Origin of the sequence: Microbulbifer agarilyticus S89, assembly GCF_000220505.1 — a bacterium.
Classification (GTDB): Bacteria; Pseudomonadota; Gammaproteobacteria; order Pseudomonadales; family Cellvibrionaceae; genus Microbulbifer; species Microbulbifer agarilyticus_B.
Genome location: NZ_AFPJ01000023.1, coordinates 1 through 57,671 on the forward strand (window position 1 = coordinate 1; position 57,671 = coordinate 57,671).

Genomic DNA, 57,671 nt, shown 5'->3' on the forward strand with positions numbered 1-57,671 from the left:
AAACCGCAGCGGCTTTTTTTATGGGCAAACTATTCGGTTAAGGCGAGTGCTGTTTCAGCCCAGCGCTACGGCATAGTTCAGCCAGATAAAACGTGCACCGATCAGGAACAACAGGCCAGCAAAGCAGTTCTTCAGCAGTTGCGGGGAAAGCTTGTGTGCGAGCAGTGCGCCGAGGCGCGCAAACCAGGTGCTGGCCAGCACAATGCCGAGAAACGCCGGCCAGTAGATGTAGCCGCTGGTCCATGCCGGCAGCTGCGGGTTGCTCCAGCCCTGCACTGCAAAGCTGAGCGCACCGGCAACCGCGATGGGCAGGCCACAAGCTGCGGAAGTCGCCACCGCACGCTGGATGACCACCCGGCAGCGGGTCAGGAATGGCACCGTCAGTGAGCCCCCGCCAATACCAAAGATCGCCGACACCCAACCGATAAAGCTACCGGCCAGCGAAAGCCCCGCCCGGCCCGGGACACGGCTACCGTCACTAACAAGCTGCGCCTTGCGCAGGCCGTCGCGCCACATCTTGAGCGCGATACCTACGGCAAAAATACCGATCAACAGCTGCAGCCAGGCACCGCTCAGCCAATCCGCGGTCATGCCGCCAATCCAGGAACCAATCAAGATGCCCGGCGCCATGGCCGTCACGATACGCCAGTCCACCGCCCCCTTGAGATGGTGGGTACGCACAGAACTGATGGAGGTGATGATGATGGTCGCGAGTGAGGTCCCCACCGCCATATGGGTAAGAATGTCCGGCGCGATACCCTGCGCGGTAAACACCAGCACCAGAGCCGGCACGATGATCAGGCCCCCACCGACACCGAACAGGCCGGCGATAGTGCCGGCGCCCATCCCCACCAGTAAGTAAATCAACAAAACGTCCACTGCGCGCCCCCGGTCCCTTATTGTACGGTCATAAAAAAAATGCAAAAAAAACGGTGGCATATAGCCACCGTTTTTATCGGCCCGCAAGCGGGCCCGGAAACCAGCGGGAATTACTCCTCGCCAGTCGCCTCATCCGCCTGCTCGGCTTCTTCGGCTTTGGCTTCCTTGATGGACAGCTTGATGCGGCCGCGCTGGTCTACGTCCAGTACCTTAACCTTCACCATCTGACCTTCGCTCAGGTAGTCGGTAACCGCATTTACGCGCTCTTCCGCGATCTGGGAAATGTGTACCAGACCGTCTTTACCCGGCAGGAAGTTGACGAAAGCACCGAAGTCCACGATTCGTACAACCTTACCTTCGTAGATCGCACCGATCTCGGCTTCCGCGGTGATTTCCTCGATGCGGGTTACTGCCGCTTCCAGGCTCTCGCCGTCTTCACCGAACACCTTCACGCTGCCATCGTCTTCGATGTCGATGGAAGCACCGGTTTCTTCAGTGATGGAGCGAATGGTCGCGCCGCCTTTACCAATGACGTCGCGGATTTTGTCCGGATGGATCTTCAGGGTGGCGTAACGCGGAGCGTTTTCGTTAACCACTTCGCGGGAAGCACCGATAACCTTGTTCATTTCCGCGAGGATGTGCAGACGCGCGTGCAGAGCTTGCTCCAGAGCCGTCTCCATGATCTCTTCGGTAATGCCTTCGATCTTGATGTCCATCTGCAGCGCGGTCACACCAGAAGCGGTACCGGCTACCTTGAAGTCCATATCGCCGAGGTGGTCTTCGTCACCCAGGATGTCGGTAAGAACGGCAAAGCCTTCGTCTTCCTTCACCAGGCCCATGGCAATACCGGCAACCGGCGCCTTCAGCGGAACACCCGCATCCATCAGGGCCAGGCTGGAACCACACACGGATGCCATGGAGCTGGAACCGTTGGATTCAGTGATCTCGGATACCACACGCAGGGTGTACGGGAACTCTTCCGGGTTCGGCAGTACCGCGGCAATACCGCGACGAGCCAGACGACCGTGACCGATCTCACGACGGCCAGTAGCACCGACACGACCCGCTTCACCCACAGAATAGGGAGGGAAGTTGTAGTGCAGCATAAAGTAGTCTTTACGCTCACCTTCCAGGGCGTCGATGATCTGCGCATCGCGGGTCGCACCCAAGGTGGAAACCACCAGCGCCTGAGTTTCGCCACGGGTGAACAGCGCAGAGCCGTGGCTCTTCGGCAAAACACCAACTTCTACGGAAATCGGGCGTACAGTTTTGGTGTCGCGGCCGTCGATACGCGGCTCGCCACGCACTACAGCGCCACGTACGGTTTTCTTCTCCAGCTTGCCGAAGTAGCTCTTAACGGTGCCTTCGTCCAGCTCTTCAGTGGCCAGGGCCGCTGCAGCTTCGTTGCGCAGCTCAGCCAGACGGGTGGTACGCGCCTGCTTGTCGGTGATTTTGTAGGCTTCTGCTACTTTCTCACCAAACTGGGCTTCCAGCGCGGACTTCAGCTCTTCGTTTACGGCTTCTGGCTGCCAATCCCAAGTCGGTTTGCCCGCTTCAGCTTTCAGCTCTTCACAGACGGTTACTACTGCCTGCATTTCCTGGTGGGCGTACAGCACCGCACCCAGCATGATGTCTTCCGGCAGCTCCGCAGCTTCGGATTCAACCATCAGTACCGCGTCTTTGGTACCGGCAACGACCATGTCCAGCTCAGATTCTTTAAGAGCGGCATAGCCAGGGTTCAGGATGTAGCCGTCTTTCTCGGTGTAACCAACGCGGGCTGCACCAATCGGGCCCGCGAAAGGAATGCCGGAAACAGACAGGGCAGCAGAAGTGCCGATCATGCCGGCGATATCCGGATCTACGTCTTTCTCGGCGGACAGTACGGTGATCATCACCTGTACTTCGTTCATGAAGCCGTTCGGGAACAGCGGACGGATCGGACGGTCGATCAGGCGGGAGGTCAGGGTTTCTTTCTCAGACGGACGACCTTCACGCTTGAAGAAGCCACCGGGAATTTTACCGGCCGCGTAGGCTTTTTCTACATAGTGTACGGACAGCGGGAAAAAGCCCTGATCTGGCTTGGCTTCTTTGGCACCAACCACGGTACACAGCACAACGGTTTCACCGATGGTGACAAGCGCGGCGCCAGTGGCCTGGCGTGCAACACGGCCGGTCTCGATGGTGACCTGATCTTTTCCGTACTGGAATGTTTTGGTTACTGGATTCACTAGTTTCTTTCCTGTTTCCTTACGGCTGCTGGCCCATTCCAACAGCCCCTACAGTGTTCGCCCGCAAACGGGCGATGCTTGCCGGCGTATTTCTTCAGCCGGCAATCCCGGGGAACGACTTTACTAACTCCCCGAAATGCGGATATTCAGTGGTTCCTGCGCATCTACGCCAGTAGATCAGCGTTTGCACAAGAACTAAAAAGAACAATGCCCGCCAGAGGCGGGCATTGTCAGGGTCTTAGCGACGCAGGCCGAGCTTGGCGATCAGCTGAGCGTAACGGTTCAGATCCTTGCGCTTCAGGTAGTCCAGCAGCTTACGACGCTGGTTTACCATGCGGATCAGACCACGACGGGAGTGGTGGTCTTGCTTGTGAGAAGCAAAGTGACCCTGAAGCTTGTTGATGTTGGCAGTCAGCAGGGCTACCTGAACTTCCGGAGAACCGGAATCACCTTCAGACTGGCCATGCTCTTTCAGGATGGCTGCTTTTTCGTTTGCAGACAGTGCCATAACGAATTACCTCGTTCGTAACATGCTTTGAAAATTCGGCTGGCCCGTGCATGTTTACAGACCAGCTAGTCGCTTATTCCCGTATTCGCCGGAAAACCGGCTCCTGCGGGTTATTTTACCAACCGGCGGGGAGCGACCCGCCCGTCATCAGTAATCTCTCCAACGCCCAGAAATTCACCACTTTCCAGGAAGAGGCGCACCATATCACCTTCGTCGCCCAAGCGATAGACCTGCAGATCCATAACCGGCTGCCCCTGACGTAGATAGTAACCCGTGTCCTCGGCGAGGATCATCTTGGGCAGCCCGGAGGCGGGAGAATCCGCTGGCAGCAGGTGGTGATCGAGCACTTCGGCGCGGTCTTCCCCGCGCTCATCGGTCAGCTCGTCCAGGGTGATCGCATCGTCTTCGTGATAGGGGCCTGCGGCAATGCGGTGCAGCTTCTCGACGAAGGCTCCCACACCCAGCGCCTTGCCGAGGTCTTCGGCAAGACTGCGTACATAGGTGCCCTTGGAGCAGTGCACTTCGACCTCTGCCCTGGGCAGCTTGTCCGGAGAATCCGCGGCCGGGGTGAAGTTCAGCAGCTCGTAGGAGAAGATTTCCACCTGGCGCGCTTCCCGCTCTACCTCAATGCCCTGGCGCGCCAGCTTGTACAGCGGCTGGCCATTGTGCTTCAGCGCGGAATACATGGACGGCACCTGGCTGATGGTACCGCGGAAATCCGCCATGGCATCACGCACCTGCTGTTCAGTGATCGCCGAGGCATCACTGGTGGCCACGACATCGCCATCGGCATCACCGGTTTCGGTAGTCATGCCCAGGCAGAAGGTGCTGCGGTAACGCTTGTCGGCATCCAGCAGGTATTGGGAAAACTTGGTCGCCTCGCCGAAGCACACTGGCAGCACGCCGGTCGCCAGCGGGTCCAGCGCACCGGTATGGCCGGCGCGGTTAGCGAAGAACAGGCGTTTGGCTCGTTGCAGGGCATCGTTGGCAGAAATCCCGGTGGGCTTGTTCAGCAACAGCACACCATTCACCTGCCGGCCCCATTTTGGTCTACGGCCCATCAGTCGTTCTGTTCTTCCGAATGGTCATCGTCGTCGTCAGACTTTTTCTGGTCGGACTTTACCGCCTTGTCGATCAACGCTGACAGATGCTGGCCGCGAACGGAGGTTTCGTCGTAGCGAAATTGCAGACGGGGAATGGTACGGATCTGAATTTCCTTGGCGAGCTGGCTGCGCAGAAAGCCGGCGGCCTTGTTCAGCGCGTCCATGGAAATATCGATCTTGCTGCGGTCATCCTCACCCACCAAGGTGACAAACACCTTGGCAGTGGTGAGATCGCGGCTCACTTCCACGTCGTTGACATTGACCATGCCTACACGTGGGTCGCGCACTTCGTGCTGAATCAGCCGTGCCAGCTCGCGACGCATGGCGTCGGCAACCCGGTCGGCTCGATGGAATTCTTTGGCCATTGTTTACCTATCCAGAATGGCATTTCGCCGGCAGCCAGGCCCCGCGAAGAAATTCGCAGAGGCCCAACTGCCGGCGAAAGAGAACGTTACAGTTCGCGGGCAATTTTTACGATGTCGAAGACTTCGATCTGATCGCCTGGCTTGACGTCATTGTAGTCCTTAACGCCGATACCACACTCCATACCGTTGCGAACTTCCTGTACGTCGTCTTTGAAGCGGCGCAGGGACTCCAGCTCGCCTTCGTAGATCACAACGTTGTCACGCAGTACACGGATCGGCTTGTTGCGGTACACGGTGCCCTCGGTAACCATACAGCCGGCAATAGCGCCCAGCTTCGGCGAGCGGAATACGTCGCGCACCTCGGCGATACCAACGATCTCTTCGCGTTCTTCCGGGTCCAGCATGCCAGACAGGGCCTGCTTTACTTCGTCCAGCAGGTTGTAGATCACGCTGTAGTAACGCACTTCAACACTTTCGGTTTCGGCCAGCTTACGTGCGGCGACGTCGGCACGGGTGTTAAAGCCGATTACGATCGCGCCAGAGGTCAGCGCCAGGTTGATATCGTTTTCCGCGATACCACCCACACCACTGGAAACCACGTTCACAGAGACTTCTTCGTTACCGATATCGGCCAGTGCCGCCTGGATCGCCTCAAGAGAGCCGCGTACGTCGGCCTTGACCACAACCGGCAGAACTTTCTTCTCGCCGGCTTCCATGTTGGCAAACATGTTTTCCAGCTTGGCAGCCTGCTGACGCTGCATACGCTCGATACGCTCTTTGTCGGCACGCTGCTCGGCCACTTCACGGGCTTTACGCTCGTCCGCCACAACCATGAACTCGTCACCAGCATTCGGCGTGCTATCCAGACCCAGCAGCTCTACTGGAGTAGAGGGGCCCGCTTCTTTCACGGACTTGCCCAGCTCGTTGGTCATCGCACGCACGCGGCCATAGCTTTGCCCTGCCAGCACGATATTACCGCGCTGCAGTTCGCCGCTCTGTACCAGCAGGGTAGCAACCACACCGCGGCCCTTTTCCAGGCGCGCTTCGATCACAACACCGGTGGCCGGTACGCCGACCTTGGCTTTCAGTTCGAGCATCTCGGACTGCAGGGATACCGCTTCCAGCAGCTCATCAATGCCCTGGCCGGTATGCGCAGAGACCTCGATGAACTGGGTGTCGCCGCCCCAGTCTTCCGGGATAACGTCTTTTGCCGCCAGTTCGTTCTTCACACGATCCGGGTCTGCCGCTTCCTTATCACACTTGTTGATCGCAACGACCAACGGCACACCGGCCGCCTTGGCGTGAGCGATGGCCTCTTCGGTCTGCGGCATTACGCCGTCGTCGGCGGCCACAACCAGGATAACCACGTCGGTGGCCTGAGCACCGCGGGCGCGCATGGCGGTAAACGCTGCGTGTCCCGGGGTATCCAGGAAGGCGATCTCGCCCTGACTAGTCTTCACTCGGTAAGCACCGATGTGCTGGGTAATACCGCCAGCTTCACCGGACGCCACCTTGGTTTCACGAATGTAGTCGAGCAGCGAGGTTTTACCGTGGTCAACGTGGCCCATAACGGTCACGACCGGCGCGCGGCTTACTTCTTCGCCACCTTCCTGCTGAGACTCGGCAACCAGCGCTTCTTCCAGAGCATTCTCGGAAACCAGCACCACTTTGTGGCCCATCTCTTCGACGATCAGGGTCGCGGTATCGCGATCCAGGCTCTGGTTAATGGTGACCATCTCGCCCATTTTCATCAGGCGCTTGATCAGTTCACCGGCTTTAACATTCAACTGCTTGGCAAGTTCGCCGACGGTAATCGTCTCGCCCAGTTGCACTTCGTACACTTGCTTTCCTGTCGGCTTCTTGAAGCCGTGTGTGTTCTTCACTTTCAGCGTAGGACGAGACAGCGAGCGAGTGCTGCGCTGATCTTCTTCCGATTCAAAAGCTTCCAGCGCTGCATCGTACAGGGAGGTCTTACTGGATTTTTTCGGGCCGGACTTGCCGCGACGGCTGCGACGTTTACGCGGCTCATCGTCTTCGCTGCTGTTATCAACGGCGGCTTCCTGCTTGCGGCGCAAGGAGGGCTTGGCCGCTGCTGACGCGGTGTCTGCCGCAGCTTTTTGCTTGGCCTTTTCTGCGCGTTCTTTCTGCTCTTCCTCGACGCGCTTACGCTCGGCTTCCACGCGAGCTTTTTTCTCTTCCAGCTCTGCCGCTTCACGCTCCGCTTCTTTCTTGCGGCGTTCCATGGCGGCAATTCGCATGGCTTCGATATCGTCCACATAGCTGGAGCGAACGGGAGCAGGTGCAGGCTTGGGTTTCGGCGCAGGCTTGGCCTCGGATTTAGCTTCTGATGCAGGCTTCTCAACCTTTGCGGCTTCCACGGCCTTGGCCTCGGCTTCGGCTTTGGCGGCGTCTGCGGCTTCCTTTTCAGCCTGCGCTTTGGCTTCGGCTTCTGCTTCCGCTTTTGCGCGGGCTTCGGCTTCAGCGGCTTCTTTTTCAGCCTGGGCGCGCTCAGCGGCGGCTTTCTCTGCCGCCGCCAGCTCTTCTTCCGCTTTCTTCAGCGCGGAAGTATCCACTTCTTCTTGTGGCTGTTCGGCCTCGGACCCTGCACGTTTTACGTAGGTGCGTTTTTTGCGAACCTCCACATTCACGGTCTTACGGCCGGTGCCAGAGCCGGTTTTCAACGTGGTGGTGGTTTTACGCTTGAGGGTGATCTTGCGAGGCGCGGCGTCCTCTTCCCCTGTGCTGCTGCCGTGGCTGCTTTTCAGGAAATTGAGCAGGACCTGCTTCTCTTCCGCAGATACCTTCGCATCCGCTGAAGTGTGGGGCAAACCCGCTTCGTGCATCTGCTTGAGCAGACGCTCCTCGGTGGCACCAACCGATTTGGCGAGTTCGCTAACTGTTACTTCGGCCATTCTCTCTCCTAAAAAGTCGCATTGCGGCGGCGCGGTATCAATGCATTTTTCCGCTCCGCCCTTGGCCTGCCTGGCAGGCTATTCGGGGCACACGCGCCACCATCAGAGTGACGCGCAGGGCCGGGTTCGCACCCGGCGCTTGGGCATTAAGCCTCTTGATCACTGTCGTCGGCGAACCACGGCTCGCGCGCTTTCATGATCAGGGCTGCGGCACGTTCTTGATCCATGCCTTCAATTTCCAGCAGGTCATCCACGGCCTGCTCGGCCAGATCTTCCATGGAGGCAACACCACGGCTGGCGAGCTGGAACGCCAGCTGACGGTCCATGCCTTCCATGTTCAGCAGATCTTCCTGTGGCTCAGATGCTTCCAGCTCCTCTTCGGAAGCCAGAGCCTGGGTCAGCAGGGCGTCCTTGGCACGGGCACGCAATTCTTCCGCGATTTCCTCGTCGAAGCCTTCGATATCGAGCATTTCCTCGATCGGTACGTAGGCCACTTCCTCGAGGGAGGTGAAACCTTCTTCAACCAGAACGCCGGCAACATCTTCGTCGATGTCCAGACGTTCCATGAAAGTTTCCATGATGCTGCCAGACTCTGCTTCCTGCTTGGCCTGCCACTCGTCAACGCTCATCACGTTGATTTGCCACTCGGTCAGCTCGGAAGCCAGGCGCACGTTCTGGCCGCTGCGGCCAATCGCCATGGCCAGGTTTTCTTCGGCAACCGCGACGTCCATGGAGCCAGCGTCTTCGTCCACCACGATGGATTCGATTTCGGCAGGTGCCATGGCGTTGATCACGAACTGGGCGGGGTTCTCGTCCCACAGGACGATGTCCACGCGCTCGCCTGACAGCTCATTAGATACCGCCTGAACACGCGCACCGCGCATACCCACACAGGCGCCAACCGGGTCGATACGACCGTCGTTAGTGTTCACGGCGATTTTTGCACGCAGACCCGGGTCACGGGCGGCACCACGAATTTCGATGACTTGCTCGGAGATTTCCGGCACTTCAATGCGGAACAGCTCGATCAGCATTTGCGGGCAGGAACGGCTCAGCATCAGCTGCGGGCCACGGGCTTCCGGCTGGATTTCCAGCAAGATGGCGCGCACGCGATCGCCGAGACGAAAGATCTCGCGGCCAACCAGCTGGTCGCGGGGCAGACGCGCTTCGGCGTTATTGCCCAGGTCCACCGCGATAAAGTCGCGGGTCACCTTCTTCACGGTACCGCTGACCATTTCACCAACGCGATCACGATACTCATCGACGATCTTGGCGCGCTCGGCTTCACGGACTTTCTGTACAATGACCTGCTTGGCAGTTTGTGCTGCGATACGACCGAAGCCTACGTTTTCCACCTGCTCGCGGAACACGTCGCCCGCTTTCAGCTCGGGATCTTTTTCATGGGCTTCTTCCAAAGTGAACTGGGTACCCAGCTCTGCCAGGGTGTCATCGTCAACGACTTCCCAGCTGCGGAACGTTTCATAGTCACCACTGCGGCGATCGATGATCACCTCGATTGTGGAGTCTTCGTCGTAGCGCTTCTTGGTAGCCGTCGCAAGGGCCACTTCGATTGCCTGGAAAATAATATCCCGGTCAACGCCTTTCTCGTTGGAAACCGCTTCGGCTACCAGCAAGATTTCTTTGTTCATGCAGCTGCCTCTTCAAAAACGCTACGTGCTGACTATTCAATGCTTTGGTGAACCCCGTTACCTATGGTTCCACCCACTACTTCCGCATTGCCCTTTATGATCGGCCCGGAAAACCGGACACTGGCCCAAAACACAGGCCCAAACTCTGTTACTGCTTATTTACTGTCGTCAAACTGCGGAATGATATTTGCCTTCTCAATACTGTCGATTGGCAGCAAATACTCATTTTCACTGTCGATACGCAGGACGATTTCATCACCCTCGACACCAGCCAGCAGGCCACGCCACTTGCGTTGACCATCCAGCGGCATACGCAGGCGCAACTCCACCTGGGCACCAATATAACGCTGATACTGCTCCAGCTTATACAGTGGACGATCCATGCCCGGTGAGGACACTTCCAGGGTGTACTTGCTGCTGATGGGGTCTTCTACGTCCATCACCGCGCTGACCTGACGGCTGACTTTCTCGCAGTCGTCTACAGAGATACCGCGCTCCGCGTCGATATAAATGCGCAGCAGGGCGTTGCGACCGTGGGTCTGGTAATCAATACCCCACAGCTCACAATCCAGTGACTCAACCACCGGAGCCAGAAGGTCTTCCAAAAGTTCGCGCTTGCTTGCCATATCACCACTTTGGCCCCGGCCCGCGCCAACCATATCGTGGCTGCCCGGAGGGGGCGGATGCGCAACCGAATAAGCCGGTTGCAAAAAACAAAAAATGGGCAGCGGAGCTAACCCCACGGCCCGAATGAGAAACCGCGGCGCCGACTCCCGGCCCATTCGGATGACAATCCGGGAAATCCCGTTTGCCGCAGATACGAAAAAGCCCCTAATAGGGGCTTCAACTGCGTAGCCACATAACATTCATGTGCCTACAAGAATTTGGTAGCGGGGGCAGGATTTGAACCTACGACCTTCGGGTTATGAGCCCGACGAGCTACCAGGCTGCTCCACCCCGCAACAACAACTCTGGGGCTAGGCGACCACTTAAACCTCATGAAGTATAAATGGAAATTTGGTAGCGGGGGCAGGATTTGAACCTACGACCTTCGGGTTATGAGCCCGACGAGCTACCAGGCTGCTCCACCCCGCACCAACGACCCGGAAGTCGACCTGGTAAGTCTTCGACTTCCTGCGGTGGGTGTCCCCAACCGCTCAGAGGCTGCGCATTCTATTGACCGCCCCCCGGGGAGTCAAGTCACTTCTGGCATTTAATCACACTTGCCTTTCGCAGGATCGGCAGCGCGACGATCTGTAGCTTCATTATAAGCCCTACTTGTGCGCGATCGCGGCAAATATCGCGACTCAAAGCAACGGTGCCCATACCAATGAAAGTAACGGCGAAAGAATCCATAAACACAGAGGTAATAGAAGCAGTGCGAGAAGCAACATGTGGTGCGGCCGAGAGTGCCGTGCGACCGAGAGCGCGGTGCGATCAAGAAACGAGCCCCAACTCAAACGTTATTGATAAACATTATCATTACACTTATTATCGCCACCACTCTGACTGAGCCACCCATTTTTAGAATCTAAGCCTAACAAGGAGCTCCGTATGCGCGGGATTCGTACCGCTCTTGCCCTGTCCATCGCCACAATCAGCACCACCAGCGTCGCCGCACAGCAAGATGCTCTGATTGAAGAACAGGTTGTGGTAACCGCAAGCCGCACAGAGAAACCACTGAGCGCGATCCCCAATACTGTCACGCTGATCGACCAGCAAGAACTCAGCAGCCAAATCGCAGCCACCAGCGATCTATCGACAATTCTCGGCAACCTGATCCCAAGCTTTTCACCGAGCCGACAGAAGCTCTCCAGCACCGGCGAGAGCTTGCGCGGACGCAAGCCTCTTTACCTGATTGATGGTGTGCCACAGTCCAACCCATTGCGCAGTGGCGGACGCGATGGCCATACCATTGATCCACTGGTACTCGAACGCGTGGAAGTGATCCATGGCGCTAACGCCGTCCATGGTATGGGCGCTTCCGGTGGCATCATCAACCTGGTCACTCGCACCCCGAGCGATGAATTCGCCCAGAGCGTGCGTATCGAGTCGGCACTGCAGACCGAGAACATCGCAGAGTCAGCCAACTACGGCGGCAGCTATAGCCTGTCTGGTAAAATCAATGCGGTCGATGTCCTGGCAAGCCTGACGTACCGCGATAATGGGGTCAGCTATGACGCCAATGGGGAAGTTGTCGGCTTCGATAATACCCAGGGCGACACCATGGACAGTGACACCTTCAATGCTTTTGTCAAAGCCGGCTACAGCTGGGACGAGCAGCGACTGCAGTTGACGATGAACCGCTATAAAGTGGAAGGCAACAACAACTGGACCAGCGTGAGGGGCGATCTCAGTGAGGGAGTTCCAACAACCGCCGTTCAGGCTCCTGTGCCGGGTGACGCGCCCTCAAACGAGGTAACGACGGTCAACCTGCAATACAGCAACGACGCCTTGCTTGGACACAAGCTGCGTGCACAGGTGTTTTCCCAAGACTTTGCCGGGACTTATGGCGGAGGCATTTTTGGTACTTTCCAAGACCCGGCCTTCGGAGAAGAGTTTTTTGACCAGTCACAGAACAACTCCGAAAAACACGGCTTGAAACTCACCCTGATTAAAGATGCGTTAGGTGGTGCACCGTTAAGCCTCGCCTACGGTATGGATTTCTTGCAGGACAAAACCTGGCAGCAGCTGATTCAAAGCGGCCGCGCCTGGGTCCCCCCCACCGAATACAAAAGTGCCGCACCTTACGCACAGCTGGAATTTACGGGTATCGCCAGCACCACTGTGACCGCGGGGCTGCGCCATGAAATAGCCGAACTGCAAGTGAATGATTTCACCACGCTCGCCTCATACGGCAGCCAGTCGGTCACTGGTGGCAATCCGGAATTTAGCGAGACACTTGGCAACATCGGCATCACCTACGCGATCACTGAAGGTATGCGCGCCTACGCCAACTATTCCGAAAGTTTTTCCATGCCGGATGTGGGTCGCGTGCTGCGCGGCATTAACCAACCAGGCGAAGCGGTGGATAACTTCCTGGACCTGCGCCCTATCCTGACCGAGAACTACGAACTTGGATTCGACTTCAACAGCGAGCAATTTGGCGCCCAGGCCGCGCTTTACTCCTCCGATTCCAATTTTGGCCAGCGCCTGGCACTGGATAGCGATGGTATTTACAGCGTTAAACGTGAAAAAACCGACATCGATGGCGCTGAACTGCGTGGCCAGTGGTTCGCCACTGAAACAGATACCATGGAGGTCCGCTACGCCTACACCAAAGGGCGCTATGACGTGGATGGCGATGGCAAGGTTGATACCGACCTCGATGGCGCAAACATTGCGCCCAATCGTTTCAACCTGAGCTGGAGCCGGAACTGGAGTGACGCGTTGACCACGCGCTTACAGATGAACTGGCTGATGGACCGGGACTTCGAAAATGCCGACGGAGATACCACGCGCAGCTTTGACGGCTACACCACCATCGACGCCAGCGCACAGCTCAAGGCATTCGGCGGTGAACTGGCCTTTGCTGTCCAGAACCTCTCCAACGAAGACTATTTCACCTACTACTCACAGTCTGTGGGCAACGATAGTCGCAACTTCAAAGGTATTGGCCGCAGCATGAACCTGTCTTACTCCAGAGTGTTCTAAGCAAGCCCGATGCCGTATGCGTAAAACGTTTTTCACCCTGCACAAGTATGCCGGCCTGACCCTGGGCCTGCTGCTCTCCCTGATCGGGCTTACCGGCAGTTTGCTGGTATTTGATCATGCGCTGGATGAAAAACTCACACCGCACACCGTATCATTTAACCCGAGTGCGCAAGCGGCCAGTTATACGGATATTCTCGCCGCCGCACAGGCGGAAGTTTCCGGTCACCCGGCACCTACGCGGCTGATGACACCGCGCCAGCCGAGCAGTCCGCATGTGGTGCGCTTCCCCACTCCCGCGGGAGCGCCCGGCCCTATTGAAGTCAGTGTGTCACCGACCGACGCCCAGGTATTAGCGGTGCGTGGCTGGGGTACACCTGAGTACACCATGAGCTGGCTGTACCGTTTGCACTACACCTTACTGGCCGGTAAGAATGGGAAAATCGTAGTGGGTTTTATGGGCCTGCTGCTCATGGTGTTTTGCATCACCGGCGCGGTGCTCTGGTGGCCGAAAAAAAGCCGTACGGGGAAAAGTCGCTGGAAACGCGCCTTTTCTATTTCCCGCAATGGGAACCGCTTTCGCTTTTACTTTGACGTGCACAAAGTATTCGGCATTTATTTTCTGCCGCTGTTGCTCATGATCAGCTTCTCCGGGGTAACGCTGGTCTTCCCTGCTCAGGTAGAAACGGTGATCGGAACCGTGTTCAAATTGGAGCCCCGCCCAACCTTGCCCACTTCACGCCTGGCACCCGGCGAGCCCATCTCTCCCGACCGAGCTGTGGCCATTGCGCAAGAAGCCTTCCCTGGTGGCACACTCAAGCGTATCTATTTGCCACGCAATCCCGAAGACAGTTATGGTTTGACGTTTCGTGCCGAGGACGAACCCTGGACGAATCACGGAGCCAGCTTCGTTCGTCTGGACCAGTACTCTGGTGAGGTTTTAATGCGCCAAGCGGTCTCAGAGCTCGCGCCGGGCAACAAGATACTGCGCTGGCAGTTTCCTCTGCATAATGGCGATGCGCTGGGCATCGTGGGCCGCTGGCTGGTGCTATTGGCAGGATTGAGCCCAGCCATACTGTTTTCTACGGGACTCTACCTGTGGTGGCAAAAGCGCCGCCTGAAGTTGCAGGCCAAGCGGTACCGCGCTCCGCGCAGCGAGGCTCCGCCCAGCGGGCTGGCATCGAGCACCGATTGAATTGGCGCTGCACACACCAGCCCAGTGGACTGGTCGACTCTAGAACTTACCCACCATATTGATGAATACGCCCTGACTGTCGTAATCGAGATCGGTCAGATCATCGGAGAAGTCGGTAAAGTTATACCCAACACCAGCCTTGAAGTTACGCCCCATCTGGCGGTAGAGCGCGAGTAATGCGCCGCTTCTGCGGTCACCGGCTTCCGGCAGGTCGAGCATCCGCCCTTCAATCAGCAGGTCCCACTGGTTGACGAAGTGCCAGTCCGCACGCAGCACATACAGGTGCGCGGTACTGTCGAAGAACTCCGGATTTTCCCGCTCCATGCTCAACTGGCCGAGACGGTAGGCGTACTTGGCACCCAGAGTCCAGCGACGCGTCACGTCGTAGTTGGTGTCCACAGAGAAGATATGACTCTTTTGCACAAAATCGATCGCACTGTTACGGCTGCTTGAAGTCACCACTACCTGGTCGGATGTGGGCACATTGTAAAAATAGGTGTACTTCAACAGGGTGTTCCAGCGGTCGTTATCTACCGGGCGGTAGGCGTAGCCCATAACCCCCTCGGTAAACTTGCCATCATAGAACTGCCCGGCAGAACTCTCGCTGTCGGAATAATTCAGCTTGCCGACGAGGCGCCAGTCAGCACTCAGCTGATAGCTGAGGGCATTTTTCAGTAGCCAGGTCTTGCGCTCGTTTTCCAATACCGACTGCTCAATGATCTGCTCAACTGGCTGATCAACGGGCTCACCAGCAGTGATCTCGCTCGGCGATTCGACGATGTCGACCGTGGATACGCTCAATGTCTGGATATTGTCGACCCGGTACTCCACCGCGGTAGACCAGCGTAAGGCGTCGTCGTTAAAGCCCACACTCGCACCCATGGCGCGACGCTCGGTTTCCGCCCCGGTGCGCGGGTCCTCCAGGGTACCCGCCTCAAGATTGGTGCCGTAACTCCACTTGTCACTGGGCGCCAGATCAACGCCCAGCGCGTGTGTGAGGCCGGTAGACACATCGCCGTGGGTATAGCGTTCTTCACCGTAAATACTGGTGGTGTCCGAGAAGCGGCTGCGGAAGCCGCTATTCAGGTTACCTTTGCGCGCACGCACCCCGGTGTCGGTACGCTCATTGTCGAGGGTGTAATTCAGGTAAAGATTGGTGCGGTCGGTTACCAGGAAATCGGTACCCACACTGGCAGCAGTACCGGTATCGCCGCCGGAGAGTTCGCTATCTACAGTAAAACGATCACTCACCCGATAGGCGCCGCCAAAACCAATCCGGTTATTCTCCTCCCGACTGCCGGAAAGCTCAGCGGTACGCTGTACAAAACCAAATGCACTCCAGTTGGCTCCGGAGTCGTAACCGGCCTGGATGGCCACATCAGTACGGTCGCCCTGTTTTTGCGTCAGCGGTACCACCGGTGACAGATCTTCCCGGGAGTCCGAACGGGCGGCTGCGGCGAGACGCCAGTGGTCACTCAGACGGTATCCAAGTTCCACATCGGTCGCTGCGGTCTGCAGGCCCTGCTGCTGTTCTTTGCTATCGGCTTTAAGCGCTACATCAAAACGCTCGCCAATCGGCACATTGATCGCGCCGCCGTATTGCTCAGTCTCTCTGGCAACCAGTTGCCCGGGTGCGGAGAAACCTGCGTCCCGCTGCTGCGCATAAACTGACACGGAGCCGCGCGCTCCCGAGAAAAAGTCGTCCAACTGCATCGCCGCTTCGACTTTGCTCGCGCCGGCCTTTGCGTTCGGGTCGACTGGTTCAATAGAGTCAATCGAATCGCTCAGATTTCCCTGACTGAAGCTGTAACCACCATCGAGTGATGAAAGACTTTCCAGTGTGTTCCCCTGGCTCTCGGCCGTTTCCAGCTTGATCCAGGTACCGGACGTTTTGCGCAGGGTCAGATCAATGCCATTGAGCGAAGATTCATTGTCTTCTTCATCCTGCTGGCTCGCAGTCACGCCAATACGCACATGATCACCAGCCCAGTAGTGCGCGCGACCGCCCACCGCCAGGGTATCCAAGTCATCGAAACCCGGGGTGTATTCATAGCGGGCAACCAGATACTGCGGGTTACCGTTGTAGGAGCCATCCTGGATAATCAGATTATCGCCAGCAATTGCCGACAGTGGACGATTCAGGACCACCCGCCCCTGAATGTAATCCACATCGTAATCGATGACCGGTGTAAGGTTCTTCACCCCCAATACCAGCCCGGAGTTTTTATCCCGCACTTCCACGCGCAGGCGTTCGGAGCCGGTGAGGATATCCTGGTGGCGCAGGTAATACAGCGAACCGCCGGTACCCCGGAACTCATCGCGACCAGCGATGGTACCGGGCTCGGCACTGAATGCATCTACCTCAAAACGTTTGTCGCCGAAGTCGGTAAGATCATCGGTTTCGAAATGGAAGTTGGCCCCGTACAGCGCGCGGTCGATATGCGCGAGTTCATTGTCGGTATACGACGCCTTGAAGTTACCCCACAGGCCGTAGTCGTCGTAATTTTCCAGTTTGATATAGAACTTGCCGGAGGTCGGTGCATCTTCCACTACGGTGGAGTCGTCACCAAACGTCGGGTAATAGAGGTCGCTATCAAGACGACGGAACAGTGCGTCCGGCGTTTTTTCCATGAAGTTGGAAAACAGCTCGTCGATTGGCCCCTCTTCCGTATCCGCACTGGCAGACAGACGCCAGCCCTCACCAAAACTGCCGCTGGTGTAGAACGCCAGGCGACCGTCGTAGCTTGCGGAATTGTCGTAGTGGGTTTCATCCCCGGTCACCAGCGCCGCCGGGCCATTGGTGTCGTCGTGGGCGATGGTCACATCGGCAATGCCAACGGTAAACCAGTCGTCGCGGTTGAACTCGAGGTCCCGCAGGAATAATTCACCGTTGCCATGTTCGTCCAGCACCGCCACTTCCACAGTGTGCAGCCCCTTGGCAAAAATTTCTTCAGCGACAAAAGTGCCGTCGTTGCTAACCGGCACCTCCCTGCCCGCCAACCACACACTGTGGTTGGTCGGAATTTCTGCGCCATTGACCAGCACCGCGTTACCGCTTACCGGAATATTCTGTTCAGCCAAGCGGTTTTCCCCATACCCCACCAGCAATTCGTTGGCCGTGGTATTTTGCTGTGGCTGCGGCTCGAAATTATCCACCAGCCACAGCGTTTGCGGGCGGGTCTCATCAAAGCGCTGCTTCCAATCGTAAACCCGCAGCACATACTTCAGTTTTTTCAGGGGTGCCTGAAAGCTTTCGAAATCGGCATCCCATTCGCCTTCACCATTCTGGTCCAGTGTCACCACCGCCAGAGGCGCGTCGCGCAGCGATTGCTGCTCCTCAAAAATACGCACTTCCCCGCGGGTAATAAACGCCGGGTAATTCATGTATTGCTTGAACGATACGCGGCTTTCCACCAGTTCGGTTTCCGGGTCATCCGCGTAGCGAATGGTACTGGGGAACGCCGTTACGTTGAGGCGCGGCTGCATGGTTTGGTTGTCAAAACGGAACTGGATGTTGGCTTGCTCGAGCGCGACGTCGGTACAGCGCTGCAAGTCCGCAGAATTCTTGTGTGGGTCGTATTCCGGTGCCCCGTCCACGGTAATGCGCATCAAATTAAGCGCATAGGGATTATGGGCGACGGCTTCCTGTTGCAGGCGTTCAATCTCCAGTCGGTCCTGCTCCGCCAGTATGGCCAGCTCGTCATATAAGACCTGCACCTCGACGCGGGCGCCGTCCATGTGGATAAACCCGGTTTGCACCACGTCCTTGGACTCAACATAACCGCGCCCGTGGAACTCAACCTGGCTGTCTTCAAGGCCAAGTTTTTCCTGTACTGCGCGCATGGTTTTTTGAGCGCGCGCAGACGACAGGCCCACGTCATCGCCGTATACCATGGCCTCGCGACGCTCCATACGCTGGTTATCGCTGTAGCCGACAAAGCTCAGGCGTACATTCGATTTGCCTGCCACTTCCTCCATGAGCCGCTGCATCTGCGCCAGCTGGGCACTGGAGATCTGCGGATCACCGCTATTGTGGAAAATTGGCGGCACCTCACCGGTGGGCGACTCATGCGCAATGGTGATGGTTTCTGCGGTGGCAGACTCGGGGCATGCCTGCACGCCATCGGCAGTCGTTTCCAGCAGGTCGTCATACCAGAACTCAACCTCTACCCGATGGTTGAGGGAGCGCCCCTTGGCGGTGTCGTTGGCGGCGACCGGCTGGGTCGCACCTTTACCGCTGCTGGTCACCATGTAACCCGGCAGATTCAATTGATCCGCTACCGCCAGCGCTACCCGCCGCGCTTCAGCGCGCGACAGGGCCGTCTGATCGTCATATAGCTCGGCCGGGCCCTCCGGGAAAGACGCCGCATTGGTATGGCCGACAAAGTGAATGGTGAGATTGGGTTTATCCAGCAAGGTACTGCGCACCTCCTGAATACGGCGGACAAACCCAGCAGGCAGATCCACCTGCCCGGGCTGCAGGCGCAGCGGGGAAACCAGATTCTTCAGCCGCGCGCGCTGGTCCGAGCCATCACTGTAACGCAGCTTACACACGGTTTCCTGACGGCAGACCTGCACACGATTCAGCTGCAGTGCTTCGGCACGACGCTGGGCATCCCGGGCCTGCTGGTCCAATTCGAAATAGCGCAGTGTCAGGTCTACGCGGCGATTGAGTTCGCGCCCCTGCGCGGTAATATTTTCCGTGAGTGGCTCACTATCACCGCGCGCCTCAACCACGATGGCATCGTCGGGCAGCTCGAGCGCGGCCTGGAAGTACTCCGCAACCCGCTGTGCACGTGCCAGCGCAAAGGCGTTTTTATCCGCGAACTCGGCTTGCTGCTCTTCGCTGAGGGGGCTGGTGTCCGTATGGCCGGTAAAAATCAGCTGCAGCTCATGTGCGTTTTCCAGCGCGGCAAGCTTTTCTTCCAGCTGTGCAATTAATTCCGCAGGCAGTTCATCGTCCACTTCCCGGTACAGCAGAGGCGGCAGCACATCGTTTTCCAATACCGCCTTTTCAGGGGAGATAAACGATTCCGCATCCTGCACCCATAGCTGTCCAACAGCGGGTATCAGGGTGGTTTCGGTATTACTGCCGAGCGGCTTATCGGTGTAGTCAGCGGTACTTTCAATCTGTGGCGAAAGCCCGGGAATTTTCTGCCACCAGGAAACATCTTGCTGACTGGCTTCCTGAGCAAAGGCCGAGGTACCAGCGAGAGCGGCAATGATCATCGCCAGTTTTTTTTGTGAAGGACGAAACATCACCGGGCCCCTCCCTGATCTTCACTTCCGATCATGCGGTTAATACTTTGTCTAAGCTCGTCCAGCACACCGCCGCGTGCGGGCGGCGCGCCTCGGCGCCAGAAAACTTCGGTTTCAATATTCAGCGGATAACAGCAATCCAACGCTGCCCAGTCTTCGGCAATACGCGCCTTGATAGTTTCGAGACGGGCTTGCACCAGCGCCGGATTTTCATTTTCTGCCAAGTAGGACAGACGCAGCAGGGACGGAGCCTCCTGCAAACGCTCCAGCAGCAACTCGGTACGCGACTGCCATTGCGGACGCAACTCGCTGGTTCCTGGCTCGAATACCGCTTCAGCCAGGTCGAGGCGCACTACACGGTGCAGGCTAGCGCCAAAGTTGAACTCCAGCATTTTGCCGCGGGTAGCGCGCTGCACCCGCGGGTTTTCCGTGGTCAAGCGGAAGCCACTAGGCAGGCTGCGGTCATCCAGTTTCAGTACAAAGTTGGAACCGCGGTCCGGGTTCGGTACCGCCGCACAAGTGATATGGAAACGACCGTGCGCGTCTGCAGTTGCCTTCAGGCCATTGGCGGTCACTACACGTGCGCCGGGTACGCCGCCCTCGCCTTTGTCCTGATAGCCATTAAGGTTTTTATCGTCGAATACCTTGCCAATCACATCGGTACAGTCGAACGTCGGGTCGGGTACTACTCGTACCGTGGCCGATGCTTCACCGGAGGTCTGCTGGCCAGACAGTTCATTGAACATACGCGCCCGGTTGATGTACTCGCCTTCACCCACACCGGAACCCACAACCAGCAACAGCTTCATACTATGAATTTGCTCTGGTTCAGCTCGCAGGTTGGGCCACTGCAACTGCAGGCCATTGACCTCGGGCTCTACAGGCTCACCATCCAGGTTTGCGGAGCCGGCAACGTATTTGAAACCAGCCGGGAAATAGTCCACCAGTTGCAAGTCCGTTAACGGTACCGGCAACGAGTTATTGAAGGTGATGGTATACGGCACCAGCTGGCTGCGGGTTACATTCAGCATGGCCGCTGTTTTGGTCAGCGCCAGCGCGCCTTCCAGTTGCGGGTCCAGTGCAATGTGGTTGTTGAACAACTGGCTGCTACCCGGCTGGTTGCTGTCATCCAGATTCAGACGCAGGTAGTAATCCGTCTCCGCACTGCGTGCATCCACATCCACCGGCGGCGGGGTCACCGACGCCTGCACTTCACAGTGGTCTGGCGTTGCGGAGTTCACATCCGCGGCACTACCGATACACGCCGCCACATCAAAGCTGCCGGTATCCACACCTGTTTGCGGTGGGATGATTTGCGATGGCCCGGACACATAGTCTTCGCTGGGCACATCCACTTCGATCAGGTAGTCCGCGTTAATGGCACAGGCGGCACTGCTGAAGTTGATGTCAAACTTGTAGAAACCACCGGTGACCGTCACCTGGTTCTGTTGCTTGGCATCATCAAAGCAGCTTTCCGGCAGCGGCTGGCCACTGGAGGCACTTAACAGGCGAACGCGCGCACCATTCACCGGAGCTCGCAACACCGAATCGTAAACCACACCATTTGGGGTAATCGGCAGGTTCAGGTTCTGCGGGTTGGCCCCGGACTCCACATAAATATTCAGCACCTGTTGCGGCCCGTTGGTGAAATCTGAACTGGCCGTACCCAGTGAAGCCGTGGTGCCGCCGGCATTGGGTGCCAGGTAGCGAATCTCGTAACTGATACCCGGGGCATCCGCACCGTCCATGTTCGGCACAAGCCCATCAAACACGAGGTAGCCGTTTTCATCGCTCTGCACCGTTTCCAGCAGGGCATTGTTGAAATACAGCTCTACACTCCAGTTACTGAGAACGGACTCTTCGGGATCCAGTGCCTCATTGAAATTCACATCGTGCCAGAGGTAGCCGGCAAGGTTGGCGATGCCCGGAGTACCGCCAATATCAATGGCCACCGTCGCTTCGTTATAGACGGGAGGATCGTTCCATTTTACCTGCGCGGTGTTCAGCACCGTGTAACCCATCGCCAGGTTTTCGCCCAGCTTGGCCTCGAAACGCAAAGTAATGGTTTCCGCCGGCTGCAAGTCGCCATAGTTGGTGCTGTAGTCGACGGTAATGAGCGAGCCATCGACCATGATGCCGTCGGGCTGACCGTTAAGCAGTGCGGAGTCCTCTACGTAAGTGAGTACACCTTCACCGGCAACCAGCAGATCGTCATAAATAGTGACCAGGCTCGCCGGCACCGCGCTGATGTTAGTAACCCGCACGATGTATTCGAGCACCTCGCCGGACTCCGCGGCACCGCCGCCAACCACGGCCACTTCCTTGGTGATGGAGAGCTGCTGCGCATCGCCCACGACGACCTCGGTCGGCTGGGCACCGTTGCTGCTGTTTTCATCCGCGTCCGTCAGTGTCAGGGGCACCTCTAGGCTGTAAATATTGCCCTGGTTACTGATAATGGTGCCGCGCTCGGTATCGGCATTGACCATGACATCAAACACGATAGTCGCCGCCTGCCCGGTCGTCAGGATGCCATCGGTCCCCACGGGTAGCGGCGGCGTCAGGTCATCACTGCTGATCGCAATACCGGCTACCAGTGGTGAATCGGCACCGTCGTCGGCCATAGCGAAGCCATTCAGGGTCGTGCTACCCGCGACGTAAGTCGTGTACTCGGGCACCAGATCCATAAAGCGCGCTTCACTGGCGTCTTTGCCACCCAAATTGCTAATGACGATGGTGTAGCGCAGCACGTCTTCCGGATCGACAATGCCGGCAGTCATATTGTCTACCACCAGCTCAACCGTCTTGTGTCCACGGACCAGCGGCACATTGCCAACGATATCGATGGTGGGGTCGTCGACGACCTCAGTAGTCGGGTCGTCGGAGGGCTGTTCATCCAGGGGAACATCTTCCCCGCCGGCATTCACTCCGACGCCAACGCCATTGGCAAAGCCCTGGTTGGAAATAACCGTGCCGTCATTCACCTCATTGATAATGACATCAAAAATAATCACCGCAGCCTGTGCACCGGATGCACTCGGATCCGCCAGCAATTCACCCGAATCAGCACCGGGTGATTGGATAGTCAGCGTTTCGGCCAGTGGTGTACTGCCGTTGATATCATCCAGTGCCGCACCATTCAGTGAGGTGGAACCGGCAACATAGGTGGTATTGGCAGGGACCTGATCTCTCAGGCTTGCCTCACGCATGTTTTCATTACCAATGTTTTCCACACGCAGGGTATAGCGCAGGGTGTCACCGGGCATCAGGCTGTCAGGCTCGCCGGTGAGGTCTTCGGAGATTTTTTCCACTTTGAACACTGGCGCCGACTCGATAATGACCTGCGTCGGGTCTTCGTCACCAGCAACATCCGGGTCTTCCACACCGTTCAGGTTTGGATCATCACTGACAAACGCCGATTGTCCCGGCAGTTCAAGTCGCGCCTGGTTGAGTACCACACTGCCGTTGTCGATAACCGTGGCAAGTTGCACTTCAAACACAATCTCAATGCTATCGCCAGGCTCACCGGCGGCGGCAAGGCTGAGACTGCGAACATCCAGCAGTCCCGCACTATTGGTGCCACCAGTAGCATCGGTTGCACTGCTGTCTGCACCAGTCGGTGCGCTAATGATATTGAGTGTGCCCGATGTGAATGCGGTGAAGGCATTCAGGCTACCGAGATCGTCCTGCACACTGAAATCGTCTACCGCAACGTCTTCCTCATTTGTCAGTGTCAGCGTGTAGCGCAGCAGGTCAGCAGGGCTTGCATTAACCGCCGGGCTTTCGCCACGGGTGATATTTTCCACAGACTTGGCAAATGCCACCCGCGGAACCTGCGCACTAATCGTCAACGCATCTTCAAAGTCCACCACACTTGGCGAACCATCGGTGAGCGTGCGATCGTAAACCCGGCGCAGATCCTCGGTAGACGGTAATCCGTACCATTGGGTGGCACCAGCGATATTGGTTAATGCTGCACCGTTTTCCGTGTCGACATCCAGATAGGCATCGTAAGCGAGCTGCAAGTGATGATCTGCGGCTATCGCGCCCCCGTCACCAAGCGTGGTGACAATCAAGGTACAACTATCCACATCGTAACTGGTGGTAAAGTCGGTACCGGCGGTAAGCGTACTAACGTTATTGCCCGCACCATCAAGCAATTCGGCAGTAATATTCTCCGGCGGCGTTGCACACATACCGCCCTGCTCACCTGCGTCACCGGCACTCGGCAGAATATCGGTCAGGGTTACCTCATAGGCACTGCCCTCACCGGTGTTATGCACATCCAGTACAAAGCGCCCAGGTAAACCCGCCTGTACATTTGCCGGGCCGGTCTTATCCATGATCAGGTCCGGTTCGACAATGGTGAAGCGCACATCATTACCGCCACCGGGCAGGTTTACGCCCCCTTCTTCATAGGTAAAGTCGGCGGCATTGATGATTTCCGTTCCCGCGACAGCGGTGGCTACGTCGGCCACCCGCGCAAAAATCTCAATTTCTGCCACGCTGCCAACAGCGATGGTAGGAATATCAAAAGTAATGGTGCCGGACGCCTGATCCACTACCGGATCAAACACCTCACCGTTTAAGGTGGCGGATTCGAACAGCACGATATCGCCAAGGCTTTGCAGCGTATCGATCACCTGTACATTGCGCAGCGCCACCGCATCATTGGCAACACCCGGCACCGCAATACGATAATGAATTTGCTCGCCAACCGTCGCCGTACCATCGGCCGGCAGCAGTAGCGTTTTCACCAGTGGCTCCACTACCGCAGCCGCAGTACTCATGGAGAAAGGTACTGGCAGGTCAACCGGGCCATATTGTTGGCCACTGCTATCGGGCAGGGACCAATATTGATCTACCGTGAAGGTGTTCACCCAGGATTGGTCACCGCCCACATCCTGATAGAAACCGATGTCGTAATCGATATCCAGGCAGAGCCCTGCGGGCACCGGCACACCCAGGTTAAACACCATATCCCCACCACGCGCGGTCGGCGCAGTATAGCTATAGTCACCATCCATCAACGGCGCGCCGTCGATGGATACCTGTACATTGGCTATGGACGATTCATCCATTTCCATCGCCAGATTATCGGTCAGCTGCAGGTTGTACGCCGGTGCATCGCCCACGTTACATGCGTGCAAACGGAACTGCATGACATCGTTGATCAGGTCGATGTTGTTGTATGGGTTCGGTTTACCGCTGCGCTCGGTTTTCTCGAGGCTGTCGATCACGGGCTGTAATAGGGTTACCAGCGCAGTATCTTCCAGAGAGTCACTGCCGTAGGTAAGTTGTGCGGTATTGGTTAGGGACTGCGAGGGCACGTGGCTAATGCCGTTGTCTTCCGCAACTTTTACCCGGTATTCGATGATCAGCGGCGAGCTCGCGGAGAAATCGCGGGTAACGTCTCCTATCGTCCAACTAATCACACCCTCCGCACCCTGTGCGGGCACCGCGCTGGCCGGGATTTCGCCATAGTCGAAACCATTGCTCGGCGCGTACGGCGCACTGGTGTCGCCATTGATGCTGACGACCCCATCAAATACGAGACCCGCCGGCAATGTATCCTGCACTGCAACAGACGGCGTGGTGCCTGCCTGCAAGCTCAGTTGCAGACGGTAGGTCACAAAGTCACCGACTCGCAGGGTGCCAATGTCGGAATCCGTATCGGTATCTTCCACAACGGATTTGTCGATGGCCGTATTGTCTTCGGTGATGATGCTGGCCTGCACCGGACCAACACAATAGTCGTCCGGGGCGGTGACGGTCGGGCAGCCATTACCGTGACGTTCAAACTCCGGCTCGCCGGCAACATTTTCGTTTAGCGAACTCCAGTCCAACGTCACACTGTTGTTAATCGGATTACCGAAGACCGAACGCACTTGGGCACGATACACCAGCACCAGTTCACTGCCCTGTGGCAGGTCGAGACTGTTATCACTGTTGCCCTTGCCCCACACCAGCGGCCCCAGGGGCGCGCCAGACGGCGCAGCGACAAAACCGGCCACATCTGTTGTATCGATCTGCGCAGTCGGCGTGAAGCTGTCATCCAGCTGCAATTCCGACGGCAACGTATCAACCAGATTCAAATCAAAGGCATCGGCCGAGGAGCCGCCGGCGTGGGTAACCCGCAGGGTATATTCCAGCACGTCACCGCCTTGCGCCGGTTGACCATCATTGGTCAGGTTGGCAACGGTCTTCTCCAGTTGCAGCAGTGGTTCAACCACGGTGGTTGCCGGGGCCGCGGCACCCAATGACTCTGCCACACCGGTCACTGGGTTCAGATAATTCAGCGTGGCAGTGTTAACCAGGCTATCGCCCGCATCGGTACCGGTATCATTGTTAATACGCGCAAAGTACTGAATGCGAATGGTGGGGGTCACATCATTGACCGTCACATCATCTTCGTGGGCTGTATCCACGGTGCCGATTTCCCAGGTAACCGTACCTGGCGTGGTGGTACCGTCGGCGGGGAATCCGGTAAGCGCTGCCTCGGACGGCGTTTCGCCATTAATGGCGTCGATACCGATAAACTCGTAGGTAATGTCGTAATCACTATTGTGCGTCAACGCATAGCCAGTGCCATTGGCGTTAAGCACGTCGGAAACAGACACCTCGGTAGTGATCCCTTCCGGCAGCAGTATTTCAAGCTGGAAATGCTTGTGCGCACCAATGGTGGGGACCACGGTATCGTCGAGGTCGGATTTGCTTATAGTCAGTGGCAATACTTCGGTTTCGGCGTCTGCAGTCGTTTCGTAGTCGTTCACCGCATCGCCGAGATTCGGCAACGCGCCGATGCGCATACCGTCAATTTCACCATCGTTGCCGATCACACCACTACTATTTAACGCAACATCATCACCGGGCAAGGATTGCCAGCGGCTTTTGATAGTGTTGGACAGGACTTCATGCGGTGCGACATCCTGGTTAACGCGCACCTGGAAGGTAAAGGATTTGGATTCACCGGGGGCAATGGCGTAATCACTATTACTGCGGTCCCAGGCGAAGGTCGGGGCATTGGTGTTCACACCATCATTGTCGCTATCGGGAGGGTCGTTACCACCGATGTTGCCGACATAGGTGTAGCGACTTCCCACGAGATCATCCAACACCTGCAGGTTGTACGCAGAGGCAGAACCGATATTTTCTGCGGTAACGGTCACCGTGAGAATATCGTCCGCATCGGCATTGGTAACATCAAATGCTTTCTGCAGGGCAATTTGCGGTTCGAGCACCGTGAAACTATGGCTTTCAAACGCAATACGCTGTTGCGCGCCGGTTTCATCAATGTAGGAAACTTCCGCTGTGGTTGCACTACCACCATTGGTGATGACATTACCGTCATTGGTTTGCGCACTGTTTTCCAACCGCGCGAAAAAGTCTACCGGCAGGTCCAGGCGGCGGCCGCCTGCGGTGGTCAAATCCTGTAGACCAAAATTCCAGGTAATGCTGTCGTTGTTACAGCTAATACCACCATTAGCGATCGTAAACTGGCCGCCGGGTTCGAAACTCGCTCCCGACGCCGCTGCGATCGCATCCAGATCCACTTCTGGCGCATCGGTACAACGCAATCCTTCCGGCAAGGTATCGGTAATCGTCAGCTCACGCAGACGTGAAGGCGGAATCTGTGCGGTCAGGCGATAGCGAATTTCCTCACCCACAACGAGGGCGCTGCCATCGGCGCTGCTTGGGGTTACCAGAGCCGCCTCGATGGTCGCACTAGTCACCGCCTCTTTGGGCTGGGTTTCCACCGGGATTATCTGCATATTCGCAGTGGTGCTTTCGGTCTGGTAATGCCGCGCGCGCCCACTATTGTCCGGAGACCCGAGGTCATCCCCCAAACCATCCAGATTTGCATCACTTTCGAGCTGCGGTACGTTCTGGTTACCAAATGCGTTCGCCAGGGAATCGTAGCGCGCGAAAGTGGTGTTCAGGAACGGCTGCAACGGTGCGACCGACTGGTGCGGTGCCACACGATACAGGAAGGAAACACTCTCGCCTGCATTCAGGCGCTTAAGCGCATCAGAAAGATCGTGACGGAACGTAATTACCGCAGGTGTGCCGCCATCGTTACAATGCGTGGGAATATCGTAATCGTTCTGGAAAGGTGCTGTGCCGAGGAAACCTTCCTGGGTACCATCGGCTTCGTCACTGCCATCCCCATCGTTATCCAGGCCATCGCTACCAAAATCCTGCACACACATTTGGCCGCGGGCATCGAGATTATCGATAACAACCAGGTCGTAACCAGGAGCACGCGGTACACCGCTATCACTGGTACGGTTACTAACGGTGATTTTGTAGATAAAGGTATCGAACCGAGTACCTTCGGCGTTATCGGCAAAATCACTGTCACTGGCACAGCCGCCACTGGTGGTCTCGTTACACACCAGTTTTTCAATTTCAAATTCGGGTTCTGCAACCGTCAGGTCTTCACGCCAATCCGCCTCTTCCGGGTAGCCGGGGATATTGGGGCGGCCGCCACTATTGTCGATCACGATGCTCTCGGTATCGTAAACCGCAGTAAACACAGCACGCGCATAATCGGTACTCACGGCCGCATGCTGGTTGGGAGCAGCGACGGTGTCGACCGGATCATTCAGCAGGCGAGTGGTCATATCCGCGAGGAACCAGCGGTTGCGCACGTTGATGGTATCGACAAAGCGCCACTGCAAGTCGATTTCACTCAACGGGTCATTCAACCCACCGGCCTCGTTGGCACCTGACAGATGCACGTCACAGGCTGTATCAGAGTTCGGGAAGTTCGCGTCGCTACACTGCAGGTTAGTGTGGCTGATATATCCCTGGCCATCAGGCATATCATCACTAACAGAAATGCCATTTACCTCAATAAGTGTGTAACCAGGGGTTTGAAAGCCGAACCAGCCACCAGCATAGATTTCAAAGCGACAGTCTTCACCAATCAGGATATTCTCTTCCACACCCGCGCGATTACCTGCCGCCAACTCGGTACAACTGCCGGGCACCAATGACTTCAACAGGTTGAAACCGAGAACTTTCGAGCGCACGCCATCGAGAGAATAGTTATTGGCCAGTTGCGCGGATGGCGTGGTATCAACCAATGATGTAGGTGTTGGGAAATCGAGTGGCGTACCATCATGCAGCGTGATTTCACCGACTACATCCGCACGGAACGTCAGGTCATCATCCACAGCTGCATGATTTTTCTGCACTTCGAAGGTTACCCGCTCGGTGCCACCCGGAGCGATGGGGGCCGCTAGGTTTGTCCCCGTACAGGCAAAAACGGTGGATGAGCTCGGCAAGTATGCGGGCTTATTCCAGATTGGGTGGCCGGGCACAGTGCCGGCACTTGGATTACCCAACGCAATACAGCCGCGGTCATTGCCGATGACCGCCATTGCCTCACCGAAAGTCACATAAACGGTGAAATTATCCGCATCGTGACCACCATTATTAGTGATATCCACACTCAATTCGGTGGTCCCGCTATCGCGCACGATATATAAGGGATGGACTGTGGATAAATCCAGATCCTCTGGATCTGGCGTCACAGGTGTATCGACAGCGAACGCACGAGTAGTGCCCGGGTTACAAAAGTCTTCGTACTCGATTGTCAGGGCATTAGCGGCGAGCGCGACATTACTATCTGGATCGGTAGCCGGCACACTGACTGGCGACTCGACCTCCAAGTCCAGCTCGGCGGCCACATCATAGAAATCGCGCTCAACCGTTACGATGCGAAAACGGATTTGCACCTGATCTCCATGACGCATCATATTTTCCTGGTCGGAATAAATGGGGTGAGACCCGCTACTCAACAAGCGAAATTGAGGCTGATTATTATTTAAGGGGTCGGCATCCCACTGGTTCCAGTTGGCACCAACACGCCATTCAAGCGTATCGACCATACCTGGATAGGACGAGGCATAATTCGCTCCGTGGCCTCCGTCATAATTCCGCCCTGTCCCCGCCGACAAAATCTGGGGGGTATAAGTCGTATCGACAACATACTCATCGGGTAGATCATTGCTCAATACAATGTTTTTGACTGAGCCTCCGCTTTGGTTGTTCACTGTGATCGTAACAAAGCCTGAGGCGCCCAGGGGCTGGGCAGTATTGGTACCGGTAATCTCTACATCAACATCCAAATTACTGTCGGAGAGAGTAATCATGTCCTCAGTTTCAGGCTGATTACCTACGCTACCGGCAACCGCAGAGCTGATACCACCGGCACCATTGCCGGTTACCTCACAGCCCCACTGCAAATCTCCTACAGTATTGGTGCTGTTTTCGCACGAGGTGGTAACTTTACCCACCAGGTAGAGCACGTTATACCCACCCACCGGGACATCCACGATTCCCGAACCACCGAAGGGATTTATAAGCTCAAAATCGTCAAGCGTCTGGCCGGCGGATATACAAGAAGACCCACTTGGAGCGACACCATTGTTGTTCGCCACCGCCAATGCCGAAGCTTGTGTAGGGCATGCATACTCAATATCCGTATTTGGGTTTGGCACCATAGTGTCCAGACGGACATCCTGCATGTCCGCTTGCCCATTGTTGTTGATGCGGACCCGCCAAACTACATCGTCATTGATGTTGCCATATACATCATTCGACCAATTGGTTTGCCCGGCATCAATATTTCGCCCCTGGTTCTGGATAGACGGTTCTGGTTCACGAAGCTCGAGCACCTGGCTGTCACTACCACTACCCGTCTCAGCCCCACAATAGTCGAAACTTGCCTGCGCAATCACGCTGCGTGATAAGGGCGTAGCAACGAGGTTTTCTTCTTGTCCCGGCCGGCTGCGTACATTGAAGCTAATATCAATATATTCACACTGATTGTCATACACGTCGCTATAGGAACTTCCGCTATCACAACTGCCCGGAGAGCCGGGTATGTCTGAAAGGCTCACCGCTATACTGTCGTCGCCTGCGCTCGGGATTCCGCCTGTAACAGCACCACCGCTGATCGAAAAACCACCAGCATATTCCAACCGAGGATTATCTAGATCCATGGTCAGAGTGAGGTTTTCCAAAGTTTCATTGGAGGGGTTTCTTACTCGTACAGAGACCTGACCTTCCCCACACAATTCACAATAACTGTTGTTTTCAATTGCGATGACACGCGGTAGCGCTCCACCGACAGAGCAATTCAATACCGCCTCAGCATCCGGAGCATGAAACATGCTGCCAAGACCGGCGACAACCATCGCGGCCAGTGCACTAGTGAAAGATTTTCGCCCTGTTACTTCAGACTTCATCGCTTTCCGCTGCCAGTCAGTTTTATTGTTTGCCAACTGCCGCACAGGCAGCAGTACCGGAGAAGGGGCCGGTCGCGGAACTTTATTGGAAGGGAAGGATCACCGCCGTGAAACAAGTCAAAATTGCCGGCGTAAGAGGGGAGCTTTTTCTATCTTTGCCAAGCAGTTCTCAAGTAAAGCTCAGGTAATTTCTTAAGAAACAAAACAACCACTCGGAAAAGGTCCGAGCGGTTGTTTTTTGACCGCAAGTTACGCAGCCGGCAGGAAGTCGATCGGGTACAAAATAGTGATGGTCGGCACACCGGCCTTTTCACCAAAGTTAAACCGCTTCACCCGTGCCACAATCTTGCTATCCAGTGCCGGGGAGTCCATATCACTGGTCTCCACCGCCGCCAGAGACACCGAGCCATCTGGCTGGATGGTGATTCGCAACACCATCTTGCCCTGCAGCGCCGGATTATTCCGCAGCTCGCGATTGTAGATCCGGTACAGTGCAGACTTGTATCGGTCAAACACGATCTGAATCTCTTCGTCGGTCCTGGATGGTCCCACACCATCGCTGAGCGGACGCTCTTCGCCGGCAAAGTCGCCCTCAGTACCGATACCACTGGACACTCTGGAGAAACTCACCCCATCCAGCGCAGAACCCACGCCGCCGGTATTCCGGCTGAGCGCCGCGGTATTGATACCGTCAGACCCGGATTTCGCAGCCGCGGTAATCAGTGAACGTTGACTACGATTTTCCTTCTTGCCTGCGGTACTGAGCTGAGTCTGGTTACCCAGGCGATTATCGAGATCATCCTGGATAAGATCCTGGAAGTTATCCTTGAAGGCCAAGACACCGGCACGCTCCACTTTCTTGCGTACCTGCTTCTTCTCGACATTCGACGGCTTGGGCTCTTCCTTCGCCACTTGCTGCTTAGGCTTCTCGGGCTCTTTTTTCTTCTCCTCGGGCTTCTTCACCACTGGCTCTGGCTTGGGTTTGGGCTTCTTTTTCTCCAACACCAGCTTGGCCAGACGCTCGGGTACCTCGACAACTTCATCTTCGTCAGGCTCGGGCAATTGCCAAACATGCACACCAAAGCCGAGGAAGAAAGCCAGCAATAAACAGGCAAGCAGGCTCTTGCGGAAGCGGTGCTCATCCTCACCGTTGGTGCTCCACGGCATGGTACCGTCGCGGAACGCGGATGTACCCAGCTCGCGCGTTACTTCGTATTCGTAGTGAACCTCTTCCTCTGCCTGCCGGATCTCGCGGAATTCGGCATCCAGATCGAAAAGCTCATCACGGCAATCCTCGATCTGCGCCTGGAGCTTGCTCTTCCGCTCATGCAGCAGGTCAATATTCGCATGGTAGATACTGACTGTTTTCTGCAGGCGGTGAATAAGCGCCTTGGACGCATCCTGTTTGTAGTGCTCTGCCCAGAACAGATCTCCCGCACCCGCTTCTTCCAGCTGGCCGAGGCGGTCGGAAATCTCATCCAGCAGCTGATGCTTGGCTTCATCCCGGTGCAGCGCCTCCAGCTTGCCATCAACCTGCCCGCACTCTTCCTCGAGTACAGCCAGCTGCTGGCGAACCGCGTCCTGCTTGGCGGCCAGTGCCTGTTTTTGTTGATGAAATTTATTCACAAACGCTCACTAACTCTGAGATGCTTTTTGAATAACCGCCAGGGAAATTCGCGTGTATCCGGCGTTGGTACAGCTGGACATAACTTTTTTCAGGATGCTGAACGGCACAGTACGGTCGGCGAGGATATTCACTTCCGGCGGCTCTGCCAGCAGTGCTGCCGCCTCTTCGGTTACGTCTTCCCCCGCCGCCGCGCGTTCGGCAAGCGCCAGCTTGGCTTCCTCCAGCTCCGTGTCCGCCATATTCATCGCCTTGCCGACTTCCTGAATCATGGCCTGCTGGATTGCTTCAACCACCAGCTCGTCACTTTGGAAAAGCTCCTCAGTAGTCATGACCGGCTTGGCTTCGATCAGCACCTCATCATGGGTAACCATGAGGGTGACGGTTTCACGTGGCTTGGACTCCACTACCGAATCCGGCAGGGTGATCACCTTGGGCGCCTCAATGGCTTCGTCACTTGCGCTATTGGTCAGCAGGAAGAACACCAAAATTGTGAATACATCCATTAAGGAAGTCAGGTTCATTCCCGGTGTTTTACGCTTGCGGCTACGCGCCATGCGCTTCATGCGTCTACTTTCACGTTTCACGGCGCATCTCCCAGGGAAATATCGGGGAACAGTTCCATCCTTTCTGGCGTGGCATCAGGGTCGGGTGCACTGCCATCCTCCGGAACCGGCAGTACTTCGGCGCTGCGCACGGCATCCATAATGCCGACCAGATGCTCATAGGCCACGTCGGGCTCCATCAATAGCGTGGAATCGGTTTTATCCGGGTAGCTTTCTTTGATCCGCAGCAGGTATTCGCGCAATTTGACCAGGTCGTAGACCTCTTCCGTCGGCGGAATAACGGGCAAACCATTTTCATCGACCGCAACTTGCTCTGCTCCATCCGTAGTGACTGCATCGACTTGCTCTTCACTCTGGTTCAGGTTTGGAAAACGAGCGATCACTTTGTCGCCATCGCTAACTTCCAAAACCTCTTTGCGCACCACGACTTCCAGAGATACGCCGGGATCATCAGCGCCGCCTCCGGCGCCACTTGGCATATTCAACTCAAGGATCGTAACCCGGGAAAACACGGCGGATACCAGCAGGAACGGTACCAATACCACCATCAAGTTCAGAAAGGCGGTAATGTCCAGCTCCGGCGCTTCTTTGGCTCTGCTGTGACGCCTGCTTCTCATTACACCGATTCCGCGCTGGAAGTTTCACCCGTCTTTTTAGCGACAGGCTTTGCTTGAGCCTGACGGGTTTGTTCGACGTCTTGGTTCTTGGGCTTATCTGCGGGTGCTGCTGCCTTTTCTTCCTTGGCTGCATCACTGCGACGACGAGTTGCGGAAGACATAATGTTCAAGGCCTTAACTGATACCATTTCCAGACTATCCACGATCTGCCCGGTCAGCGAGTTCAGCAGCGCGTGCACGATCAGCAGCGCGATACCCACCATCAGACCGAAAGCGGTGGTGTTCATAGCCACAGAAATACTTGCCGAAAGCAAATCTGCTTTTTCCGCAGGGTTGGCATTCGCTACCGCGGTAAATGCCTCAATCAAGCCCATAATGGTACCGAGGAGGCCGAGCAGCGTGGCGATGTTGGAACCCAGCGCGACATAAGGCGTACGTTTTTCCAGCTGCGGAATAGTCTCCATAATGCTTTCTTCCATCGCGATTTCGATATCCTCGCGACGACGAACCGCACCCTGGCGCTCAAGCCCCATGGCAAGCAAACGGCCTACACCGGTGTTGTCATCTTTAACCAGGTTACGGGCGCGGTCGAAATCGCCAGTTTTCAACACCGGCTGAAGCTTCTCCCAGGCTGCGCGATTCGTGCGGCGCTCGTAAAGCAGACGAATGTAACGTTCGATAGCCACTGCGGCGCCGAGCGCGAACACCACCAGAATGGGATACATGAATGCACCACCAGTCTGAAAAAACGCGATTACGCTGTTAAAGAAATCCATCACTTTTCCTCTTGGTTTTCTTTCTCGGGTCCGCGGTTGCGCCGCTTTGCCTCGTTCTGGCCAGTAGGGCCACTAGTAAGTTAACTGTAAAAATAAATATGGAATTAATCTTCCGGGAGACTGAGTTGGTAGAACTCAAGCTCGCGCGAAAATACTTCTTTGTCCAATGGCTGCAACCTCGGGTCGAGCAGACTGGAGTTCAAGCCACTTTCCACACCCACCTCGGAGCTTTTCCAAGGCACGATGTAGAGAGATTTTGGGGCTTCTTTGTTACCGATAATGGAAATACCGGAAAGCTCCTTTACCTCATTATCGACTTTAGATTCACCGCTTTCGCCTTCTTCCTGTGCCGACACGGCAACGCTCATTGACAACAGAAAAAGTACCGCAAGTGGACGCAAAACTCTGTCCATCAGTTCACTCTCCGCTTGAGGTCGGTTACCCAGATAGAGACTTTGGCATCATCCGGTCGAACTTTTAAATACTGTTCAAACTGGGCGAGCGCACAACCGGCATCCTGAAGATATAGATCACAAAGGATACCGAGATTCTTGATGAGTGACGGGGTACCCGGGTGCAACTGTAAAGACTTCATGTAGGTATCTTTCGCCTCGTCGAACCGCCCTTGGCGGCGATAGAGAACGCCCAGTTCATTGCTCGCTATCGGATCAAGTGGCGCAGCGCGCAGAGCTTCAAGAAATGACTCTTCCGCATTCTTTTCATCACCGGTACGGTAGTAGGCAATACCGAGATTGACGTAGGGTGCTGAGAGTCGTTGCTCGCGCTCGACCACACTCTGTAACAGTTCGATCGCTTCTGGATAGCGCTCCCCTTCGAGGTAGGTGACAGCCTGGGTGAAGTCACGATTGACGCTACCAGACACCTTCACATTCATCGGGTCTACCGGGCTGCTTGAGGTCTGGGGGCCACTGGCGCATGCAGTAAGCAACAGCAGCAATGCAGAAATCGAGCTCAATTTCCCTAGTCGCATCATCCGCGTCGGCAACGGCTTACTCATCAGCCCTGGCCCTCCTGAGTCGAATTATCCGCGATAATCGCGTCCGTTTCTGTGACAGGCTCTTGGACGTCCGCCGTACCATTTATCACTGCGGTCGCCGAATTTTCTGTTTCCGACTGCAGCACTTTTTCAGGCTGTGGCAGCGTTTCAGGCTGTGGCACTGTTTCAAGCTGGGGAACGATGGTCCTGACGATTCTACCTGCCTCTTCCGGGCGGTCGTATCTGGCCGGCACCAAGCCGGCCAGCTGATCGATACTCTTCGCTACCCAGCTGTTGTAAATACCGGCGGCCATCAGGTCGATATTTTTCTCATGTACCGAGATCGCGCGCTCTTCGAACGGATAGATCTGCTCTTCCAGCGCCAACTCGTACTCCTCGAGTTCCATCGCATTCAAGTTAGTTGGCCGCTCGGAATCCTTCAGGGATCTACTGAAATGCAGGTAGATCTCCCCCAGATAGAACGTCGCTGCAGCGGTAACATCAGCCACCTGATAATCAATCAAATCGCTGAATGCCCTGGTCGCTGCCTGCATACGGGTACGCTTGGTGTTGAGGTTGCGCTCAAGGGGAGCAACGAGATCAATTTCCGCGAAGGAATCAAACTTTGGTTCGGCCAGTTTCAACGCGGCGCTACCGCCCAGGTAACGAGTGCGATCGTTGCGCTCGTTACCACCGCGCAACTCAATCCGTACTATGTCATCCAACGTGTTGAAATACGCCTTCTGGTTGCCACTATTGAGATAGATATCTGCAATTTTCTGGCGTGTTTCCAGCGCCGGTTCCATGGGTCTCGGGAAGAGCTTCACGTAGCGGTTGAGCACTGCCAGAGCCTTGTCGTAACTCTTGGCCGCACTGTACAGGCTTGCGGCCTGGGAAAGCGCTTCACGGCGCACATCTTCGTCGTCAGACTCGCGCTCGATGCGCTCAAATTCGGCACCGGCGAGCAATAACTGGCCACTTTCCTGATAAACCACTGCCAGCTTTTTGGTCACTTCTTTCTGCAACTCATGCTGTGGGTGGTTGCCACGGAACGCCTGCAGCACTTCAGCCGCGCGGCCCCAGTTCTGCAACTGGATCAGGGAGGCTGCTGCATCATATTCGGCCGTAGCCAAAATCGAGGCAGTCGGCGCGGCACCGCGGATACGTAGGAAATGTTCCGCTGCAGCCAGGTGATCTTCCGCTTTGCGCGCCTGGTCACCCTGCTGATAAATGGATCCGGCCAGATTCTCTAGCAGGTCCAAACGGTCTTTCGCATCGACGGCAGTGAGCTGCAGCGCTTGCAGGTAGCCTGCTTCTGCATCCGCATACAATTCGGTGTCGAAAGACGCGTGGGCGACCAGCAACCAGGCAGAGCGCTTGATCGGCTGTCCCGCTGCGGGGAATTTCTCCAGCAGCAGGCGTCCATTCTGAATCGCTTCCGGGAAGCTCTTCAGCTTGTACAGGTCATCCACCGCACCGAGCAGAATTTGCGGTGCCTTGGCGTGCTGCGGGAAGGTTTCGGAGAAGGTCAGAGAAGAGCGAATAATTTCTTTCTGCAGCGCAATCTTGTCCGCATTGCTGGCCCTGCCGAGATCGTTTTTGAGGTGCTCACGGTAAGCAAACACCGCGGCATAGCCTGCCTCACTGGCGTTCTCATTGACCGTATGTCCGGTGTAATCGTATGCAGTGCGCTCATATTCTCGCGCCGCATTGAGGAAGTCCTTGTTCTCCAGCATCAGGCCGGCCAGCTGGTAATTGATCTCCGGTGCTTTGGGCTTGTCGGCAAAGGATGCAAGGTAGCGGCGATACCAGTGAATCGCCTCAAGATAATTTTCGTCGCGTTTCTTGGCAAACTCTTTGTCTTTCGGTTTCACATTCTGGTAAGCCGCATGATAGTGGCTCGCCAGGTCAATCAGGTTGGTTTGCAGGAACTCCAGCACCACCGCATATTCCTGGATTTCAAACACGGTCCAGTACTGGGCATCCAGCGCATAGGTATTGGCAAAATCTTTCTTCGCCTCCAACACCAGACGAGGGAATCCACCCTTCTGGTAAATCTCAATTACGCGAATGGAAAAGTCCGGCGCAACCTTGTGCAACGGGTTGCGCTCAACAAAGGTATCGTAAGATTTGGAGGCGTCCTGATAGCGTCGCTTATCCAGGTAGTACTCGCCCAGATGGCTGTAGACGTAGGACTCGTAATCCCGCGCCCCCTTGCGCGAGAAGTAATCGACGATGGAATCCGCACCCCCGAGATAGGAAAAACTCAGGCTGATCACACGGAAGGTATCTTCGATATGCTTCCGCTCGGTTTCGTTGGTGGATTGCTCAAAGTCATAGCCCTCCGCGACTTTGTAGTCGAGCATGCCAACGAAATCGTCGAGCGCCATCTCGTACATATCTTGCTTGAACAATGCCCAACCGCGTTTGTACATGGCCAGCTCGTAAAAGCTCGACACCTCACCCATTGCAATCACACGGCCATAGGACTCTTCCGCATCGAGGTATTTTTTGCGTGTAAAGTAGTACTCTCCCAAGCGAAAATAGGCTTCATCAAGATGGCGCGAGGCGGGGTACTTGGCCACAAGCTTTAGCAGGATGGCAACCGCCTCTTCCACTTCGCCCGTCTCTTCATACGCCCGGGATAGCTGGTACATCACCTGATCATTGCGCTCATATAGCGGGTACTGCACCAACAATTTTTGGTACAGGGCAATCGCTTCGCGGGCATTGGCGGCAAGCAGTGCGTCTGCCTCATCACCCGGCACGGACACCTCGGCGTTGCTTGCCAGCCCGCTCATGTCCACGGAGCCACTGGCACGTGCCTCGAATTCACTTTGCTTCTCGTCAGTACCACGGGTGACGTTCGCCAGATCGACTTGCGCGCGCTCAGAGTCCGCCGGCACGCTGGCAAGCTGCGGCGCATCAAGTTCAGCGCTGGCGGTTGCCGCCTTGGTATTCGCAAGCTGATTAGCCGCGGCAACTTCACCTTCAGACAGGATCCGCGTTTCAGTACTACTCGGCAGTATTCCCTCTTCCGCACGGTGCGCCTGCTTGATTTTCAGGTCGGCAATACGACGGATAGCCTCAGGCGTCAACGCTGTTTCCGGGGTCTCCTGCAGATACTTCTGGTAGCTCGCCAGCGCCTTTTCCAGGCTGCCATCGATCTGGGTTTCACGTATCTCAATTTCGACTTTTTGTAAGCTACCAATGGTTTGGCCGCTGTTACTTGCGCATGCGCTCAATAGCAATGCGGCAGAGACGGCGGTAACCAACCCCAGGCTTCGGTACTGCGATGCCACGGCCTTCTTCAGCACTCCGGAATTATTCATCGCCAGCTCCGTCTACCTCTTCCACCCCGTCCATCGCTTCACTCTGCGATTGGGGAGCTTGCAGTTCCGGTGGGTTATCCACAGGCAGGGCTTCACCATCCGCGTCCGCGGAGATTGGCGTCGCAGGCGGCTCCTGTTTCATTTGCTCAACCTGCTGCTGGTACTCTTCGACTTTGCGGGCATCCGCGCGCTGTTCCTGCAGTTCATTTGCGCGGTCATAGCTATCCGCCAGGGCAAAGCGGGCCTTGATCTGATAACTCTCAAGCTGTGCACGGCGTTGGTCCAACTCGTTGATCGCCAGCTGCTCAAGCATGCGCCCCTGGCGCGCCATCAGCTGATCGATACGCTTCTGTGCGCGATTTAGTCCCGCGCGCAAACTGATGATCTGATCGCTATACCCCTCATAGCTGTGGGTCGCTGCCTGGCGGCTGCGCACATAGCGCTGATAAGTTTCCTGCAAAGTGGCAATCACCTCATCCAGCTCTTGCAAGCGCTTGAAGGCTTCGGTCAGGCGATCATCAAATTCACGGGACAGGCGGAATTTGAGCACACCTTCAAGGCGGGCAATACGCGCTTCAGTTTCTTCGCTTTTCAGGGTGGGGTTGTAGTCGAGGATCTCGCGGATCTGCTGAAGAACCAGACGTGATTCTGTTTCATCGCTGTTCGCCAACAGCTCCGGGCGGCGATTTACCAGCAGGTTATCGATGCGTGCAGCTAGACGCTGACGCTGCTCCAAACGCATTTTGATACGCGCATCGATTTGGCGGAACTGCACATCGAGCGGGGGCAATATGGGTTCATAATAGCTGCGGCGGAGCGCAATGATTTCGTCAAACGCAGCCAGGCTCTGCAACCAATCTTCGTTCCGCTCTTTCAGGTCATTCAGATCCTGGTAGTTACGCAGGAATTCCTGATAGTCATTGGATGCCATCAGCTCCAGCAGATAATGCGTTTCCGGCGCGTCCGGCAGGTTGCGCAACTCCACCACCCAGTTCTTTACCTGGCTGGCTTCTTTGCGCCGCAGTGCTTCAAGCAATTTACCTTCGCGAATACTGTTGATGGACTGGGTCAGCACATCCACCTGATTACCAAACAGGTCCAACGCCTGACCGTAATTCACCGCCGCGGTACTGTGTACCTCGAGCTTGCCGTAACTGTAGGGCACGGCGAGCATCGCTTCCTGCACCGATGCATTGGTTGGTGTACGCTGGGTCAGCAACTGCCAGGGGACCAGTGCGCGGTCGTAACGACCCGCGTTGGCCTCAACCCACCCGGCACCCAGCAACGCCTGATTGGAGAAGGGGCCACTTAACTGTACGCGGTCAAAGTAGGTGCGCGCGCGCTCGAATTCTTGTGCTTCCATCAATTGGAAGCCCAGCAACAGGTTGGTTTTATCCTGCAGTGCACGCATGGTGTCGCTGCTACCGGCATTGCGCCCCAGGCTATCCAGCGCAAGCACACCCTTTTCGGTCTCACCGGCTTTCAGCAGTGCAATACCAAGGTTGTACTCCACAAAGCCGGCAAGGGATTTTTCGCCTTTCAGCCCTTTTAACAGCGCGATCGCTTCCTCAAAGCGGCCCAGCTGCATGTACACGCGGGCACGCAAAAACAGCTCTTCCGCCCTTACGCGCTCGGGCACGCGGCCCTCAATCAGCTCCAGGGCATGCAGCGCATTGGCAAACTGCTGCTTGTGGTAATGGATTTTGGCGAGGCGGTAGGCAGCTTCATTTTTGATCGGCTGGGGGACATCGCCCTTGAGCACCTGCTCCATGGCGCGGCCGGCTTCCCGGTGCATACGGTAAGAGAGTTCAAGGTCACCGACCGCGAAGGCAGCCTGGCCAAAGTGCAGACTGAATGGGTCTAGCTCGGGGTCGTCCAGCAGACGGAACTGGTCCAGCTCGGTATCGAGGCCGGTAATGGCATCAAAGTACCGATCCTGGTGGGCCTGGAACAGCGCCTCACCAAAAAACAGGTCGCGCAGCTGGTCCGTATGCAGGGCAGACGGATCCACAGGCGCTTTCGCCTGCGCAGGTACGACGCATAGCGCAGTCAAGGCTGCGCCAGCAATCACGCTGGCCAGACGGGTGATCATGCTTACCAGTCCTTGAAGTTGATGGCGGACTGGTTGCCGGCAATCTGGATCTCAACGAACTTGGGACCCACCGCTTTTTCCACACTGTAATTTGCTGTCGCACGGTACTCTTTGCCGGACTTGGACTTGCCGAAATAAGTCACTTCCAGCGGGTGCGCGCCGGTCTGCACATTGGCGGTATGGATGCGCTGCACTCCACCGAGCTGCAGAGCTTCAATTTCGCGGTAGGTATAGAGGTGGTGGGCGACCACTTGGTTGTTCAGCTTCACCTCGACAGACTCGAGGCTGAATTCCGCACTGTTGGGCAGGGAAACAAACAGGGCGACCTGAGTGTTGGAGGGGAACAGCAACTTCTCTTCCAGGCGGTTCAGCTCCGATGTAAGGCTGATTACATCTTTCTTAACATCCTGGATCTGCTCGTCGAGGCCACGGATCTCTTCGCGACTTACCTGGTTGGCTCCCTGAGCATTGGTCATTACCGCCCACATCAGCAAAACGGCAGCCATCAGAATTCTGTACATATCCCTTTTACCTCAAACCCAACCTTTTTTATTGGCTGCAGACCCGACCGTCATTTTTCTTACCGTGGTCGAATATGCATTCTTAGGCAGGGGATTGTATTGCAAGCAACCGGATGGGATATGTGAGGCGTTTCAAAACTCGCGCAGAGAGTGGGATAAGATTTTTTTCTTAAAATTCAAAGGACAAGAGAAAAAAGCTCGATTTTGTGACAGGTATCACGAGCCTCAAGCGAGGCCTCCTCAGGCACCAGATCACAATTTCGCCGCTAAGCGCGGAACGAGGTCATATTTTTGGGTCTCAAAATTGTTAAAGCAATGAAAAGTGAGGCCTGCGAAGTGTGCAAACACTTACACACCAAACTGGGCAATTCACCATTTCTTCAATGCGTCTTCATCACTGTTGCGCGCTTGCACCCAGTCGCCCTTGTCGGCGCCTTTGGCGAACTCCCTTTTCCAGAAGGGCGCCCGGCTTTTCAGGAAATCCATGATAAACGCGCAGGCATCCAGTGCTGCCTGGCGGTGAGCGGAAGTTGCCCCCACGAACACGATCTCATCACCGGCGGCGAGCGGGCCAAAGCGGTGGATAATACGTACACGCCCAAGCGGCCAGCGCTGCGCGGCCTGACGGGCAATATCGGTCAGGGCAGCCTCTGCCATCCCGGGGTAGTGCTCCAGCTCAAGCACCGCGACCGAGTGCTGCTCACCCGACTCTGCCGGGGAAAAATCGCGCACGTTACCCACGAACATCGCCGTGGCGCCATCCACATAGTTTTCGCTGCGTAACAGGTTGTACTCCACTCCCGGGTCGAACCCTTCCGCCTGCACGGAAATAGAAATTTCCAGCGGCACGTCAGCCTCCTGTCACCGGCGGGAAGAAAGCAACCTCGTCGCCATCTTTGACCGCGGCGTCCATACTCGACAGTTTCTGGTTTAACGCCACCTGCAGCTGGTCACTGGCCAATGCCGCCCGCCACTCTCTGCCCTTGGCGGCGAGGCGAGTGCGCAGGCCTGCAATATCGGTAATACCTGCCGCTTCTGCTTGCAGACCTTCGCAACCTAACTGCTCACGCAGGCTGGCAAAAAACAGTACCTTGATCACGACTTTTCCTCCGCGGCTTCCGACGTCCATTGCCCGCGCTTGCCACCGATCTTTTCCTGCAGCTGGGTCGGCCCGATCACCATGGCCGGGTCGACGGCTTTGCACATATCGTAAATGGTCAGCGCGGCCACACTGGCAGCGGTCAGTGCTTCCATCTCCACGCCGGTGCGGCCGGCGAGGCGACAGAAACTGACGATGTTCACGGTGGAGTTCGCTTCATCCAGTGCGAAGTCCACCTTTACCTTGGTCAGTGCCAGCGGGTGGCACAGCGGGATCAGGTCGGCAGTTTTTTTGGCGGCCTGGATGCCGGCGATGCGGGCGGTAGCCAGCACATCGCCTTTTTTGTTGTTGCCCGCCTGCAGTTGCGCGAAGGCTTCCGCGGACATGGCGACGGCAGAGACGGCGCGGGCGGAGCGGTCGGTGATGTCTTTGTCGGTGACATCCACCATGCTGGCTTCGCCTTGCTGGTTGAGGTGTGTCAGGGTCATTTCTGGGGCGGCCTGTGAATTATTTGGATAGGTAACCGACGAAGTTGCACGGCTTGTGGCTTGCGGTGAGCTGTTCCTGCAGCAGTTTGGTCCAGCCGGTTTTGCACGCACCGGTGGAACCTGGCAGGCAGGCGATCAGGGTGCGGTTGGCGATTCCGGCCAGTGCACGGGACTGAATGGTGGAGGAGCCAATTTCTTCATAACTGATGGAGCGGAACATTTCGCCGAAGCCGTCGATGTGTTTATCGAACAATGGGGCGAGAGCTTCGGGGGTAGAATCGCGGCCGGCGAAGCCGGTGCCGCCGGTGGAAATAATCACTTGTACTTCTGGGTCGGCGATCCAGGCGGAGACTTGCGCACGCAGCAAGTATTTATCATCGATAACGATAGCTTTGACGGCGAGGTTGTGACCGTCTGCCCGCAGAGCCTCTACCAGATAATTACCAGAGGTATCGTTTTCTTCGGTTCGGGTGTCAGAAACGGTGAGAACGGCGATATTCAGTTTTTGATTTGGGTCTAATGGGGCGTGGGACATTTTTGTGCTCCGTCGCTGCCTTTGATGTTGGGTACTTTGATGTTGGGTACTTTGATGTTGGGTACTTTGTTGTTGGTTTGTGGCGCTGGCGCGCTAGCGCACCCGCTTCGCTTCCGACTTATTACTTCGTAAGCGTTAAATTTTTGGCTTAGCCACCAATTATCGAGAGGTTTTCTGTTCCTCCCGTATTGCCTTGCTGCAAGTAGTGGCTGACTTCTTTATTGCCGATCATGGTTCTTACGCTTTCCGCCAGCGCATTGGCATCCCCATCGCGAATCGCATGGCGCAGGTCGATTCCGGCATCGGAAAACAAACACAAATGCAATTTGCCCTGGGCGGAAATGCGCAGGCGGTTACAGCTGCTACAGAAATCTTTGCTGTAGGGCGTAATCAAGCCGATGCGGCCGGCGTAGTTGGGGTGGACGTATTCACGGGCGGGGCCGGCATCGATGGCGCGGGGGAGTAATTGCCAACCGGTTTCGATCAAAAGCTGCTCGATTTCCGCACCGCGCAGGTGGTTGCTGGCGAAGTAGTCGCGGTTATCGCCGGTTTGCATCAATTCGATAAAGCGGAGGGTGACTGGGGTTGTTTTGAGCCAGGCCAAAAACTGCTTGAGTCTGTCATGCGCACCGTCGCTGAGCAGCACGGCGTTAACCTTGGTTTGCACGCCCAATTCCAGTGCGCGGTCGATGCCGGTGAGAATTTTGGGCAGGCAGTCGTGGCCGGTTATGTGGGCAAATTCACTGGGGTCCAGACTGTCGATACTGATATTGAGCTGGTCGAGGCCCGCGTGGTGCCAGGTGTCGATGGCAGAAGGCAACTTGTAGCCGTTGCTGGTAAGGGCGACGCGGCGGATACCAGGGGTGGCTTTTGCCGCCTGAATCAGTTGCGGGAGGTCCTTGCGCAGAGAGGGCTCGCCGCCGGTCAGGCGCACCTTTCTGGTGCCGAGCTGGGCGAAGGCGCGCATGACGGTGGTGGCTTCCGCGACACTGAGATCGGGCTGCTTGGGGCTGGCCTGGTAGCCGTCGGGCAGGCAGTAGTCGCAACGGAAGTTGCAGACATCTGTCACCGACAGGCGCAGATAGTAGAAACGACGGCCATGGCCGTCTTCCAATACGCGGTTTTCTTTCATCACCTTTCCAAATGCGGGAGGCCGTTCGGTTTCCCTTGCGACCCTGGCGGGCGGCGTTGCCGCTCGCGGCCAACATCCCGTATCGATAACGATCAATGACTTAGGAATGCAGGCTCGGTGTTGTTTATGTCGTTCGTTTAGACAGTGTTTAAATCGAGGCCCGGTTCAGGCCATCTGCAGCACAGTCCTCGTTCAAGATTAGCTTCAAATCACCGGTAGTTTCAGCGCTACCGTCCGTATTCTAACCACATCCGCCCGTGTAAATGCAATTTCACCGCCAATCTTGCGCCGTACTGAATTAACCGACGTCGAGGATCTTCAGGGTATTGGTACCGCCGTGGGACTGCATCAGATCACCACGAATCAGGATCACCCGGTCTCCTTCATCGACGATACCGCGGGCCCGCAGGGTATCCAAAGCGCGCTGGTTGAGTTCGCGGTCGCCCTCGTCGTCGCCGGGTACAAATAGTACGGAGATTACCCCGCGATACAGTGCCATGCGCCGCTGGGCGACAGGCTCGTGGGCAAGGCCCACAATGGGCAGGCCGGAGCGAATACGCGAGGCAATAAGCGCCGTGTAGCCGGTCTGGGTCATACAGGCGATGGCGGTGACTCGTTCCAGATGGTTGGCAGCGTACATGGCAGAGAGGGAGATGGTCTCGTCGATGCGGGTGAATCCCTGATGCATACGGTGACCGGACTCCTGGGCCGAACGCTCTCGTTCCGCCCCCAGGCACAGGCGGTGCATGGCTTCCACTGCTTCCACGGGAAAGCCACCGGCGGCGGTTTCGGCCGAGAGCATCACTGCGTCGGTGCCATCGAGTACCGCGTTGGCCACGTCGAAGACCTCCGCCCGGGTGGGCAGCGGCGCGGTGATCATGGTTTCCATCATCTGGGTGGCGGTAATCACCGCTCGATTGAGCTGGCGGGCGCGCTTGATCATGCGTTTTTGCACCCCGATCAACGCGGCATCACCAATTTCCACCCCCAGGTCGCCGCGCGCCACCATCACCGCTTCGGAAGCACGGATGATGTCGTCCAGGGTGTCGTGATCCGCCACGGCCTCGGCCCGCTCGACCTTGGCCACCAACCCAATATGCTTGCCCTCTTCCCCCAGCAGTGCCCGGGCTTCCTTCATGTCTTCAGCGCTGCGCGGGAAGGATACCGCCAGGTAATCAACACCAATGTCGATGGCGGTTTTGAGGTCCTGCTTGTCTTTGTCGGTGAGGGCTGCGGCTGACAAGCCGCCGCCCTGCTTGTTGATGCCCTTGTTATTGGACAGGCTGCCGCCGACCACTACTGTGGTCAGCACGTGGCGCTCGGTCACCTGCTCCACATTCAGGATTACCCGGCCGTCGTCCAGCAGCAGCACGTCCCCTACCGTCACATCGCTGACCAGCGCTTTGTAATCGCAACCGACGCGCTTCTCATCACCGGCGTCGGCCTCGAGCTCCATATCCAGCAGAAAGCGTTCGCCTTCATGCAAGATGACATGGTTTTCGCGAAAACGGGCAATACGGATTTTCGGCCCCTGCAGGTCGCCCAGCGCCGCCACGGTCTTGCCCTGGTGTTCGGCGATCTCGCGCACTTGCTTGAGACGACGGCGGTGATCGTCGGCGGTGCCGTGAGAGAAGTTGAGGCGCACCACGTCGACCCCGGCTGCAATCAACTTTTCCAGCACACCGGGCTTGTCGCTGGCCGGCCCCAGGGTGGCAACGATCTTGGTGCGCCGGAAGGGTGAGGTGGCCGGTTGGACCGTGGGGATATGGGGCATGGAAGTTTCTCTGGCAACTTGCGACCGAGTCCGGGTCTATAGACTCAGCTTAGCCAGCAATCCTGTCCCGGCGGGCCTGGCTTTCTAGTTATCCACAGTTGGCAGCACCAGAATTGCGCGGAAATCATTAACATTGGTACGGGTTGGCCCGGTCACAATCAGATTGCCCAGCTCTGCGAAGAAACTGTACGCATCGTTGTCGGCTTGATAGCTTGCCGGTTGCAGGCCTTGCGACTGCATTTTCGCCCAGTCATCTGGCGCAAACGATGCACCGGCGTTGTCCTCGGAACCGTCAATACCATCGGTGTCGATGGCAAGACCATAGATACCCGGTGCCCCTTGTAATCCATCGAAGAGCCCCAGCAAATACTCCACATTGCGCCCGCCGCGACCGTTGCCGGTCACCGTGACGCTGGTTTCGCCACCGGATAAGATCAGCAACGGTTGGCGGAGTTCCTCCTGCAAACCGAGCGCCAACGCCGCATGCTCGGCACCCAGCTCCCGCGCTTCCCCTTCAAGGTCATCGCCCAACACACGCACCTCGATACCCGCAGCCAGTGCCGCGTCGTGCGCCGCTGCCAGCGCGTCGGCGGCCTTGGCAAGCATCACGGACTGGTCGCGGGCAAAGTCCACATCATCGGGGCGCGGGGATTTCTCTGCTGCCTTAAGATGTGCCCGCACCTCGGGCTCGAGCTTTATCTCATAGCGCTGCAGGATTTCCAGGGCGTCGGCGGCGGTGGTGGTATCCGGCAAGGTGGGCCCGGAGGCAATCAGCGTAGGGTCATCCCCCGGGACATCGGAAACCAGGTAGGTCACTACCCGTGCAGGATGCGCAGCGACAGCGAGGCGCCCGCCCTTGATCGCCGACAGGTGACGGCGCACGGTATTGATCTCACGAATCGGCGCGCCGCTGCGTAACAGTGCCTTATTGATGGATTGCTTCTGTTGCAAGGTAAGCCCCGGCGCCGGCAGGCTCATCAATGCAGAGCCACCGCCGGAGACCAGCGCCAGCACCAGGTCCTCTTCCCCCAGCGCTTCGACGGAGGCAAGCATCCGCTTGGCCGCCTGCTCTCCCAGGTTATCCGGCATGGGGTGCGCCGCTTCCAATACCTCGATCTTCTCGCACTGCGCACCATGCTCGTAGCGGGTTACGACAACCCCCGAGATATCCGCCTCCGGATACTGCCGCTGCCACGCGCGCTCCAACGCCGCGGCCATTGCGGCACTGGCCTTCCCTGCACCCACGACCAGCGTCTTGCGCCCGGGTGCCGGGAGCGCATTCGAAAATAGGTTGTCGGGGTGTACCGCGGCAACAGCGCGCTGCGCGAGGTCACGCAGCCACTGGCTATGGCTCGCGGGAGGCATTTCAGGACGGACGGGCGGCAGTGGTGACAAGTGGTTTCTCCCTTAGCAGTGCAGCGGTAAGTTAACTCTGCAAGAACGGTTCCGCTTTTATTCTCTTCCCGGCAAATACGCCCTCAAGCTCGCCCGGTGTATTCCCTCGCCGGGCTAAAGGAAGGCGAATTTAGCGAGGAAAATCGCACTCAGAATATACAGGCTTAATGAAATCTGGCGATGCTGGCCGGTAAATAATTTGAGCGCGGTGTAAGTTAGAAACCCGAGCGCGATGCCATTGGCAATGGAGAATGTCAGCGGCATCATGATCATGGTAACCACTGCGGGAATCGCATCGGTGAGATCTTCCCAGTCGATATGCGACATGCCGCCCATCATCAACATCGCCACATAGATCAGTGCGCCAGCAGTGGCGTAAGCCGGAATCATCCCTGCCAGCGGTGCAAAGAATACGCAGAGTAGAAATAACCCACCGACTGTCACCGCGGTGAGCCCGGTGCGCCCTCCGGCAGCCACACCCGCGGCACTCTCCACAAAGCTGGTTACCGGCGGGCAACCCACGAAGGCACCCAGCACACTGGAGGTGCTGTCGGCCTTCAGGGCCTGGGGAAGCTTCTCGATACTGCCATCCGGCTCAATCAGCTTGGCACGGTGAGCAACCCCCATCAGGGTACCGGCGGTATCGAAAATATTGATAAACAAGAACGCGAGGATCACGCTCACCATACTGAGATCCAGTGCACCGCGGATATCCACCGCCATCCAGGTGGGCGCTAGACTCGGCGGCCTGGAGACCAGGCCACCATACTCCACCAGCCCCAGGGCCAAGCCGGCACCAGTCACCAGCAGGATACTGATCAGGATCGCCCCGAACACGCGCCAAAAGCTCAGTACCGCTATCAGTAGAAAACACAGGATGCCGAGCATGGCCTGCGGTTCGCGGAGGGAGCCTAGTGACAGCAGTGTCGCGTCACTGGGTACCACAATGCCCGCGGACTTGAGCCCGATCAGCCCAAGAAACAGCCCAACCCCTGCGCCCATGGAGTAGCGCAGGCACATGGGGATGCTGTTCATGATCCACTCACGCACCCGCGACAGGCTCATGGCCACAAACAGCACGCCGGCAATAAACACCGCCCCCAGCGCTATCTGCCAGCTGTACCCCATCTCGCCCACCACCGTATAGGCGAAGAAGGCGGTCAGGCCGATGCCCGGTGCCAACCCAACCGGCCAGTTGGCATAAAAGCCCATCAGAAAGCAGGCTACGGCACTGCCGAGACAGGTCGCCACGAACACCGCGCCGGGCTCCATACCGGTGCCAGAGAGCATATTAGGCGTCACGAAAACCACATAGGCCATGGTGACAAAGGTGGTGAGGCCAGCGAGCAGCTCACCACGTACAGTGGTGCCGTGCGCCCGCAGCGCAAACAGGCGCTCCATCAGTTTGTTTGACGACTGCTGCACCGTCCTCTCCGACCTGTGGATTGATAGACTGGAGGGGCTTGCCCCCTAAACAGTGTGGACAACGAATAGCCCTGCGCCCAGCGGAACCGGCCTCGGCAACCCGCGTGACTTCTCATTGGCCCTGCCGGCCAGTAAAATTGTCGCCCTTTCCCAATTACGACTATCCCGCGATACCGGAGCTATACCCATGGGCAGAGCCTATCAGAACCGCAAAGAGTCGATGGCCAAGACCTCGAACATGAAAGCCAGGATCTACAGCCGTTACGGCCGCGAGATCTACGTGACTGCAAAGTCTGGCGGCGTCGACCCCAACGGTAACCTGGCGCTGCGCAGCCTGATCGACCGCGCCAAGAAAGAGCAGGTGCCGACCCACGTTATTGACAAAGCCATCGACAAGGCCAAGGGCGGCGCCGGCGAGGACTTCTCCCGCGCCCGCTACGAAGGGTTTGGCCCCGGCGGCTGTATGGCGATCATTGAGTGTCTGACCGACAACCCCAACCGCACCTTCGGTGATGTGCGCCAGGCGTTTACCAAAACCAAAACCAAGATCGGTACCGAGGGCTCCGTCAGCCACAGCTTCGACCATCTGGCAATTCTCGTCTTCAAGCACGACGACGAAGAAGCGGTATTGGAAGCCCTGATGGAAGGGGATGTGGACGTTACCGATATCGAAAACGAAGACGGGAAGCTTTCCGTATTCGCCCCGCAGTCCGAGTACTTCAAGGCCAAGCAGGCATTGATCGAAGCCTTTGGTGAGATCGACTTTGACGTGGATGAAATCCAGTTTGTGCCGCAGACCTATACCCAGATCAGCGGTGACGATGTGGCGCTGTTTGAGAAGTTTATCAACATGCTGGAAGACTTGGAGGATGTGCAGGCGGTGTACCACAACGTCGAGAACCCCTGATTCCACGCAATGCCCGAAGAGCCGGTAGCGTTTGCCTCGCGAACTCCCGGCTCTTGCCTCCCATCCCCTCCGCTCCATTCTTACTCGCTGACACCAATAAGCACTATCTACAACACAGCCAAATAGTACACAGCCAAACATAGAGAATTCCCCGCCTTTTCCTACCTTGGTCGCATAGATCCGTAAGGCTTGGGTATCTAGCTTCGAAGCTGAGACGAAAACCGGGATGAATAAAGCCGGAGGTCTGTAGTGGCACACACTTGGCGATGGCGCGTGTCTTTCCTTCCTATCACTTCATTAACGTCCCGCTTCTCGTCTCTTATTCCATTAAAAAAATAAGAGGAAAAACCATGAAGTCTCTCGTTCGCTCAACCCTGGGCGCGCTGTGCCTTGCTGTGCTCAGCGTATTCAGCCACTCCGTTATTGCACAATGTATCGACAATGTAGTCCTGGTGCACGGCAATGCCGGAAGCCCCTCTGACTGGAGCAACACCTATAACGAGCTGCGCAGTAACGGCTATCAATCCAATCAGATCTATCGCCCCAACTGGGGTTCCAAAACCTGCGCAGCGTGTAACAATCACAGCGGTATTGAGGAAATACCGGTGCGCGATGCCATCCTCTCGGCCATCAACAACTCTTGCAGCGGCAAAATTGATGTCATTGGCCATTCAATGGGGGTCACACTGGCCGCCAAAGTGATTATTGAAGAGGGCGAAACAGCCAACGTTGATGCCTTCGTGGGAATTGCCGGCGCCTATCGCGGACTTTGGTCCTGTGGGGCATATCCCTTCAATGTCGCCACAAGCACCTGCGGCATCAATGGGTTGTCCATATCCAGTCCGTTCCTTGATTGGCTGTATGGCAAGAAAATTGGCAATCGCGTTTACTCAATCAAGAGCTATGCCGACCAGATTGTCTGCGTGACAGGCACTTGCCTGGTTTACGGTAAACACTCCAGCCAAATTAGCGGAGAAGCGGCGAGCTTCACCTACACCTACGGCCACTTTGGCCTGCAAAAATACACTGCCGGCAAGCAGGTTTCACTACTAGACTAATTCCATCCACTTGAGCGCTGCAGCGCCTGCTTTAAACGCATAGATGTATGAATACACCCCACTCACCCGATACATGCGCCCTGCCGCGTATTGGGTTGGGAGGTGGTTGCCACTGGTGTACAGAGGCCGTATTTCAGCAGTTGCGTGGTGTTGAGCGCGTCGACCAGGGCTACATTGCATCACAGCCTCCGAATACAGACTATTCAGAGGCTGTGATCGTACATTTCAACCCCAAAGAAATTTCTCTCGAAACTCTCATTGAGGTGCACCTGTATACACACAGTGCTACCGCGACTCATTCATTGCGTAAAAATTACCGCAGTGCGATTTATTTTTTTAGCGAACAACAACAGGAATCAGCCCAAAAGGCTCTGCACGTATTGCAAGATGATTTCGCCGATCCGCTGATTATCCAGGTATTGCCCTACCGCGCATTTCGCTGTTCAGACCCACGGCATGTTAATTATTATTCCACTGACCCGGAGCGGCCTTATTGCCAGAGGTATATCGAGCCGAAGCTTCAGTTACTCCAGAATAAGTTCAAGGATGGGCTTAAAAACCGGAAGGAATCTGGCTGAGCCAGAGACACAAAAGGCCCGCAAGGCGGGGCTTCTGGACTGTTTTAAACAGAGGTTCAACTGCGAGCCCCTTAGTGTTGCCACGGGCATCGGGCCATACCGGTTTGTATTCTCCGGCGCCCATCAGCTTTTCGCGCAGGATAGGAGCGGCAAAGGCAGTAACGATCCCCCTAGTCAAGGCACCGGGCTTTGCAGGAAAAACATACCTAAGCCCATAAACGATGAACTCAAACAGGGTCCTCGTGTTCGTACATGGCACATCGATATCTCGATCTAACTTGGCCAAGCCGACCTCTAGACAGCAATTCTCGTCTTCAGCACGATAACGAAGACGGCAAGCTCTCCGCATTGGCACCGTAGTCCGAGTACTTCAAAGCCAAACAGGCGTCAATTTAAGCCTTTGGTGAGATTGAGTTTAACGTGGACGAGATTCAGTTTGTACCGCAGACCTACACCGAGATGACAGGGGATGATGTGGCGTTGCTTGAGATGTTTTTGAATATGCTTGAGGATGTGGAGGATGTTCAGGCGGTTTATTAAAACATGGAGAACGTGTAGCGCCCCGAATGAGTCTTTCTATAGGGTGCTGGTCCAAATTCCGGAACTTGGGCCAGCACTTTCGGAGCTCAGTGGCCAAACAGAGTTGACCACTACACTGTCGTGACTTTGCGGATCAAACGGTTGACGGCACCTCGTAAACCACGAATCGCGGCTTTCATTCGCGCTGAAGGATAGCGCCTCTCGAGATCGCTGACTTTTAACTCAAGTTTGGCAAGCACTTTTTCTTTTCCATCCAGGCTTCTCTTAAGCTCTCGGTTTTCCACCTCGAGGCACTCATACCTCGATTGAGAAGAGTCAGCATCACAGCGCCCAGATAATGGTCCCTCATCAAAATAGTGGCTGATAATCGGCTTCACTTTACTTAGCCAAATAATGCCCGGCTCTCGAAACCTAGAGCGGTCGTAGTCCAGAAGATGGCTAGGTAAGCCTGTGAGCTCGGCAAATGTCTGCTGATATTTTTCATCAAATCTATCCCTAAACTCAAACGGTGGAGGGCCTTCGATATACTTAGAATGCTCAGCAGACAGGCCCATTTTTTCCAGGAGTTCTTGAAAACTTGGCACCGCATTCCGAACCCTCGCGCTACTGGTACTGTTGATGATTCGGTATATTTCAATGTCTGGAGCGCTAAGGCCCACATTTTTTCGGTCTGCTGATTCAACCACCAGAAGGCATTCAAGCCCCATTGTCTCAATGATTTTTTGAGTAACACTTTGTGAGTAGTTCAGAAACTCAACCTTGATACCTTTTTCAAGAAAAGGCTTAAAAAGCTTGTTGTAATCAAAAAATGCAAATCGTTTTGTTAAGTATTCGTGAAACTCCGTGGACCACCCCCAACGCCTTACAAATTCCCGGTAATGACTGACTGCATAGTCAAAAACATTACGCACAACAAAAATCACTGAGATTTCTTCAGTGGAGTAAGGTTGAAGATGACTGATAAGATCGAAAAGCTTAACTGCGGCTCCTGGCCTTGACCAAGCTTCGCTTGAAAGAATCAGCTTTTCCGGCCTGTGAACTTCGATTTCACTTTTGAGGTCAGAAAGCAATTTTTGATAGGAAGCTTTACCATGTTCATAGACAAATCTACTATGCCGATAACCAATAGATTCACCATTTTTTGATATCCCCGCTAACGGAAATAACACCCTATTTTCTAATAGTTTTTCTCTTTGTTTGTACAGGGAATCCTGGAGTGCTGAGCTACCTGTTTTGAATGTCCCTGCATGGATAAAAATCTTCACCGCAACTTCCTCACTTCAAGCTGAGTTTATTTTTTGTATTGTTTTACAGAAAGCTACATTAGCACGCTGAAAAAATAAGCAGTAGACACATTGCGCCGACCGGTCAACTGACTATCAATTCCCTGGCCGCCGAGGAACACTAAACTTAATACTTTGCCTACGGAGCTGCAGGCGCTCAATGGTGGTGACCTACTAAGCCCAGACACAAATTTAGGCACATTTGTATCTAACTCATCAAGCGGCTCACTAAGCTCAGCCGAGGGGGGGGGGGGACTCAGAATCTTGCAACCGCCCAAGCTGCTGCATGCCCCTAATTTTTCGACCAAGGGCCGCCATGGTCCGACATTGAAAACTGCATTTAATACCCAGTGAAGTGTCGCACTTTCAGGGCCTAAAAACGAAGACACCCCCAAGGTTTCCCTTGGGGGTGTCTGAAAACGCTCCTGATACAGCCTGTAAGGCTCTCTCAGAGCGTCTACTTTAAGATGGTGCCCAGGGCGGGACTTGAACCCGCACGAGCATAGCTCACTACCCCCTCAAGATAGCGTGTCTACCAATTCCACCACCTGGGCAAAAACTTTACAGTTTTTGATTTCGCCTTGCGGCTTACTGAGGCTGTTCCTCAGTGTCTGCTTCCGGCAGTTCAGCCTGCGGGGCTTCTTCTGCGGAGGGCAGTTCGTCGGCCGGAGCAGCTTCCTGAACTTCAGGGATGTCGCTCTCGATGACCGCCGGAACGTCGTCCTGCTGTTCGCGGGACTCAACTGCTGCAGGTACCTGCGGCAGACCGTCGATGTCCGGTGCTTTGTTGACGCTGGCGAGGTAGGCCAGGCCAAAGCTGGTGACGAAGAATACCGTCGCCATAATTGCAGTCAAGCGGGAAAAGAAATTTCCGCTGCCCTGGCTGCCGAATACAGTTTGCGAAGCGCCGGCACCGAAAGATGCACCCGCTTCTGCACCCTTGCCCTGCTGCAGCAAAATCAGCGCGATAATGCTCAGCGCGGTGAGGATGTGTACGATTAAAACCAGTTTTTCCATTGTCCAGAAAACCTGCTGTCGGGCATTTGCCCTTGCTCAAAATTTCTTTGCTGCGCTCAATCGGCGGCGCGGCAAATCTGAATAAATTCTTCGGCCTTTAATGAGGCCCCGCCTACCAAGGCACCGTCAATGTCGGGCTTAGCAAACAGCTCTGCGGCGTTACCGGATTTTACGCTACCGCCGTAGAGAATCTGTACCTGCTCTCCGGCTTCACCCAGCTGTTCGCGGATAAAGCGATGCACTTCCTGCGCCTGTTCCGGGGTCGCCGTTTTACCGGTGCCAATCGCCCACACAGGCTCATAGGCGATGACTGCATTTTGCCAGGTATCTGGCAGGCCAAGGTCAACCACGGCTTGAATCTGTGCGGCAACCACTTCCAGGGCCTTGCCAGATTCACGCTCTTCCAGCGACTCCCCCACACACAGCATGGGGACGATGTCTGAAGCCTTGGCCGCGGCGAACTTCTCCGCAACCAATGCGCTGGTTTCACCGTACAGGCTTCTGCGCTCTGAATGACCGACGATGACGTAATCGGCACCGATGTCTTTCAGCATCTCAGCGGAGACTTCGCCGGTGAATGCACCAGAAGCTTGTTCGCTGAGGTTCTGCGCCCCAAGGGCGAGACCGCTGGCGATCTGTCCGACCAAGCCCAGATAGGGGTATGGTGGGCAAATCACTACCTGCGCGGAGCATTTGCCGGACTCAAGTCCGCTGTTCAGCTCGGCCAACAGTTGCTCGGCAAACGTCTTGCTGCCGTGCAATTTCCAGTTGGCGGCAACCAGTGTTTTACGCATGGGTGCTCCTCCAAGGGGCGCAAATCTTAGCGGTATTGCCGGTAACATACAACCAGCGTTTTCGGATATTTATTGATTTTTCAATGGCTTCCGACACTTTGGACGCACTTGCCCCACGGCCAAGGCGCCGGACCGCTTTCAGGCGTTGCCCACGCGCTCCACCACCTGGGCGATGTCCGCCGCTAATTGTTCAACGAGCGGCCCGTCCTTACCCTCAACCATTACCCGGATCAATGGCTCGGTGCCAGATGGGCGCAACAGCACGCGGCCGCTATCCGCCAGGGTGGACTCAGCCTGGACCACGGCAGCCTGCACGTCAGCATGCTCCAGTACACCGTCGCGGCTGGCGAGGCGCACATTGATCATATGCTGGGGCAACATGTCCATTTTCTCGCTCAGCTGGTCGAGAGACTCGCCGAAGTCACTGACCGCACGCAATACCTGCAGTGCGGAAATAATGCCGTCACCGGTGGTAGTCACATCGGTGCAGACAATGTGTCCGGAGGACTCGCCGCCCAGGGTCCAGCCATTCTGGTACATCATCTCCAGTACGTAGCGGTCGCCGACCTTGGCACGCGCGAAGGGTATGGCACGCTCTTTCAGGGCCAGTTCGAAGCCGTAGTTACTCATTTGCGTACCCACCACACCACTGCAGCCACCTAGGAACTGCTGGCGATGAATGGCGATCAGGAACAGCAACTGGTCGCCATCGATCAGCTTGCCATTCTTATCCACAAACATCACCCGGTCGCCATCGCCATCAAAGGCGATACCCAGGTCCGCACCGCGCTCTACCACCGCCTGTTGCAGCTTCTCCGGCTTGGTGGAACCGCAATCCAGGTTGATATTCAGGCCGTCCGGCTGCACACCGATTGCGTGCACTTCCGCGCCCAACTCACTAAAGACCTTGGGTGCAATGTGGTAGGTGGCACCGTTGGAGCAATCGAGAACAATACTCAGGCCCTGCAGAGAGTAGCGCCAGGGGGTACTCGCCTTGCAGAACTCGATATAGCGGCCCACGGCATCATCAATCCGCCAGGCCTTCCCCAGGTCCGCGGCGGTCTCCATGGGCAAATCCAGCGCCGCTTCGATTTCCGCTTCAACCTCATCAGGCAGCTTGCTGCCGTCGCCGCTGAAGAACTTGATGCCATTATCTTGATACGGGTTGTGCGAGGCACTGATCACGATGCCGGCCTGGGCATGAAAGGTACGCGTGAGATAGGCAATCGCCGGGGTGGGCATGGGGCCAAGCAGGCCGACGTCGACGCCGGCATTGATCAGGCCCGCTTCCAGCGCGGCCTCAAACATATAGCCCGACACGCGGGTGTCTTTGCCGATCAGGATGCGGCTGCGCCCTTTCCCTGCACGGTTTGCACCCAGCACCTTGCCGGCGGCGTAGCCAAGACGCAGCATGAAATCCGGAGTGATGGGGCCCTTACCGACCTGGCCGCGGATACCGTCTGTGCCAAAGTACTTTCTTGTCATCTGATCACTCGCTTTTCATTCACCGCCCTACTCAAGGGCAATCCACTAATTGTTGTAATTTCAGCACATCTGTCGTGGCTGCAACGTCATGCACGCGAATAATTGCGGCACCGCGCTGGGCGGCCAGCATGGCCAGCGCCAGACTGCCGGCAAGGCGCTCATCAACCTCGCGACCCAGCAACCGCCCGATCATGGATTTGCGCGACATCCCCACCAGTAGGGGCACCCCTTTGGGCGCCACTTCTGGCAATTGGCGCAACAGCGCGAGATTGTGCTCGTCGTTCTTGCCGAAACCAAAGCCCGGGTCAAACATAACCTTGTCCTGCGGGATACCAGCGTCGACACAGGCCTGCAGGCGCGCATCGAGGTAAGCGCGCACTTCGGCCACCACATCTGCGTACTCGGGCTTGTCCTGCATGGTGCCGGGCTGCCCCTGCATATGCATCAGGCACACCGGCAAGCCGGTCGCAGCAGCGGCCTCCAGCGCCCCGGGCCGAGTCAGTGCGCGTACATCGTTGATGATACCGGCGCCGGCCGCGGCGGCATTGTGCATCACCGAGGCGGTGCTGGTATCGACAGAGATCACAACATCCAGACGTGCCGCAATGGCTTCCACGACCGGCACCACACGC

39 protein-coding genes, 3 tRNA genes and 1 riboswitch (1 of these 43 running past the window's edge) are annotated in these 57,671 nt (G+C 56.4%); of the genes, 7 read left to right on the forward strand and 35 right to left on the reverse strand.

Going from position 1 to position 57,671, the window contains the following annotated elements; genetic code table 11:
* Window positions 1-54 precede the first annotated feature (54 nt).
* The 10 genes from AS89_RS0106335 to AS89_RS0106380 form a co-directional block, all read right to left on the reverse strand.
* Window positions 55-879, reverse strand: coding sequence for a sulfite exporter TauE/SafE family protein (locus AS89_RS0106335; protein WP_010131620.1), 825 nt, complete (start codon window positions 877-879; stop codon window positions 55-57).
* A 110-nt stretch (window positions 880-989) separates the two neighbouring features.
* On the reverse strand, window positions 990-3,107 hold the full coding sequence (gene pnp, locus AS89_RS0106340; RefSeq protein ID WP_010131621.1) for a polyribonucleotide nucleotidyltransferase: 2,118 nt from the start codon (window positions 3,105-3,107) through the stop codon (window positions 990-992).
* Window positions 3,108-3,345: 238 nt separating this feature from the next.
* A complete protein-coding gene (gene rpsO / locus AS89_RS0106345) occupies window positions 3,346-3,615 on the reverse strand; it encodes a 30S ribosomal protein S15 (RefSeq protein WP_010131622.1) in 270 nt (89 codons plus the stop codon).
* Window positions 3,616-3,725: 110 nt separating this feature from the next.
* Window positions 3,726-4,676: a tRNA pseudouridine(55) synthase TruB gene (gene truB / locus AS89_RS0106350; RefSeq protein WP_010131623.1), complete on the reverse strand. Its 951-nt coding sequence runs from the start codon at window positions 4,674-4,676 to the stop codon at window positions 3,726-3,728.
* The gene (rbfA, locus tag AS89_RS0106355) at window positions 4,676-5,083 is read right to left on the reverse strand and encodes a 30S ribosome-binding factor RbfA (RefSeq protein WP_010131624.1); all 408 of its coding nucleotides are present in this window, start codon (window positions 5,081-5,083) and stop codon (window positions 4,676-4,678) included. The genes truB and rbfA overlap by 1 nt, the downstream gene beginning before the upstream one ends.
* 86 nt (window positions 5,084-5,169) lie before the next feature.
* Window positions 5,170-7,995, reverse strand: coding sequence for a translation initiation factor IF-2 (infB, locus tag AS89_RS0106360; RefSeq protein ID WP_010131625.1), 2,826 nt, complete (start codon window positions 7,993-7,995; stop codon window positions 5,170-5,172).
* 146 nt (window positions 7,996-8,141) lie between these two features.
* Window positions 8,142-9,644, reverse strand: coding sequence for a transcription termination factor NusA (gene nusA / locus AS89_RS0106365; protein ID WP_010131627.1), 1,503 nt, complete (start codon window positions 9,642-9,644; stop codon window positions 8,142-8,144).
* 155 nt (window positions 9,645-9,799) lie between these two features.
* Window positions 9,800-10,270: a ribosome maturation factor RimP gene (gene rimP / locus AS89_RS0106370; RefSeq protein ID WP_010131628.1), complete on the reverse strand. Its 471-nt coding sequence runs from the start codon at window positions 10,268-10,270 to the stop codon at window positions 9,800-9,802.
* 259 nt (window positions 10,271-10,529) lie between these two features.
* Window positions 10,530-10,606: transfer RNA gene (locus AS89_RS0106375), tRNA-Met, on the reverse strand.
* Between the two features lie 56 nt (window positions 10,607-10,662).
* A tRNA-Met gene (locus tag AS89_RS0106380) sits at window positions 10,663-10,739 on the reverse strand.
* Window positions 10,740-11,198: 459 nt separating this feature from the next.
* Here AS89_RS0106380 and AS89_RS0106385 point away from each other — a divergent pair.
* Window positions 11,199-13,298: a TonB-dependent receptor gene (locus AS89_RS0106385; protein WP_010131629.1), complete on the forward strand. Its 2,100-nt coding sequence runs from the start codon at window positions 11,199-11,201 to the stop codon at window positions 13,296-13,298.
* A gap of 16 nt (window positions 13,299-13,314) precedes the next feature.
* Complete coding sequence (locus tag AS89_RS17070; protein ID WP_010131630.1) at window positions 13,315-14,490, forward strand: PepSY-associated TM helix domain-containing protein; 1,176 nt, start codon at window positions 13,315-13,317, stop codon at window positions 14,488-14,490.
* A 39-nt stretch (window positions 14,491-14,529) separates the two neighbouring features.
* Here AS89_RS17070 and AS89_RS0106395 read toward each other — a convergent pair whose 3' ends face one another.
* Both AS89_RS0106395 and AS89_RS17075 read right to left on the reverse strand, forming a co-directional pair.
* Window positions 14,530-19,749, reverse strand: a complete 5,220-nt coding sequence (locus tag AS89_RS0106395; RefSeq protein ID WP_010131631.1) for an OmpA family protein — start codon at window positions 19,747-19,749, stop codon at window positions 14,530-14,532.
* Window positions 19,749-30,656 (reverse strand): isopeptide-forming domain-containing fimbrial protein, encoded by a 10,908-nt coding sequence (locus tag AS89_RS17075; protein ID WP_158217345.1) that lies wholly within the window; start codon window positions 30,654-30,656, stop codon window positions 19,749-19,751. Before AS89_RS17075 ends, AS89_RS0106395 begins: the two co-directional genes overlap by 1 nt.
* Window positions 30,657-30,969: 313 nt before the next feature.
* Between AS89_RS17075 and AS89_RS18765 the strand changes: the two genes are divergently transcribed.
* Entirely contained in the window at window positions 30,970-31,200 is a 231-nt protein-coding gene (locus AS89_RS18765) for a hypothetical protein (RefSeq protein ID WP_158217346.1), read from the forward strand.
* A 53-nt stretch (window positions 31,201-31,253) separates the two neighbouring features.
* On the opposite strand, the gene AS89_RS0106405 is transcribed toward AS89_RS18765, so the two are convergent.
* The 17 genes from AS89_RS0106405 to AS89_RS0106485 all read right to left on the reverse strand — a co-directional run bounded on the left by AS89_RS0106405 (window position 31,254) and on the right by AS89_RS0106485 (window position 49,377).
* Window positions 31,254-32,630, reverse strand: coding sequence for an AgmX/PglI C-terminal domain-containing protein (locus AS89_RS0106405; RefSeq protein ID WP_010131633.1), 1,377 nt, complete (start codon window positions 32,628-32,630; stop codon window positions 31,254-31,256).
* 9 nt (window positions 32,631-32,639) lie between these two features.
* Window positions 32,640-33,215, reverse strand: a complete 576-nt coding sequence (locus AS89_RS0106410; protein ID WP_237709639.1) for an ExbD/TolR family protein — start codon at window positions 33,213-33,215, stop codon at window positions 32,640-32,642.
* A complete protein-coding gene (locus AS89_RS0106415; RefSeq protein ID WP_010131635.1) occupies window positions 33,212-33,811 on the reverse strand; it encodes an ExbD/TolR family protein in 600 nt (199 codons plus the stop codon). The genes AS89_RS0106410 and AS89_RS0106415 overlap by 4 nt, the downstream gene beginning before the upstream one ends.
* Window positions 33,811-34,587 (reverse strand): MotA/TolQ/ExbB proton channel family protein, encoded by a 777-nt coding sequence (locus AS89_RS0106420; RefSeq protein ID WP_010131636.1) that lies wholly within the window; start codon window positions 34,585-34,587, stop codon window positions 33,811-33,813. Before AS89_RS0106420 ends, AS89_RS0106415 begins: the two co-directional genes overlap by 1 nt.
* A gap of 104 nt (window positions 34,588-34,691) precedes the next feature.
* The gene (locus AS89_RS0106425; RefSeq protein WP_010131637.1) at window positions 34,692-35,000 is read right to left on the reverse strand and encodes a hypothetical protein; all 309 of its coding nucleotides are present in this window, start codon (window positions 34,998-35,000) and stop codon (window positions 34,692-34,694) included.
* Window positions 35,000-35,605 carry a tetratricopeptide repeat protein gene (locus AS89_RS0106430; RefSeq protein ID WP_237709640.1) on the reverse strand — a complete coding sequence of 202 codons (606 nt, stop codon included), beginning with the start codon at window positions 35,603-35,605 and terminating at the stop codon, window positions 35,000-35,002. The genes AS89_RS0106425 and AS89_RS0106430 overlap by 1 nt, the downstream gene beginning before the upstream one ends.
* Window positions 35,605-38,916: a tetratricopeptide repeat protein gene (locus AS89_RS0106435; protein WP_010131640.1), complete on the reverse strand. Its 3,312-nt coding sequence runs from the start codon at window positions 38,914-38,916 to the stop codon at window positions 35,605-35,607. The genes AS89_RS0106430 and AS89_RS0106435 overlap by 1 nt, the downstream gene beginning before the upstream one ends.
* Window positions 38,909-41,008 carry a tetratricopeptide repeat protein gene (locus AS89_RS0106440; RefSeq protein WP_010131641.1) on the reverse strand — a complete coding sequence of 700 codons (2,100 nt, stop codon included), beginning with the start codon at window positions 41,006-41,008 and terminating at the stop codon, window positions 38,909-38,911. The genes AS89_RS0106435 and AS89_RS0106440 overlap by 8 nt, the downstream gene beginning before the upstream one ends.
* Window positions 41,009-41,010: 2 nt before the next feature.
* Window positions 41,011-41,529, reverse strand: coding sequence for a hypothetical protein (locus tag AS89_RS0106445; protein WP_010131642.1), 519 nt, complete (start codon window positions 41,527-41,529; stop codon window positions 41,011-41,013).
* A gap of 369 nt (window positions 41,530-41,898) precedes the next feature.
* Entirely contained in the window at window positions 41,899-42,378 is a 480-nt protein-coding gene (locus AS89_RS0106450; RefSeq protein ID WP_010131643.1) for a molybdenum cofactor biosynthesis protein MoaE, read from the reverse strand.
* 1 nt (window position 42,379) lies between these two features.
* Window positions 42,380-42,628, reverse strand: a complete 249-nt coding sequence (gene moaD, locus AS89_RS0106455) for a molybdopterin converting factor subunit 1 (RefSeq protein ID WP_010131644.1) — start codon at window positions 42,626-42,628, stop codon at window positions 42,380-42,382.
* Window positions 42,625-43,116, reverse strand: a complete 492-nt coding sequence (moaC, locus tag AS89_RS0106460; RefSeq protein ID WP_010131645.1) for a cyclic pyranopterin monophosphate synthase MoaC — start codon at window positions 43,114-43,116, stop codon at window positions 42,625-42,627. The genes moaD and moaC overlap by 4 nt, the downstream gene beginning before the upstream one ends.
* 19 nt (window positions 43,117-43,135) lie before the next feature.
* Complete coding sequence (moaB, locus tag AS89_RS0106465; RefSeq protein ID WP_010131646.1) at window positions 43,136-43,651, reverse strand: molybdenum cofactor biosynthesis protein B; 516 nt, start codon at window positions 43,649-43,651, stop codon at window positions 43,136-43,138.
* Between the two features lie 148 nt (window positions 43,652-43,799).
* Complete coding sequence (gene moaA, locus AS89_RS0106470) at window positions 43,800-44,783, reverse strand: GTP 3',8-cyclase MoaA (protein ID WP_010131648.1); 984 nt, start codon at window positions 44,781-44,783, stop codon at window positions 43,800-43,802.
* A riboswitch (molybdenum cofactor riboswitch) is annotated at window positions 44,768-44,915 on the reverse strand. It overlaps the preceding gene by 16 nt.
* Before the next feature lie 166 nt (window positions 44,916-45,081).
* The gene (pyk, locus tag AS89_RS0106475; protein ID WP_010131650.1) at window positions 45,082-46,557 is read right to left on the reverse strand and encodes a pyruvate kinase; all 1,476 of its coding nucleotides are present in this window, start codon (window positions 46,555-46,557) and stop codon (window positions 45,082-45,084) included.
* Window positions 46,558-46,641: 84 nt separating this feature from the next.
* Window positions 46,642-47,952 (reverse strand): glycerate kinase type-2 family protein, encoded by a 1,311-nt coding sequence (locus AS89_RS0106480; protein WP_010131651.1) that lies wholly within the window; start codon window positions 47,950-47,952, stop codon window positions 46,642-46,644.
* Window positions 47,953-48,066: 114 nt separating this feature from the next.
* Window positions 48,067-49,377: an NCS2 family permease gene (locus AS89_RS0106485; RefSeq protein WP_010131652.1), complete on the reverse strand. Its 1,311-nt coding sequence runs from the start codon at window positions 49,375-49,377 to the stop codon at window positions 48,067-48,069.
* A gap of 187 nt (window positions 49,378-49,564) precedes the next feature.
* Here AS89_RS0106485 and AS89_RS0106490 point away from each other — a divergent pair, with 187 nt between their 5' ends.
* From AS89_RS0106490 to AS89_RS19080, 4 genes are all read left to right on the forward strand, one after another.
* Entirely contained in the window at window positions 49,565-50,284 is a 720-nt protein-coding gene (locus AS89_RS0106490; RefSeq protein ID WP_010131653.1) for a YebC/PmpR family DNA-binding transcriptional regulator, read from the forward strand.
* A 350-nt stretch (window positions 50,285-50,634) separates the two neighbouring features.
* Window positions 50,635-51,342, forward strand: a complete 708-nt coding sequence (locus AS89_RS0106495) for an alpha/beta hydrolase (protein WP_010131654.1) — start codon at window positions 50,635-50,637, stop codon at window positions 51,340-51,342.
* Window positions 51,343-51,389: 47 nt separating this feature from the next.
* Window positions 51,390-51,920, forward strand: coding sequence for a peptide-methionine (S)-S-oxide reductase (locus AS89_RS17080; RefSeq protein ID WP_050901655.1), 531 nt, complete (start codon window positions 51,390-51,392; stop codon window positions 51,918-51,920).
* Window positions 51,921-52,340: 420 nt separating this feature from the next.
* Window positions 52,341-52,460, forward strand: a complete 120-nt coding sequence (locus AS89_RS19080) for a YebC/PmpR family DNA-binding transcriptional regulator (protein WP_010131657.1) — start codon at window positions 52,341-52,343, stop codon at window positions 52,458-52,460.
* 110 nt (window positions 52,461-52,570) lie between these two features.
* On the opposite strand, the gene AS89_RS0106515 is transcribed toward AS89_RS19080, so the two are convergent.
* From AS89_RS0106515 to folP, 6 genes are all read right to left on the reverse strand, one after another.
* On the reverse strand, window positions 52,571-53,725 hold the full coding sequence (locus AS89_RS0106515) for a hypothetical protein (protein WP_010131658.1): 1,155 nt from the start codon (window positions 53,723-53,725) through the stop codon (window positions 52,571-52,573).
* A gap of 486 nt (window positions 53,726-54,211) precedes the next feature.
* Window positions 54,212-54,297 (reverse strand) — tRNA-Leu (locus AS89_RS0106520).
* 34 nt (window positions 54,298-54,331) lie between these two features.
* Window positions 54,332-54,760 (reverse strand): preprotein translocase subunit SecG, encoded by a 429-nt coding sequence (gene secG / locus AS89_RS0106525; RefSeq protein ID WP_010131659.1) that lies wholly within the window; start codon window positions 54,758-54,760, stop codon window positions 54,332-54,334.
* Between the two features lie 56 nt (window positions 54,761-54,816).
* The gene (gene tpiA / locus AS89_RS0106530; RefSeq protein WP_010131661.1) at window positions 54,817-55,554 is read right to left on the reverse strand and encodes a triose-phosphate isomerase; all 738 of its coding nucleotides are present in this window, start codon (window positions 55,552-55,554) and stop codon (window positions 54,817-54,819) included.
* 138 nt (window positions 55,555-55,692) lie between these two features.
* Entirely contained in the window at window positions 55,693-57,039 is a 1,347-nt protein-coding gene (gene glmM / locus AS89_RS0106535) for a phosphoglucosamine mutase (RefSeq protein ID WP_010131662.1), read from the reverse strand.
* A gap of 31 nt (window positions 57,040-57,070) precedes the next feature.
* Window positions 57,071-57,671, reverse strand: the 3' portion of a protein-coding gene (gene folP, locus AS89_RS0106540) for a dihydropteroate synthase (protein ID WP_010131663.1). 242 nt of this gene lie beyond the right edge of the window; the window shows 601 of its 843 coding nt (coding positions 243-843); the start codon falls outside the window, past its right edge — the gene reads right to left on this strand; its stop codon occupies window positions 57,071-57,073.

Excerpts from the sequence above, each read along its gene's own strand:
- rpsO (WP_010131622.1), bottom strand. The coding sequence starts at position 3,615 with ATGGCACTGTCTGCAAACGAAAAAGCAGCCATCCTGAAAGAGCATGGC.
- truB (WP_010131623.1), bottom strand. The coding sequence starts at position 4,676 with ATGGGCCGTAGACCAAAATGGGGCCGGCAGGTGAATGGTGTGCTGTTG.
- rbfA (WP_010131624.1), bottom strand. The coding sequence starts at position 5,083 with ATGGCCAAAGAATTCCATCGAGCCGACCGGGTTGCCGACGCCATGCGT.
- infB (WP_010131625.1), bottom strand. The coding sequence starts at position 7,995 with ATGGCCGAAGTAACAGTTAGCGAACTCGCCAAATCGGTTGGTGCCACC.
- nusA (WP_010131627.1), bottom strand. The coding sequence starts at position 9,644 with ATGAACAAAGAAATCTTGCTGGTAGCCGAAGCGGTTTCCAACGAGAAA.
- rimP (WP_010131628.1), bottom strand. The coding sequence starts at position 10,270 with ATGGCAAGCAAGCGCGAACTTTTGGAAGACCTTCTGGCTCCGGTGGTT.
- AS89_RS0106385 (WP_010131629.1), top strand. The coding sequence starts at position 11,199 with ATGCGCGGGATTCGTACCGCTCTTGCCCTGTCCATCGCCACAATCAGC.
- AS89_RS17070 (WP_010131630.1), top strand. The coding sequence starts at position 13,315 with ATGCGTAAAACGTTTTTCACCCTGCACAAGTATGCCGGCCTGACCCTG.
- AS89_RS0106395 (WP_010131631.1), bottom strand. The coding sequence starts at position 19,749 with ATGTTTCGTCCTTCACAAAAAAAACTGGCGATGATCATTGCCGCTCTC.
- AS89_RS0106415 (WP_010131635.1), bottom strand. The coding sequence starts at position 33,811 with ATGAGAAGCAGGCGTCACAGCAGAGCCAAAGAAGCGCCGGAGCTGGAC.
- AS89_RS0106420 (WP_010131636.1), bottom strand. The coding sequence starts at position 34,587 with ATGGATTTCTTTAACAGCGTAATCGCGTTTTTTCAGACTGGTGGTGCA.
- AS89_RS0106425 (WP_010131637.1), bottom strand. The coding sequence starts at position 35,000 with ATGGACAGAGTTTTGCGTCCACTTGCGGTACTTTTTCTGTTGTCAATG.
- AS89_RS0106430 (WP_237709640.1), bottom strand. The coding sequence starts at position 35,605 with ATGAGTAAGCCGTTGCCGACGCGGATGATGCGACTAGGGAAATTGAGC.
- AS89_RS0106435 (WP_010131640.1), bottom strand. The coding sequence starts at position 38,916 with ATGAATAATTCCGGAGTGCTGAAGAAGGCCGTGGCATCGCAGTACCGA.
- AS89_RS0106440 (WP_010131641.1), bottom strand. The coding sequence starts at position 41,008 with ATGATCACCCGTCTGGCCAGCGTGATTGCTGGCGCAGCCTTGACTGCG.
- AS89_RS0106445 (WP_010131642.1), bottom strand. The coding sequence starts at position 41,529 with ATGTACAGAATTCTGATGGCTGCCGTTTTGCTGATGTGGGCGGTAATG.
- moaC (WP_010131645.1), bottom strand. The coding sequence starts at position 43,116 with ATGACCCTGACACACCTCAACCAGCAAGGCGAAGCCAGCATGGTGGAT.
- moaB (WP_010131646.1), bottom strand. The coding sequence starts at position 43,651 with ATGTCCCACGCCCCATTAGACCCAAATCAAAAACTGAATATCGCCGTT.
- moaA (WP_010131648.1), bottom strand. The coding sequence starts at position 44,783 with ATGAAAGAAAACCGCGTATTGGAAGACGGCCATGGCCGTCGTTTCTAC.
- pyk (WP_010131650.1), bottom strand. The coding sequence starts at position 46,557 with ATGCCCCATATCCCCACGGTCCAACCGGCCACCTCACCCTTCCGGCGC.
- AS89_RS0106490 (WP_010131653.1), top strand. The coding sequence starts at position 49,565 with ATGGGCAGAGCCTATCAGAACCGCAAAGAGTCGATGGCCAAGACCTCG.
- AS89_RS0106495 (WP_010131654.1), top strand. The coding sequence starts at position 50,635 with ATGAAGTCTCTCGTTCGCTCAACCCTGGGCGCGCTGTGCCTTGCTGTG.
- AS89_RS17080 (WP_050901655.1), top strand. The coding sequence starts at position 51,390 with ATGAATACACCCCACTCACCCGATACATGCGCCCTGCCGCGTATTGGG.
- secG (WP_010131659.1), bottom strand. The coding sequence starts at position 54,760 with ATGGAAAAACTGGTTTTAATCGTACACATCCTCACCGCGCTGAGCATT.
- tpiA (WP_010131661.1), bottom strand. The coding sequence starts at position 55,554 with ATGCGTAAAACACTGGTTGCCGCCAACTGGAAATTGCACGGCAGCAAG.
- glmM (WP_010131662.1), bottom strand. The coding sequence starts at position 57,039 with ATGACAAGAAAGTACTTTGGCACAGACGGTATCCGCGGCCAGGTCGGT.